Origin of the sequence: Streptomyces bikiniensis (assembly GCF_000716625.1) — a bacterium.
GTDB classification, from domain to species: domain Bacteria; phylum Actinomycetota; class Actinomycetes; order Streptomycetales; family Streptomycetaceae; genus Streptomyces; species Streptomyces bikiniensis.
Genome location: NZ_JNXJ01000027.1, coordinates 1 through 55,673, shown reverse-complemented (window position 1 = coordinate 55,673; position 55,673 = coordinate 1). Strand labels below are relative to the sequence as shown.

52 protein-coding genes and 1 pseudogene are annotated in these 55,673 nt (G+C 74.1%); 26 read left to right on the top strand and 27 right to left on the bottom strand.

Annotation, left to right across the window (positions count from 1 at the left end):
• Nucleotides 1-50: 50 nt before the first annotated feature.
• A complete protein-coding gene (locus OO47_RS21430; protein ID WP_030208168.1) occupies nt 51-890 on the top strand; it encodes an alpha/beta fold hydrolase in 840 nt (279 codons plus the stop codon).
• A gap of 39 nt (nt 891-929) precedes the next feature.
• Here the strand turns inward: OO47_RS21430 and paaK are convergent, their stop codons facing one another.
• Complete coding sequence (gene paaK, locus OO47_RS21425) at nt 930-2,222, bottom strand: phenylacetate--CoA ligase PaaK (RefSeq protein WP_030208164.1); 1,293 nt, start codon at nt 2,220-2,222, stop codon at nt 930-932.
• Nucleotides 2,223-2,476: 254 nt separating this feature from the next.
• Between paaK and OO47_RS21420 the strand changes: the two genes are divergently transcribed.
• On the top strand, nt 2,477-3,286 hold the full coding sequence (locus tag OO47_RS21420; RefSeq protein ID WP_051715460.1) for a GNAT family N-acetyltransferase: 810 nt from the start codon (nt 2,477-2,479) through the stop codon (nt 3,284-3,286).
• Nucleotides 3,287-3,301: 15 nt separating this feature from the next.
• On the opposite strand, the gene OO47_RS21415 is transcribed toward OO47_RS21420, so the two are convergent.
• Entirely contained in the window at nt 3,302-4,117 is an 816-nt protein-coding gene (locus OO47_RS21415; protein WP_030208158.1) for a pentapeptide repeat-containing protein, read from the bottom strand.
• A gap of 394 nt (nt 4,118-4,511) precedes the next feature.
• On the opposite strand from OO47_RS21415, the gene OO47_RS21410 reads away from it, so the two are divergent.
• From OO47_RS21410 to OO47_RS21400, 3 genes are all read left to right on the top strand, one after another.
• A complete protein-coding gene (locus OO47_RS21410; RefSeq protein WP_030208156.1) occupies nt 4,512-4,922 on the top strand; it encodes an ACT domain-containing protein in 411 nt (136 codons plus the stop codon).
• A gap of 262 nt (nt 4,923-5,184) precedes the next feature.
• Nucleotides 5,185-5,685, top strand: coding sequence for a hypothetical protein (locus OO47_RS21405; protein ID WP_030208153.1), 501 nt, complete (start codon nt 5,185-5,187; stop codon nt 5,683-5,685).
• 20 nt (nt 5,686-5,705) lie between these two features.
• Nucleotides 5,706-6,071 (top strand): RNA-binding S4 domain-containing protein, encoded by a 366-nt coding sequence (locus tag OO47_RS21400; RefSeq protein ID WP_030208147.1) that lies wholly within the window; start codon nt 5,706-5,708, stop codon nt 6,069-6,071.
• A 44-nt stretch (nt 6,072-6,115) separates the two neighbouring features.
• Here OO47_RS21400 and OO47_RS21395 read toward each other — a convergent pair whose 3' ends face one another.
• From OO47_RS21395 to OO47_RS21385, 3 genes are all read right to left on the bottom strand, one after another.
• Nucleotides 6,116-8,311 carry a terpene synthase family protein gene (locus OO47_RS21395; RefSeq protein ID WP_033209859.1) on the bottom strand — a complete coding sequence of 732 codons (2,196 nt, stop codon included), beginning with the start codon at nt 8,309-8,311 and terminating at the stop codon, nt 6,116-6,118.
• Between the two features lie 161 nt (nt 8,312-8,472).
• Nucleotides 8,473-10,401 carry an N-acetylmuramoyl-L-alanine amidase gene (locus OO47_RS21390; protein ID WP_030208143.1) on the bottom strand — a complete coding sequence of 643 codons (1,929 nt, stop codon included), beginning with the start codon at nt 10,399-10,401 and terminating at the stop codon, nt 8,473-8,475.
• 391 nt (nt 10,402-10,792) lie between these two features.
• A complete protein-coding gene (locus tag OO47_RS21385; protein WP_030208141.1) occupies nt 10,793-11,920 on the bottom strand; it encodes an aminoglycoside phosphotransferase family protein in 1,128 nt (375 codons plus the stop codon).
• A gap of 233 nt (nt 11,921-12,153) precedes the next feature.
• On the opposite strand from OO47_RS21385, the gene OO47_RS21380 reads away from it, so the two are divergent.
• The gene (locus tag OO47_RS21380) at nt 12,154-13,647 is read left to right on the top strand and encodes a DNA-binding protein NsdB (protein ID WP_030208138.1); all 1,494 of its coding nucleotides are present in this window, start codon (nt 12,154-12,156) and stop codon (nt 13,645-13,647) included.
• Nucleotides 13,648-13,699: 52 nt separating this feature from the next.
• Here the strand turns inward: OO47_RS21380 and OO47_RS21375 are convergent, their stop codons facing one another.
• The gene (locus OO47_RS21375) at nt 13,700-15,175 is read right to left on the bottom strand and encodes a PP2C family protein-serine/threonine phosphatase (RefSeq protein WP_030208135.1); all 1,476 of its coding nucleotides are present in this window, start codon (nt 15,173-15,175) and stop codon (nt 13,700-13,702) included.
• A gap of 356 nt (nt 15,176-15,531) precedes the next feature.
• On the opposite strand from OO47_RS21375, the gene OO47_RS37950 reads away from it, so the two are divergent.
• From OO47_RS37950 to OO47_RS21360, 4 genes are read left to right on the top strand one after another with little or no spacing between them, the layout of a single operon-like run.
• Complete coding sequence (locus OO47_RS37950; protein WP_234323257.1) at nt 15,532-16,518, top strand: hypothetical protein; 987 nt, start codon at nt 15,532-15,534, stop codon at nt 16,516-16,518.
• Nucleotides 16,464-17,303 (top strand): NlpC/P60 family protein, encoded by an 840-nt coding sequence (locus OO47_RS37945; protein ID WP_234323256.1) that lies wholly within the window; start codon nt 16,464-16,466, stop codon nt 17,301-17,303. The genes OO47_RS37950 and OO47_RS37945 overlap by 55 nt, the downstream gene beginning before the upstream one ends.
• Nucleotides 17,304-17,358: 55 nt before the next feature.
• Nucleotides 17,359-17,907 (top strand): GNAT family N-acetyltransferase, encoded by a 549-nt coding sequence (locus OO47_RS21365; protein ID WP_051715458.1) that lies wholly within the window; start codon nt 17,359-17,361, stop codon nt 17,905-17,907.
• Between the two features lie 3 nt (nt 17,908-17,910).
• On the top strand, nt 17,911-18,825 hold the full coding sequence (locus OO47_RS21360; RefSeq protein WP_030208130.1) for a carbohydrate kinase family protein: 915 nt from the start codon (nt 17,911-17,913) through the stop codon (nt 18,823-18,825).
• 69 nt (nt 18,826-18,894) lie between these two features.
• On the opposite strand, the gene OO47_RS21355 is transcribed toward OO47_RS21360, so the two are convergent.
• Together OO47_RS21355 and OO47_RS21350 are read right to left on the bottom strand one after the other, a co-directional pair.
• Nucleotides 18,895-19,251, bottom strand: coding sequence for a DUF805 domain-containing protein (locus OO47_RS21355; protein WP_030208115.1), 357 nt, complete (start codon nt 19,249-19,251; stop codon nt 18,895-18,897).
• A 212-nt stretch (nt 19,252-19,463) separates the two neighbouring features.
• Nucleotides 19,464-19,823, bottom strand: coding sequence for an SPW repeat protein (locus tag OO47_RS21350; protein ID WP_324606526.1), 360 nt, complete (start codon nt 19,821-19,823; stop codon nt 19,464-19,466).
• A gap of 348 nt (nt 19,824-20,171) precedes the next feature.
• Between OO47_RS21350 and OO47_RS21345 the strand changes: the two genes are divergently transcribed.
• Entirely contained in the window at nt 20,172-20,537 is a 366-nt protein-coding gene (locus tag OO47_RS21345) for a cupin domain-containing protein (RefSeq protein ID WP_030208100.1), read from the top strand.
• A gap of 67 nt (nt 20,538-20,604) precedes the next feature.
• On the opposite strand, the gene OO47_RS21340 is transcribed toward OO47_RS21345, so the two are convergent.
• Complete coding sequence (locus OO47_RS21340; RefSeq protein ID WP_030208098.1) at nt 20,605-21,588, bottom strand: TauD/TfdA dioxygenase family protein; 984 nt, start codon at nt 21,586-21,588, stop codon at nt 20,605-20,607.
• Between the two features lie 584 nt (nt 21,589-22,172).
• Here OO47_RS21340 and OO47_RS21335 point away from each other — a divergent pair.
• The 8 genes from OO47_RS21335 (at nt 22,173) to OO47_RS21305 (ending at nt 32,637) form a co-directional block, all read left to right on the top strand.
• Complete coding sequence (locus tag OO47_RS21335; RefSeq protein ID WP_051715453.1) at nt 22,173-23,405, top strand: ROK family transcriptional regulator; 1,233 nt, start codon at nt 22,173-22,175, stop codon at nt 23,403-23,405.
• A gap of 76 nt (nt 23,406-23,481) precedes the next feature.
• Entirely contained in the window at nt 23,482-23,553 is a 72-nt protein-coding gene (locus OO47_RS38790; protein ID WP_313896399.1) for a putative leader peptide, read from the top strand.
• A gap of 414 nt (nt 23,554-23,967) precedes the next feature.
• Nucleotides 23,968-25,560, top strand: a complete 1,593-nt coding sequence (locus tag OO47_RS21330) for an ABC transporter substrate-binding protein (protein WP_030208093.1) — start codon at nt 23,968-23,970, stop codon at nt 25,558-25,560.
• Between the two features lies 1 nt (nt 25,561).
• Entirely contained in the window at nt 25,562-26,506 is a 945-nt protein-coding gene (locus OO47_RS21325; protein ID WP_030208090.1) for an ABC transporter permease, read from the top strand.
• Nucleotides 26,507-26,511: 5 nt separating this feature from the next.
• Nucleotides 26,512-27,369: an ABC transporter permease gene (locus tag OO47_RS21320; RefSeq protein WP_106969433.1), complete on the top strand. Its 858-nt coding sequence runs from the start codon at nt 26,512-26,514 to the stop codon at nt 27,367-27,369.
• A complete protein-coding gene (locus OO47_RS21315) occupies nt 27,366-29,372 on the top strand; it encodes an ABC transporter ATP-binding protein (protein ID WP_033209855.1) in 2,007 nt (668 codons plus the stop codon). Before OO47_RS21320 ends, OO47_RS21315 begins: the two co-directional genes overlap by 4 nt.
• Nucleotides 29,373-29,476: 104 nt before the next feature.
• Complete coding sequence (locus OO47_RS21310; RefSeq protein WP_033209878.1) at nt 29,477-30,304, top strand: formylglycine-generating enzyme family protein; 828 nt, start codon at nt 29,477-29,479, stop codon at nt 30,302-30,304.
• Nucleotides 30,301-32,637, top strand: a complete 2,337-nt coding sequence (locus OO47_RS21305; RefSeq protein ID WP_030208078.1) for an arylsulfatase — start codon at nt 30,301-30,303, stop codon at nt 32,635-32,637. Before OO47_RS21310 ends, OO47_RS21305 begins: the two co-directional genes overlap by 4 nt.
• Before the next feature lie 137 nt (nt 32,638-32,774).
• Here OO47_RS21305 and OO47_RS21300 read toward each other — a convergent pair whose 3' ends face one another.
• Nucleotides 32,775-33,140 (bottom strand): hypothetical protein, encoded by a 366-nt coding sequence (locus OO47_RS21300; protein WP_030208075.1) that lies wholly within the window; start codon nt 33,138-33,140, stop codon nt 32,775-32,777.
• Between the two features lie 144 nt (nt 33,141-33,284).
• Here OO47_RS21300 and OO47_RS21295 point away from each other — a divergent pair, with 144 nt between their 5' ends.
• Nucleotides 33,285-34,529, top strand: a complete 1,245-nt coding sequence (locus OO47_RS21295) for an MFS transporter (RefSeq protein ID WP_030208072.1) — start codon at nt 33,285-33,287, stop codon at nt 34,527-34,529.
• Between the two features lie 57 nt (nt 34,530-34,586).
• Here the strand turns inward: OO47_RS21295 and OO47_RS21290 are convergent, their stop codons facing one another.
• Complete coding sequence (locus tag OO47_RS21290; protein WP_030208057.1) at nt 34,587-35,003, bottom strand: universal stress protein; 417 nt, start codon at nt 35,001-35,003, stop codon at nt 34,587-34,589.
• Nucleotide 35,004: 1 nt separating this feature from the next.
• Nucleotides 35,005-36,528: an APC family permease gene (locus OO47_RS21285; protein ID WP_033209852.1), complete on the bottom strand. Its 1,524-nt coding sequence runs from the start codon at nt 36,526-36,528 to the stop codon at nt 35,005-35,007.
• Nucleotides 36,529-36,732: 204 nt separating this feature from the next.
• Between OO47_RS21285 and OO47_RS33495 the strand changes: the two are divergent.
• A pseudogene (locus OO47_RS33495) lies at nt 36,733-37,433 on the top strand (RraA family protein).
• Nucleotides 37,434-37,457: 24 nt separating this feature from the next.
• On the opposite strand, the gene OO47_RS21275 reads toward OO47_RS33495, so the two are convergent.
• The 7 genes from OO47_RS21275 to OO47_RS21240 all read right to left on the bottom strand — a co-directional run bounded on the left by OO47_RS21275 (nt 37,458) and on the right by OO47_RS21240 (nt 43,677).
• Nucleotides 37,458-37,895 carry an OsmC family protein gene (locus OO47_RS21275; RefSeq protein ID WP_030208052.1) on the bottom strand — a complete coding sequence of 146 codons (438 nt, stop codon included), beginning with the start codon at nt 37,893-37,895 and terminating at the stop codon, nt 37,458-37,460.
• A gap of 487 nt (nt 37,896-38,382) precedes the next feature.
• Entirely contained in the window at nt 38,383-39,036 is a 654-nt protein-coding gene (locus OO47_RS21265) for a class I SAM-dependent DNA methyltransferase (RefSeq protein WP_030208046.1), read from the bottom strand.
• Between the two features lie 206 nt (nt 39,037-39,242).
• Nucleotides 39,243-40,142: a DUF2382 domain-containing protein gene (locus OO47_RS21260; protein WP_030208043.1), complete on the bottom strand. Its 900-nt coding sequence runs from the start codon at nt 40,140-40,142 to the stop codon at nt 39,243-39,245.
• 184 nt (nt 40,143-40,326) lie between these two features.
• A complete protein-coding gene (locus tag OO47_RS21255) occupies nt 40,327-41,160 on the bottom strand; it encodes a hypothetical protein (RefSeq protein ID WP_030208035.1) in 834 nt (277 codons plus the stop codon).
• Entirely contained in the window at nt 41,160-42,437 is a 1,278-nt protein-coding gene (locus OO47_RS21250) for a VWA domain-containing protein (RefSeq protein ID WP_030208032.1), read from the bottom strand. The genes OO47_RS21255 and OO47_RS21250 overlap by 1 nt, the downstream gene beginning before the upstream one ends.
• 71 nt (nt 42,438-42,508) lie before the next feature.
• Nucleotides 42,509-42,772, bottom strand: coding sequence for a DUF6296 family protein (locus OO47_RS21245; RefSeq protein WP_033209848.1), 264 nt, complete (start codon nt 42,770-42,772; stop codon nt 42,509-42,511).
• A gap of 56 nt (nt 42,773-42,828) precedes the next feature.
• On the bottom strand, nt 42,829-43,677 hold the full coding sequence (locus OO47_RS21240; protein ID WP_030208023.1) for an N-formylglutamate amidohydrolase: 849 nt from the start codon (nt 43,675-43,677) through the stop codon (nt 42,829-42,831).
• A gap of 184 nt (nt 43,678-43,861) precedes the next feature.
• On the opposite strand from OO47_RS21240, the gene OO47_RS21235 reads away from it, so the two are divergent.
• The 3 genes from OO47_RS21235 (at nt 43,862) to OO47_RS21225 (ending at nt 46,785) form a co-directional block, all read left to right on the top strand.
• Complete coding sequence (locus OO47_RS21235; RefSeq protein ID WP_030208020.1) at nt 43,862-44,458, top strand: HPP family protein; 597 nt, start codon at nt 43,862-43,864, stop codon at nt 44,456-44,458.
• Between the two features lie 479 nt (nt 44,459-44,937).
• Nucleotides 44,938-46,467: a SulP family inorganic anion transporter gene (locus OO47_RS21230; protein ID WP_030208018.1), complete on the top strand. Its 1,530-nt coding sequence runs from the start codon at nt 44,938-44,940 to the stop codon at nt 46,465-46,467.
• A gap of 93 nt (nt 46,468-46,560) precedes the next feature.
• Nucleotides 46,561-46,785: a DUF6458 family protein gene (locus tag OO47_RS21225; RefSeq protein ID WP_030208016.1), complete on the top strand. Its 225-nt coding sequence runs from the start codon at nt 46,561-46,563 to the stop codon at nt 46,783-46,785.
• A 117-nt stretch (nt 46,786-46,902) separates the two neighbouring features.
• On the opposite strand, the gene OO47_RS34050 is transcribed toward OO47_RS21225, so the two are convergent.
• The gene (locus tag OO47_RS34050) at nt 46,903-47,334 is read right to left on the bottom strand and encodes an ATP-binding protein (RefSeq protein WP_051715451.1); all 432 of its coding nucleotides are present in this window, start codon (nt 47,332-47,334) and stop codon (nt 46,903-46,905) included.
• Between the two features lie 204 nt (nt 47,335-47,538).
• On the opposite strand from OO47_RS34050, the gene OO47_RS21215 reads away from it, so the two are divergent.
• Nucleotides 47,539-48,387: an RNA polymerase sigma factor SigF gene (locus tag OO47_RS21215; RefSeq protein ID WP_051715500.1), complete on the top strand. Its 849-nt coding sequence runs from the start codon at nt 47,539-47,541 to the stop codon at nt 48,385-48,387.
• Between the two features lie 80 nt (nt 48,388-48,467).
• Here OO47_RS21215 and thpD read toward each other — a convergent pair whose 3' ends face one another.
• The 6 genes from thpD to OO47_RS21185 form a co-directional block, all read right to left on the bottom strand.
• Nucleotides 48,468-49,352 carry an ectoine hydroxylase gene (thpD, locus tag OO47_RS21210; protein WP_030208010.1) on the bottom strand — a complete coding sequence of 295 codons (885 nt, stop codon included), beginning with the start codon at nt 49,350-49,352 and terminating at the stop codon, nt 48,468-48,470.
• Between the two features lie 68 nt (nt 49,353-49,420).
• Entirely contained in the window at nt 49,421-49,858 is a 438-nt protein-coding gene (locus OO47_RS21205; RefSeq protein WP_030208008.1) for an ectoine synthase, read from the bottom strand.
• 55 nt (nt 49,859-49,913) lie between these two features.
• Nucleotides 49,914-51,179 carry a diaminobutyrate--2-oxoglutarate transaminase gene (gene ectB, locus OO47_RS21200; protein ID WP_407696335.1) on the bottom strand — a complete coding sequence of 422 codons (1,266 nt, stop codon included), beginning with the start codon at nt 51,177-51,179 and terminating at the stop codon, nt 49,914-49,916.
• Nucleotides 51,180-51,254: 75 nt separating this feature from the next.
• The gene (ectA, locus tag OO47_RS21195) at nt 51,255-51,797 is read right to left on the bottom strand and encodes a diaminobutyrate acetyltransferase (RefSeq protein WP_030207997.1); all 543 of its coding nucleotides are present in this window, start codon (nt 51,795-51,797) and stop codon (nt 51,255-51,257) included.
• Between the two features lie 313 nt (nt 51,798-52,110).
• A complete protein-coding gene (locus OO47_RS21190; RefSeq protein ID WP_030207994.1) occupies nt 52,111-52,914 on the bottom strand; it encodes an endonuclease I family protein in 804 nt (267 codons plus the stop codon).
• Between the two features lie 197 nt (nt 52,915-53,111).
• Nucleotides 53,112-53,576, bottom strand: coding sequence for an Lrp/AsnC family transcriptional regulator (locus OO47_RS21185; protein WP_030207990.1), 465 nt, complete (start codon nt 53,574-53,576; stop codon nt 53,112-53,114).
• A gap of 165 nt (nt 53,577-53,741) precedes the next feature.
• Here OO47_RS21185 and OO47_RS21180 point away from each other — a divergent pair, with 165 nt between their 5' ends.
• Nucleotides 53,742-54,854 carry an asparaginase gene (locus OO47_RS21180; RefSeq protein WP_030207980.1) on the top strand — a complete coding sequence of 371 codons (1,113 nt, stop codon included), beginning with the start codon at nt 53,742-53,744 and terminating at the stop codon, nt 54,852-54,854.
• Between the two features lie 83 nt (nt 54,855-54,937).
• Here the strand turns inward: OO47_RS21180 and OO47_RS21175 are convergent, their stop codons facing one another.
• The gene (locus OO47_RS21175; RefSeq protein WP_030207977.1) at nt 54,938-55,378 is read right to left on the bottom strand and encodes a GNAT family N-acetyltransferase; all 441 of its coding nucleotides are present in this window, start codon (nt 55,376-55,378) and stop codon (nt 54,938-54,940) included.
• Nucleotides 55,379-55,673 lie beyond the last annotated feature (295 nt).

The following is a 55,673-nucleotide window of genomic DNA, read 5'->3' as shown; positions in this document are numbered from 1 at the left end:
CTGCGTACTCTCTCGCTGAACGAGATTATCGCTCAGCGAGAGGAATGTGCATGTCCCCGTCCGCCCGTGAACGCGCCTTCGACCTCGCCTACGACGAACTCCGCGCCCGCTGGCCCGAGTCCACCGAGGAACGGGACGTCGACACCCCGTACGGACCGACCCGCGTCCACGTCCACGGCCCGGCGGACGGCCCCCCGCTGGTGCTGCTGCCCGGCGGCTCCGCCACCGGACTGGTCTGGTTCGCCAACGCGCCGGCCCTCGGCGCGCGGTACCGGGTCCACGCGGTCGACCTCCTCGGCGACGCCGGCCGCACCGAACGCCGGGGCAGGCCCCTGAGGAACGCCGGCGACCTGACGGCCTGGCTGGACGCGCTCCTGGACGGCCTCGGCCTCACCCGTACGCACCTGTGCGGACATTCGTACGGCGCCTGGCTGGCCACCCGGTACGCCCTGCACGCGCCGGAGCGGGTCGACCGCCTTGCCCTCGTCGACCCCACCCGGGTCTTCGCCGGGTTCCGCCCCGGCTACCTGCTGCGCGCGCTGCCCCTCCTGATCCGCCCGAGCGAGGCCCGCGCCCGCGCCTTCCTCGCCCGGGAGACGGCGGGCGCGCACCCGGACGAGGCCTGGCAGCGCCTCTACGCCCTCGCCGCCACCGCCCCCGGACGCAAACTCGTCGCCGGCGGCCGGCCCCGGGTCGCCGACCTGCGCGCACCGCTCCTGGTCCTGCTCGCGGAGCGCAGCCGCACCCACCGCGCCGCCGAGGTCGCGGAGCGGGTCCGGCGCACACTTCCGGAGGCCGAGGTGGTCCTGCTCCCGGGCGCCACCCACCACTCCCTGCCGCTCACCGAACCGGAACGGCTCGACGAGCGGCTGCTCGCCTTCCTGGGCTGACGGCACCGGCCGTCGCAGGCCCGTCCGACCGGGCGGGCCCTACGCGGACTCCCGCAGGTCCACGATCCGCCGGATCTTCCCCACCGAGCGCTCCAGGGTCTCGGGGTCGACCACCTCGACCCCGACCGAGACCCCGATGCCGTCCTTGACCGCCGCCGCGATCGCCCGGGCCGCCTCCGTCCGCTGCCCGGCCGTCGCGTCCGCCCGGGCCTCGGCCCGTACGGTCAGGGCGTCCAGCCTGCCCTCCCGGGTCAGACGCAGCTGGAAGTGCGGGGCCACGGCCGGGGTGCGCAGCACGATCTCCTCGATCTGGGTGGGGAAGAGGTTCACCCCGCGCAGGATGATCATGTCGTCACTGCGCCCGGTGACCTTCTCCATCCGCCGGAAGACCCGCGCCGTCCCCGGCAGCAGCCGGGTCAGGTCCCGGGTCCGGTAGCGGACCACCGGCATGGCCTCCTTGGTGAGCGAGGTGAAGACCAGCTCCCCCTCCTCCCCGTCCGGCAGCACCTCGCCCGTGAACGGGTCCACGACCTCCGGATAGAAGTGGTCCTCCCAGACGTGCAGGCCGTCCTTGGTCTCCACGCACTCCTGCGCCACCCCCGGACCCATGACCTCCGACAGACCGTATATGTCGACCGCGTCGATCGCGAACCGCTCCTCGATCTCCTTGCGCATCCCCTCCGTCCACGGCTCGGCCCCGAAGACGCCCACCTCCAGGGAGGTCGACCGCGGATCCACGCCCTGCCGCTCGAACTCGTCGAGCAGGGTCAGCATGTACGAGGGGGTGACCATGATCACCTCGGGCCGGAAGTCCTGGATCAGCCGCACCTGCCGGGCCGTCATGCCGCCCGAGGCGGGGATCACCGTGCAGCCGAGCCGCTCCGCCCCGTAGTGGGCGCCGAGCCCGCCGGTGAACAGGCCGTACCCGTACGCCACGTGGACCTTGTGCCCGGGGCGCACACCGGCGGCGCGCAGGGAGCGGGCCACCACGTCCGCCCAGACGTCCAGGTCGCCCTCGGTGTAGCCGACGACGGTGGGCCGGCCGGTGGTGCCGCTGGAGGCGTGGATCCGCCGGATCCGCGACGGGTCGACGGCGAACATCCCGAAGGGGTAGTGGTCGCGCAGGTCCGACTTGGCGGTGAAGGGGAAGCGGGCCAGATCCGCGAGCGTACGGCAGTCGTCCGGGGCGACCCCGGCCGCGTCGAAGGAGCGCCGGTAGAAGTCCACGTTCTCGTACGCGTGCCGCAGGGTCGCGCGCAGCCGCTCCAACTGGAGCGCCGCCAGCTCCTCCCGCCCGAGCCGCTCGCCGCCGTCCAGCAGTTCTTCCGTCATGCGTCGCTCCTCCACGCTCCGCGCCACACCCTCGGATCAACCTACCGATCATTCGGTAGATCCGCTCGGGCCAGTAAAACCGGAGGTGCGGGGGGCTTGGCAAGGGGTCGGACGCGAGGAGGCACCAGGAAGGGGGGAGCGGGACGCCCGGCCGTCCGCGGGAGCACCGCGCTCCGGAAGACCGACGGGGCCGCCCCGTTCCCGCCCGCCCAAACCCGTTGCCGGTCCCCGGCCCGGGTGCTGGAGTGACCGCCATGGAACCCCCGCACCCGCGCGCACCGCGCGACCCCCGTGACCTGCTCGCCCTGTACGACCGCCAGGTGCGCCGCGAGGCCCGCCCCGACGGCCCCGGCTGCCGCGTCGAGCACGTCGGGGGCGTCGTCCGCGCCACCGGCCCCGCGCACGCGTGGAACGGCGTCCTCTGGTCGGGACTCGACGGCCCCGAGGCCGGCGTCGACGCCGCCGTCGCCGCACAGATCGACCACTACCGGGCCGCGGGCCTGTCCTTCGAATGGAAGCTGTACGGGCACGACACCCCCGCCGACCTCGGCGACCGGCTCCGCGCGGCGGGCTTCGTCCCCGGGGAGCCCGAGACCCTGATGGCCGCCGAGGCCGCCGCCCTGCCCCGGGACGTCCCGCTCCCCGAGGGCGTCGAACTCCGCGCCGTCACCGACGGGGCGGGCGTACGCCAGGTGGTCGAGGTCCACGCACGCGCCTTCGGCACCGACAGCGCCGCCATCGGCCGCCAACTCCTCGACCGGCTCTCGGCCGACCCCGACGGCGTCGCCGCCGTGATCGCCCTCGCCCACGGCGAACCCGTCAGCGCGGCCCGCCTCGAACTCCACCCCGGCACCGACTTCGCCGGCCTCTGGGGCGGCGGCACCGTCGAGAGCTGGCGCGGCCGCGGCCTCTACCGCGCCCTCGTCTCCCACCGCGCCCGCATCGCCGCCGACCGGGGCCACCGCTACGTCCAGGTCGACGCGGCGCCCACGAGCCGCCCGATCCTCCGCCGCCTCGGCTTCCTCGAACTGACGACCACGACCCCGTACACGTACGAGGTCTGATCGGAGCACCGCGCCTCAGGCCGCCCAGTGCGCGGGCCGCTCGAAGCCCTCCGGGAGACGGGTCGCGGCGTTCCCCCGGGCCGCGTTCACCTGGGGCTGCGTGAGGAAGAGCGCGCCCGTCAGGTCCGCGCCCGACAGGTCGGCGTCCCGCAGATCGGCGCCGATCAGATCGGCGAGCGCCAGGTCCGCCCCCGTCAGGTCGGCGGCGATGAGCAGCGCCCCGCGCAGGTCCGCGCCCCGCAGCTTCGCCCCGCGCAGCCGCTTGCCGATCAGGTCCGCCCCGCGCCGGCTCTTCGGCCGGCCGCCGGCCGTGGCACGGACCAGCTCGCTCGTCCGCAGCAGCAGCGGGTTCACCTCGGCCCGCACGGCGTTCACGTCCAGCCCCTCCAGCGCGTCCGGCGTGCCCGCCGCCAGCGCCTCGACCCGGGCGAGCGCCGCCCGCACCTCGGCGTGCACGGGACGGGCGGCGGGCAGCGCCAGGGCCTCGGTGAGGTACCGCAGCAGCTCGTGGAGCCCGCGCACCACCGGGAACACCCCGTACATCCGCCGGGCGGTCTCCGGGGCCTCCCGCCACGACACGCCGCCGAAGGTCACCTGCGACACCCGCTGGCCGGCGCCGAAGCAGTCGTACACCGTGCAGCCCTGGAAACCGCTCGGCCGCAGCCGGGTGTGGATGCCGCAGCGGAAGTCCTCCCGCAGGTTCCGGCAGGGCTCGCCGGAGGCCTTGTCCACGGCGAAGTCCGCCGACCGGGCGAAGGGCAGCGCCACACAGCACAGTCCGAAACAGTTGGCGCAGTCGCCGCGCAGGGCGGATTCCCGGGTGTCGGGCACGGTGAAACGGTTCCTTAGGGGTGAGGGAGGGGGCCGGGGACGGCCCGTCCACCGTATCGCGCCCGGTCCCGCAGCCTCGGCGAAATTCGTCGCCGAGACCATCGGGGCCGGTGAGGATCGGCCCATGCCGACCTTCACGACGTACGACGGAACCGAACTCGCCTACCGGGCACGGGGAGAGGGCGAACCGCTGGTGTGCCTGGCGGGCGGGCCGGTGCGCGACACGGGCTGCACCGCGCCGGCCTCCTCGAAGCGACCGCCGCGCTCTTCATCGGCCTGTGGGCCGGGGAGGGCACGGACGCCCTGGCGGTTCGCCCCGCCCCTGGCGTTCGCCACGGGACCGGCGGGGGCCGCCCCGCCGCGTCCGTGACCGCGTCCGCCTATCCTGACGCGCATGCGCGCGGAACGTGATCTGCCCCGGCTCCTCGCCGGCCTGCGACCGGAGCTCGACCCCGGCCGGTACGTCTTCACCACGGTGGACGGCCCCGCCCCGACCGGGCTCGCCCCGGTGGTCACCGTCACCGAGGCCGAGGGGCTCACCCTCGTCGTACGGCAGGAGGAGGCGGACGCGGCCTCCCTGCCGTACGACTACGTGGCGGGCCGGATCACCCTGCGGGTGCACTCCGCGCTCGACGCCGTCGGGCTCACGGCCGCCGTCGCGCGCGAACTCGCCGACGCCGGACTGAGCTGCAACGTGGTGGCCGGCTTCCACCACGACCACCTCTTCGTCGAACACGCCCGCGCCGAGGAGGCGTTGGACCTCCTGAACCGGCTCGCGGAGCGGTCGGGCGGCCGGACCGGTTGAGACGTGCGCACGGCTCCGGCCGGCGCGCTCCGGATCCCGCCGGCCCGGGTCCGGTCACCCGTACGGCGTACCCGGAGCGACTGCCCGGGCACCTCGCGTGACCGCCGGGGCGGCCGGAGGCTCTCCGCGCGGCCCCGGAGCGGGTCGGCGTCCTGGCCGTCGCCCCGTCCTCGGGCGCTCCCCGCGCGCGGCCCGGAAAGGGCCGCCGGTCCGGGGCCGCCCGGCGCGTCGCACCCCGCCCCGGGGCACGTACCATGGCCGTATGTCCTTCCTCCGCCGCCGCAGCGCCGCCACACCCGCGGGCCCGGACTTCGACGTCCTGGCCATGGACCCGGGGGACTGGCCCGGCAATCTCGGCGCCGGCCTGCTGCCCGCGCCCGACGGCTCCTGCCAGGGGGTGTTCCTCCGGTACGACCTGTTCGGCGGCCGAGGCCCCGCGATGATCATCGGCAACCTGCCGGAGGGCTCCCCGGCCCGCGAGCTCGCGGACGGCCAGATCCCCTTCGAGGTGGCGCAGCTCCTCGCCGCCCTGGACAACGACGAGCCGGTCGAGGTGCTCGACACCGAGGACGTCCCCGTGATGCAGGGCGACAACCTCCTCATCGTCCGCCGCCTCAAGCTCTCCGAGAGCCGCATCTCCTGCGTCCAGTTCGACCGCAGCGACAACGTCCTCGTGACGATCGCCAGTTGGGACCGGCCGATCACCGACGACCTGTACGCACTGCTCAAGCCGCTGCCCGCCGAGCTGTTCCAGCAGGGCTGACGGGAGGGCGGGGGGTCGCGATGAGCGCGCGCGTCGACAGCTGGATCTGGGCGGTCCGCCTGACCAAGACCCGCTCCCAGGCAGCGGCGGCCTGCCGGGCCGGACACGTCAAGGTCAACGGCGAGCGGGTCAAGCCCGCCCAGCCGGTGAAGCCCGGCGACGAGGTCCGGGTCTTCCACGGCGGCCGGGAGCGGATCGTCGAGGTCAAGGTGCTGCACACCAAGCGGATCGGCCCGCCGGTCGCCGCCGAGGCGTACGTGGACAACAGCCCGCCCCCGCCGCCCCGCGAGCACGTCGCGGTCGCCGCCGTCCGCGACCGGGGCGCCGGCCGCCCCACCAAGCGCGAGCGCCGGGAGATCGACGAACTGCGCGGCCGCCGTCCCTGAGGCCCGGAAGCCCCCCGGAGCCCTCCGGGGGGCTTCCGCGCGCGTCAGCGCGGCGCGGACCCGAGCAGTTCCACCACCCGCGCCGCCGAGGTGCCGAGCCCCTTCGGACCGTGCCGCAGCAGGGGGGTCCCGGCCCCCGAGCGCACGTCCTCGGCCCGGTAACGCCGCACGTTCCGGTGCCAGTTGAGGATGCCGGCGAGCCAGTCCTCCAGTTCCCGCAGATACGCCCCGAAGGCCGCCCTGCCCTCCTCGTCCAGCCCGAAGTCCTCGTACAGCAGCGGCACTTCGTGCTTCTTCACGTGCTCGTACTGGCGCAGCCGCCCCCGCATCAGGCCGTCGACCATCGCGACCGCCGTCGGATAGTCGCAGTCGAAGAACTTCTGCAGCACGAGCACGCCGTTATGCACCTCGCCCTCGACCTCGATCTCCTTCTGGTACGAGAAGAGGTCGTTGAGGAGCGTCGCGTAGTCCATGACCGACCGCTCCAGGGCGCGCACCGTGCCCGTGCGGTGGAGCGCGGCCGGCAGCGCGTCGGCGTGCCGCAGCCGGCACAGCAGGGTGGTCAGCTCCGAGCCGAAGGTGGAGCGGCGCATCTCGATGTAGTCGACCGGGTCGGGCACCCGGTGCTGCGCCTGGTTGTGCAGCTCCCACAGCCAGCTCTCCAGCATCGCGTCGAGCGCGTACCGCAGCTGCCCGCGCGCCTCCGGCGGCATCGGGCCCGCCGTCCGCGCCCAGAGGTCGGCGAGCGAGCGCTCCATCGGGTTCACGGCGCGTTCCGCCCCCAGCGCCGGGTCCTCCAGCGGCATGCAGGCCATGAACCGCTCGGTCTGCTCCTTCGCGCCGGCCAGGTCGCGCGACCGGCCGAAGACCAGCGGGTAGTGGTCGTCCCCGTACGTGCCCCAGATCAGCCACTCGGAGCTGAGCTCCAGCTCCTCCGGGGTGGCGTCCGGGTCGAGCCCCGCCGCGCACAGCGCCAGGTCGAAGCCCTCCAGCATCGGCCGGTCCCAGATGCCGTCCAGGAGCCCCATCCGCTCGGCCCAGTCCTCCGAGCGCCGCTTCGCCTCCGCGTGGTGCGGGCTGAGCGCCAGCGGGTACGGCAGGTCGAACTCCGGAAGCAGCGAGGGCCCCACGTGCCGGTGCGGCACGTGGGTGAGCGTCCGCAGCCGCGCGGCCGCCGGCCGCCCGAAGAGGTTCCGCACGTCCAGGGCCGAGGTGCCGATGATCCCGTCCAGGTGCGAGGAGCCGCCGACCATGCCCTCGTTCATGTACCGGCTGGAGCGCATGTGCCACTTGTGACCGCCGGACTGCCAGTCCTGGAGCCCCTTCGCGTACGCCGCGACGGCCGCGCACTCCTCCGGTGTGAGCCCCTTCTCGACGGCCAGCGGCGGCACTTCGGTGAGGGCCGTGTTCTCGAACTGCTGGAGCCGCGAGGTCAGCAGGTCGTTGACGGCGTTCGCCGCCTCCTGCGTCGTGCAGCCCAGGAACCGCTCCAGGACGAGCACGCCGTTGCTGTTCTCGCCCTCCTCCTCCACCTCCCGCTGGTACGAGAAGAGGTCGTTGCGCAGGTGCACCGCGTCCGAGAAGGCGTCCCGCAGCACGCACAGCGGCCGGGAGCGCGCCACCCGGTCCGGGACCTCCGCCCCCGCCGCGTACTCGACGAGCCCCGCGGACCAGGGCGCCCCGCCCACCTTGCGGCGCATCTCGATGTACTCGACGGGGTTGGCGACGCGCCCCTCGTTGATGTTGTCGAGCTCCCAGAGCGATTCGTACAGCAGGTGCTCCGTGGCCTCCGCGAACCGCTTGCGCCAGCCCCCGGACATCGCGGGGACGGTCCGCCGCCAGAGGTCCGCGAGGCCCGCCTCGACCGGGTTGGCCGGCTCGGGCAGGTCCGCCGGGTCCGCCGGCATGAACAGCGGCAGCCGGTCCAGATAGGCCTTGCCGCCCGCCCGGTCCTGGGTGCGCTTGAAGACCTCCAGGAAGTGGTCGTCGAAGAAGAAGACCCAGGTGTACCAGTCGGTGACGAGGTTCAGGGCGTCCTCGCCGCAGTCGGGGTGGGTGTAGGCGCAGAGCAGCGCGTAGTCGTGGGAGTCGAGGTCGTGCTCCTCCCAGATCCCCGAGCCCTCCAGCATCCCCCTTTCCCGCGCCCACGCACGCGTGTGCGTGCGGGCGGCCTCCACGTGGGGGTTGAGACGTGCCGGATGCGGGACGTAGAAATCCGGCATGACGAAGGGCTGCGGCATGTGCTGGGGGGCCTTCCGGTGCGCGAGGGGCGTCTGACCGGCCCAGCCTTACCCCTCGCCCGTACGGCGCACACGATCTCCCGAATAGTCGTATGAACGCCGACGGGGTGGTGCCGGACCCCGCGTCCGGCACCGCCCCGAGCCTTTCGGCCACCCCTCCGTCAGATCCGGGAAACCCGCACGTCGGATGCCTTCACGAAGGCCACCCGGTGGCCGAACTGGATCTCGTAGTACTCCTCCTGGCCCCGCACGACCGTATGCCCGGTCGTGTCGAACGTCGGTGCGAAGAAGTACTCGCCCGGGGTGCGGCCGCCCACCACGTACCGCTGACCGGCGAGCAGCCGGTACGGCAGCGGCGACACCGCCTGCACCGGCACGCCCGCCGGATAGGCCGAGGCCTCCGGATAGGCCCGCCCGTACACCGGCACCTCCGCGAGGCCCGGCCTCGGCGTCAGGACGAGCCCCCGCCCGTCCACCGCGGTCGGCCGCTTGCGCGGGTTGTGGAACCACGCCTTCTGCCCGAGGTACCAGACCGCCGTCCAGTCGCCCCGGCGCTCCGCCACCGCGAAGCTCTGCCCCGTCGAGGCGCGCGCGCCCGTGTCGTTGACGCCGGTGGTGGAGTCCTCCCCGCCCGGCCGCAGCCCGACGTCCTTCACCAGGGGCGCGCCGGCGTCCGGCGCGGTGTGCAGGCGCACCGCCCCGCTGCCGTGCGGCGCGCACGCCGTCCCGGCCGTCTCGCAGCCCGTGTGGACCGGCTTGTGGGTGTCGTAGTCCGGCCGGACCGTCACCACGCCCGCGTGCGGACCGGCGCTCGGGACGATCGGACGGCCGAGCAGCCGGAAGTAGTGCGCCCAGTCCCAGTACGGGCCCGGGTCCGTGTGCATGCCCCGGATCGAGGACGTCACCGTGCCCGGCACGTTGTCGTGCCCCAGGACGTGCTGCCGGTCCAGCGGGATGCCGTACCGGGCGGCGAGGTACCGCACCAGACGCGCCGACGCCCGGTACATCGCCTCCGTGTACCAGGAGTCCGGCGCGGTCAGGAAGCCCTCGTGCTCCAGGCCCACCGACCTGGCGTTCACGAACCAGTTGCCCGCGTGCCAGCCGACGTCCTTCAGCGCCAGGTGCTGCGCGACGTGCCCGTCGGAGGAGCGCAGCGAGTACTGCCACGACACGTACTCCGGGTCCTGCACCAGGCCCAGGGTGACGTCCCAGGTGGCCTCGGTGTCGTGGACCACGATGTAGTCGATCGACTGGGAGACGGGCCGGTCCGCCTTGTCGTGGTTGCCGTAGTCGCCGTCGCCGAACTCCTCGTACGGCGCCGGGACCCACTCGCAGGCCACCGTCCGGGGACACTCCACGGGACCGGCGGCCGGCGCGCGCAGGCCGAGCGCCGCCACCTGCCCGGTGGCGGGCGCCACCGACGGGTCGGCCCGGAGCGCCACCACCTGCCCGCTGTCCGTCGTCCGGGTCTCCCCTGTCCGGATCACGTCGAACACGTCGTTCGCGTACGCGGTCGCCGTCGCCGTGTCGTCCGCACCGGAGTACCGCGCCACCGCCCCGTACCAGTCGGCCGGGTCCGCGCTCGCGGGCAGCCCGGCCTCCCGCTGCGCGGCGGCGAGCAGGGCCGAGCCGCCCTCGATGTTGGCGCCCGTCCGGGTCCGCAGCTCCTCGGCCGGGATCCCGGACAGCGCGGACGCCCGCTCCAGGGTCCGCAGCCGCTCCGGCAGCCGGTCGGCGGACGGCACCGGCGCGGGCGTCTCCTCGCGCACCGTGCGCGCCGGGCGCGAGGAGTCGCCGCGCGGGTCCTCCTCGCCGTCCGAGTGGTGCGGGGCGGACCGCTTCAGGGCCGTCACCGCGTCCGTCAGGTGCATCGGTCCGTACCCGCCGGTCACGCTCGGCGCGCCGCCGTGGCCGTCCCACCGCGACTGCAGGTACGAGACGGCGAGCAGCACGCTCTCGGGCACGCCGTGGCGCGCGGCCGCCCGGGCGAACTGTTCCTGGAGGGAGCCCGCCCCGGGCGCGTCGGCACCGGCCGGCGGCGCGGCGGAAAGGAGGGGGAGCAGCAGGGCGGCGGACGCCAGGACGCCCATCGCCCTCGGTGTGCGTCGGGGGGACCCGGAACGGAGCAAGGCGGCCTCCAGGGGGCGTGGGGGTGGCACGGAGGGGGCGTGCGGGGCCGAACCCGTACAGGGGTATCGGCTCCCGAACGTTCCGTCAATCACCCGCGCGGCGAAGGAAGTTCCCACGTCAGAGCGGGAATGGAGGCCGGACGGCGGAGTTTCGCGGCGACGGGCCCCGGGCCTGGGGCGCGTCACTGGAGTGGACCACTGGAGGGGTGTCCGCGTGGGAGGGCGCGGGCGGAGGAACCGGTGCGCCGCGCCGGGAAAGCCGGCGCCGCGCCGGAAGAGCCGGTGCGCCGCGTCCCGGTGTGTCGGCACCGGGACGCGGCGCACCACCCCCGTGGTCGGCAGGACCCGCCCTTCAGCGCGTCCCGACCGCCGCGCGCACGGCCCGCCGTGCCATGGCGCAGTCGTCGTGCAGCCGCCTCAGGAGCAGCCGCTGTTCCTCCCCGGGAGCGAGCGCTCCCGAGGGGACCGGCACGGAACCGGCCGGCGGAGCCTCCTTCATGGTGCGCTGCACCGCCGTCTCGTAGGTGCGGATCTCCCGCGTCAGCACGATCATCAGGTTCACCAGGAAGGCGTCCCGGGAGGCCGGGCCCGCCTGCTGGGCGAGCTGGCTGATCTGGCGCCGGGCCAGCGGCGCGTCACCGAGCACCGCCCACAGCGTCGCCAGGTCGTAGCCGGGCAGGTACCAGCCCGCGTGCTCCCAGTCGACCAGGACCGGACCGGCGGGAGAGAGCAGGACGTTGGACAGCAGCGCGTCGCCGTGGCAGAACTGGCCCATGCCCTGGCGGCCGCCCGCGTGCGCCAGACCGTGCAGCAGCTTCTGCAGGTCGTCCCGGTCCCGGTCGGTGAAGAGCCCGAGCTCGTGGTACCGGGAGATCCGGGCCCCGTAGTCCAGCGGGGCGTCGAACGTCCCGGCCGGCGGCCGCCAGGCGTTGAGCCGGGCGATCGCGCCGAGCGCGGCCCGCACGTCGGCGCGCGGCGGGGCCTCGACGGGGTGGCGCGAGAGCGCCGCGGCCCGTCCCGGCATCCGCTCGATCACCAGCGTGCAGTTCTCCGGATCCGCCGCGATCAGCCGGGGCGCCCGCACCGGCGGGCGGTGCCGGACGAAGGCGCGGTAGGAAGCTATCTCGTGCCGGAACCGCTCGACCCAGGCCGGCGAGTGGTCCAGTAAACACTTCGCGACCGCCGTGGTCCGTCCGGTCGTCCCGACGATCAGTACGGAACGACCGCTGCGCCGCAGTACCTGCACCGGCTTGAACTCCGGACAGATGCGGTGGACCGAGGCGATCGCCATCTTCAGCTGCGCGCCCTGGGGGCCGGACAGATCGATTCTTCCGCTCACCGGCTGGGTACCGGTGCCGCCCGCCCAGCGCCGCGGCCGGACGGCCTGGGGCGCGGGGGCGAGGTACGGTCCGGCGCCGGCGGGGACGACGCGGTGCTGCGGCCGGGGCGGGGCGGACACGGAGGACGATGCTGTGTACATGGAGGTGACAGATCCCTTCGTGTGCCGACGAGTTGCGTGCGTCGCCCCGCCCGCCCCCGGTCCGCACCCTGGGGAATGAGGGCCGGTCGACGGGGCGGGGTGGCGCGTTCCTACCTGACACCCGGGCGCGGGTGGCGGAACATCGGGCGCACCCTGGCGAACCCTGGCGAATAGTCGCCAGCCCTATGACAGGGGGTTACTGTCAACTCAGCCGAGAACCTGGGGGCTTAGACGTGACCGGAGAAACCAACACCCGCCTGGCAGACCTGTTCGGCCTGGCCGGCTGGTCCAAGGGCGAACTCGCGAGGCTCGTCAACCGGCAGGCGGCGGCCATGGGCCACCCCCAGCTGGCGACCGACACCTCGCGGGTGCGGCGGTGGATCGACCGGGGCGAGACCCCGCGCGATCCCGTCCCCCGGGTGCTGGCAGCACTGTTCACCGAGCGACTCGGCCGTGTCGTGACCATCGAGGACCTCGGGTTCGTACGACACGGGCGTGCAGGGAAACGGCAGGACGTCGGCAAGACGGAGAACCCTGACCAACTGCCCTGGCCACCCGATCGTACGGCGGCGGTCCTCACCGAATTCACGGGAATGGACCTCATGCTCAACCGACGCGGCCTGGTGGGCGCGGGTGCCGCGCTCGCCGCCGGCTCCGTACTCAGCAACGCCATGCACGACTGGCTGCAGACCGACCCCGCCCGCCCGGGCGCCGTTCCGCGTGCCACCGATCCCCTCCACGCCGACCCCGCCGGGTTCGACCGCTACGAGGCCGCCCCCATCGGGTCGGAGGAGATCGAGGCCCTGGAGCACTCGGTGCAGGTCTTCCGCGCCTGGGACGCCTCCCGGGGCGGCGGTCTCCAGCGCAAGGCCGTGGTGGGCCAGCTCAACGAGGTGGGCGGCATGCTCGCCTACCGCCACGCCGACCACCTCCAGCGGCGCCTGTGGGGCGTCGCCGCCAACCTGGCCGTCCTCGCGGGCTGGATGTCCCACGACGTCGGCCTCGAACCCACGGCGCAGAAGTACTTCGTCATCGCCGCCCACGCGGCCCGCGAGAGCGGCGACCGGCCCCGGGCTGGCGAGGCGCTGTCCCGCGCCGCCCGCCAGATGGTGCACCTGGGCCGGCCCGACGACGCCCTCGACCTGATGAAGCTCGCCAACACGGGCTCGGGCGACCGGCTGCTGCCCAGGACCCGGGCCATGTTCCACACCATCGAGGCCTGGGCGCAGGCGTCGATGGGCCGGGGGCAGGCCATGCGCCGCACCCTCGGCGAGGCCGAGGACCTGTTCGTGTCGGACCGGCGCGACGAGGCGACGCCGGACTGGATGCAGAACTTCGACGAGGCCGACATGCACGGCATGGAGGCCCTCGCCTACCGCACCCTCGCCGAGCACGACCCGGCCGCCGCGATCCCCGCGCAGCGCCACGCCAAGCTGGCGCTCGAACTGCGGAGCAAGGGGCACGAGCGGTCGAAGCTCTTCGACCACATCTCCCTCGCCTCGGCCTGCTTCATCGCCGACGACCCGGAGCAGGCCGACCGGTACGCCCGGCTCGCCCTCACGTCCATGGGGGAGACCTCGTCCCACCGGACCTGGGACCGGCTGCGGGAGATGTACCGGCTCACCGGCCAGTACGCCGACTACGCCAGGACCGACCTCCTGCGCGAGGAGATCCAGCTGGCCCTGACCCAGTCGCCCGTCAACCACCCCAGGCCCGGACAGGCCTGATCCCCGGCCCCTCCGGGGGCCGGGGACCGGGACCGCCGTTCACGGGTCCGGCTCAGTGGCCGACCCGCACCACCATCACGCAGGCGTCGTCCTCGCGCGACTCCTCGCCGAACTCCTCGACCACCGTCCGCACGCCCTCCCGCGCGTCCCGCGCCCCGGCGAGCCGGGGGCCGAGGGCGAGCAGCCGCCGTGCGCCCGTGTCGTCGTCCGTACCGCTGCCCCGGGTCAGCCCGTCGGTGTGCAGGACGAGCAGGTCGCCCGGGAGCAGCCGGGTCTCGGCCTCCTCGTACGCGGCGCCGGCCGTCGCCCCGAGGAGGACGCCCTCGGGCCGCCGGAGGGCGCGCCCCGTCCCGTCGCGGAAGAGCAGCGGGGCGGGGTGGCCGGCCTGCGCCCAGGTCAGGGTCTGGGCGACGGGGTCGTACCGGCAGCACATGGCGCTGCCGAGCGCGGGCTGCACGGAGGTCTCCAGGAGCTGGTTCAGGTGGCCCATCAGGGCGGCGGGCCGGATCCCGGCGACGGCCATGCCGCGCAGCGCGCCGAGGAGCATCGCCATCGAGGAGGTCGCGGCGACCCCGTGGCCGGTCAGGTCGCCGACGGTCAGCAGGGCGTCCCCGCCCGGCAGCGCGAGCGCGTCGTACCAGTCGCCGCCGATCAGTCCTGTGCTGGCGGCCGGGAGGTAGTGCGCGGCCACGTCGAGCGGGGCCGGCCCGTCGTGGGCGAAGTGCAGCGAGCCGCGCCAGGGCGGCAGGACGGCCTCCTGGAGTTCGACGGCGACCCGGCGCTCGGTGCGCTCGACGTCCCGGCTGCGCTCCAGGCCCGCCCGGCTCTCCCTGACCGCCCGCTCGCTGCGCCGCAGTTCGCTGACGTCGCGCAGGACGGCCCACATGGAGGCGGTGCAGCCGTCGGAGTCGAGGACGGGTTCGCCCGTCATGTGGACGGTGCGCACCCGGCCGTCGGTCCGTACGATCCGGAACTCGCCGTCGATCGGCTTCCCGTCGATCAGGCAGTCCGTCACCATCCCCTGGAGGAGGGGCTGGTCCTCGGCGAAGACCATCGTGGGCATCTCGTCGAGCGACATCGGGCCGTTCTCCCGGGTGCGCCCGAACATCCGGTACAGCTCCTCGGACCAGCTGACCTCGTCGGTGAGCAGGTTCCACTCGGCGCTGCCGACCCGGGAGAGGAGCGCGCCGGTGCGCGCCGGTGCGGGCAGGCCGTACGCGGCGCCGGGATCGGTCGCGAAGTCCGCGTCCTGGACGGCCTCTCCGCCGGTCTCCGTCCCCGGCGGCACCTCCACCGGCACGCCCGCGCGCAACTGCCCCAGCTGGGCGCCGAGGTCGTCGAGCTGGTGCACGGCGAGGTCGCACAGGGCGCGCTGCCACCGCTGCCGCGGGTCGTCCTCGTCCGCCGCGGCGTCCCGGCGGACGGCGTCGACCTCGCCGCGCAGGCGGCGGGTCTGCGAGATCAGCGCGTCCACCGCGCCCGGCTCCGGCGGCTGGGCGGGACGGTCCGCGAACAGAGGGGACGGCATGTCGTACTCCGATACAGGCGCGGCGCGGCCACAGGTCAAGAAGGGGCCCGTGTACGACTGTTGCACAGCCCGGGACGGCCCGTAAGAGGTTTGGCAACACTCGATCCGGTGGTGCTCCTGACATATGCCAAGGGCCCGGTGTCCGTCCCTCGGGGAGGGGCGGACACCGGTGGAAGGCGGAGGACGGGCCGCGGAGACGGCCGGGCGGGGCCGTGGGCGGGGGAGGGGTGCGGACGAGAGTTCGGCGGGGGCGGAAACGTGTGCGAGGGGGGTGCGGGGGGAGTGACGGGCACGGTCCCCGCTCTTCGGCTCCCCCCGGGCGAACACCGCTGCCGGGCGATCCGGATGATGACCCCATGACCCGTACTTCCCACAGCGGCGGCACCTCCCGGCGCACCCTGCTCACCGCGCTGACCGCCACCGCGGCCGCCCCCCTCGTCCCGCTGGCCGCTTCCCCGGCCCGCGCCGCGCAGCCGGCCGCCCCCGCCGCCCCGGCGGGCGCCGCCCTCCCGACCGGCCTCGGCGGTCCCCGCTCCTCCGTGACCGTCGCCCCCCTCGGCGCCGACTGGTTCGCCTCCACGGCCCTCGGCGCGCTCGACACCGCCGTACTGCCCGGCACCCCGGCCCGCACCGAGGTCACCTCCGGCGGCAGACGCGTCGCGCTCCTGACGCACGGCGCCCGCACGGTGCTCCTCCCCGGCCCCGAGCGCACCTTCACCGAGGACAAGCGGCCCTTCGCCGACGACTTCCAACGCACCCTGCCGGACCCGGCGCTCCCCGAGGCCGACCGCGTGTACTGGGGCACCGCGCCCGGCGGTGGCGGCTGGACCACCCTGGGCGGCCCGGCCGGCGACTATTCGGTGACCCCCGGCGCCGGCGTCATCAAGCTGACCACGGACTACGCGAGCCGCCACGCCAGCGTCCGCGACGGCGAGATCACCGACGTCGACGTGCGCGCGACGGCCTCCTTCGACAAGGTCCCCACCGGCCAGGCGTGTTCGTACGCCCTGTCCTTCGGCTACCAGGACACGCACAACGGCTACCGGGCCCGGCTGTCGTTCACGACCTCGGGCGCGGTCGAGCTCCGCGTCGAGAAGGAGGTCGCCGACGCCGTCACGCAGCTGGCACCGGCCGTCCCCTGGCCACCGGGGTCGCCGCCGGCACCGCATGGACCGTACGGGTCCGCCGCGAGGGCACCGCCATCAGGGCCAAGGCCTGGCGCACGGCCGCCGCCGAGCCCGCCGCCTGGACCGTCGAGACGGACGACGCCACCTTCGGCAAGGGGCGGGTGGGGCTGCGCGCCCTCGCCAACGACGGCTGCACCAACCTGCCGGTCAAGCTGACCGTGAGCCGCTTCGAGGTGACCGCCGCGACCTGGGAGGCCCCGCCGACCGTCACCCACACCGACTGGGTACGCGTCCTGGACCACCCGTTCGACGGCACCTGGACGCCGGAGCTGGAGGCCCGCGTCCGGTCCTGGGCCGGTTCCACCGCGCCCGACGTGCTCGCCTGCGCGGCGATGTTCCTGCCGGGCGGCCCGGCCGTGACCGCGGGGACCGGCCCGGCGGCCGGCCGGCAGGTCCTCGGCCGGGCCGGCTACGGCCACCTCGACCCGCGGGGCAACCGCTACGAGGGCGCCGACTTCCACGAGTACATGAACCTCGGCTGGACCTTCCCGGACGGCACGTACACCGGGCCGTCGAACAAGCAGACCGGAAACCTGGACTGCTCCGGCTACACCCGGATGGTCCTCGGCCACCACCACGGCGTCCCCCTGGCGGCCGGGGCGGACACCTCCGGGACCCGGCTGCCCCGCAAGTCCCGCGACATGGCGGAGCACGCGCCGGGCGTCCGCGTCGACCGGACGGCGGGCGGCGCCCCGCCGGCCGCGGCCCAGCTCCAGCCGGGCGACCTGGTCCTCTTCAACGCCGACTCGGGCGACGACGGCCAGAGCGCCACGGTCGACCACGTCGGCATCTACCTGGGCAGGGACACGAACGGGAAGCGCCGCTTCCTCTCCAGCCGCAAGACCTGCAACGGGCCGACCATGGCGGACCTCGGGGGAGCCTCCACCCTGGACGGCACGGGCACGTATGCGGTGAAGCTCCACACCGTGCACCGCGTCTGACGTCCGGCACGAGGGCCCGGGTCCCCGCCCCGCGGCGGACTGAGAGGATGGGACGGTGCCCCCCTCACCGAGCTCGGCCCAGGACCCGGTACCGGCCCCGCGGCGACCGCTCCGCACCGAGCGGCTGCTGCTGCGGTCCGTCCGCGGCGGTGACCTCCCGGCCGTGACGCGGCTGTGGACCGATCCCGACGTACGACGCCACCTCGGCGGTCCGGTCACCGGGTCCGTCATCCGCATCCGGCAGCGGCGGATCGTCGGGGCGCCCGGCTTCCACGCGGTGGTCCGCGCCGAGGACGGCGTCCTCCTCGGACTCGTCACGGTGGAGGACGGCGGGCGGGACGGGGAGACGGAGGTCTCGTACCAGTTCCTGCCCGAGCACTGGGGACACGGTTACGCGCGCGAGGCGGTCGGCGCGGCCGTCGCGCGGGCCCTGGAGACCGCGCCGAGCGTGGTCGCGGTCACCCAGGAGGCCAACCACCGCTCCCGGCGGCTCCTGGAGTCCGTGGGCCTGGAGCACGCCGAGTCCTTCGTCGAGTGGGACGCCCACCAGGTGCTGTACCGGCGACGGGCCGGCCGCCGGAACCCCTGTACCGAGGAGCTCTGATCCATGTCCTTCCTGGTGATCGGCGAGTGCGTCGCCGACATCGTCCGCGCGCCCGGCGCCGCCGACCGCGTCCACCCCGGCGGCAGTCCCGCCAACGTCGCGTACGGACTGGCCCGCCTCGGCCGGGACGTCACCCTGCTCACCCAGCTCGCCGACGACTCCCACGGGCACCTGATCGGGGCTCACCTGAGGGACGCGGGCGTACGGGTGGAGGTCGGCGGCCTCCCGGAGCGCACCCCGTCGGCGGTCGTGGGCCTCGACGCGGAGGGCCGGGCGGCCTACGCCTTCGACATCGCCTGGACGCTGGAGGCGGGAGCGCTGCCCCCGGAGGCGCCCGGCCATGTGCACATCGGCTCGGTCGCGGCCGTCACCGACCCCGGCGCGGCGGCCGTCCTGGCCGGGGCCGAGCGGTTCCGCGACCGGGCCACGGTCAGCTACGACCCCAACGTACGGCCCGGACTGATGGGGGAGCACGGCCCGGCCGTCGCCCGGGTCGAACGCTGCGTCGCCCTCGCCGACCTGGTCAAGGCGAGCGACGAGGACCTGGCCTGGCTGTATCCGGGGGAGGAGCCGGAGGCCGTCGCCGTCCGCTGGCTGGATCTCGGCCCCGCGGTCGTCCTGGTCACCCGGGGCGCGGCCGGCTCCTCCGCCGTCACCCGGCACCACACGGTCGCCGCCGGGGCGCCCCGGGTCGACGTCGTCGACACCGTCGGCGCGGGCGATTCGTTCATGTCCGCCGTCCTGGACGCGCTGGCCGCGCGGGACCGGGCGGCCCTCGGCGCGCTCTCCGCCGGGGAGTTGGCCGGACTGCTCGCCCGGGCCGGGGCGGCGGCGGCCGTCACCGTCTCCCGGGCCGGGGCGCAGCCGCCCGACCGGGCCGAACTGGACGCGGCCCGCGCGGACCTGGCCGGGACGTGACACGGCCGTGGCCCCCGGAGGAAACCTCCGGGGGCCACGGCCGGGTGTGGTGCGTCGGCGCGGGGACCGTCAGTAGGCCGGGGCCAGCTTCGGGTTCGGGCCGTACGCGTTCTGCTGCTGCTCGCCCTCGAGGACGGTGAAGACCAGCAGGACGATGCCGCCGACGAACGGGACCAGGCCGATGAGGAGCCACCAGCCGGACCGGCCGGTGTCGTGGAGGCGGCGGACGGACAGGCCGAGGGACGGCAGGAAGACGCCCAGGGCGTAGACGGCGTACAGCAGCGGGTAGGTGCCGAGCAGCATGTCGACGGTGATGAGGATGATGCCCGCGATCACGTTGAACAGCTGGAACATCCAGAATTCCTTGCGGCGCGCCCGGCCGCTGAACACCGCGTACTTCTTGAGAACGTCGAGGTACCAGTTCACTTTGTCCCCCCAAGGACTGGGTATGCGAGCGGGAGCCTGTCCCTGTGGAGCAAGCTTTACGCAGAACTTATGTGGCCGAAACCATGTGGGTCAATTCGTTATCGTGCGGTTGCCGTTCACCCGCGGGGGACAGTGAACGGCGGCACCTCCTGGGAGTTGAGGTGCCGCCGTTCCGGATGAGGGTCAACGGGGGGACGAGGAGGGACTGGAGGTCATGTCCTCCTCTTGCTCATGAGCAGTCCGCCCGCGGTGAGGGCGAACAGGCAGACGCACGCGCCGGTGATGACGTTGCTGAGGATCATGCCCGCGTCGGGGCCCCGGGTGACCACCCACGGCGAGACGATCAGCCACGCGCCGAGCAGCAGGACGACGAAGTTCAGGTCCTGCGACCGTTCCGGGACCATCGACATGCACAGGCCGAGGACCGCGATGCCGATGCCGACGACCAGGTTGCTGATGGCGAGTTCCGGACGGGCCGCGGCGAAGTGGACCGTCCACGCCGAGATCGCGGCGTAGACGCCGGCGAGGATCACGAGTTCCTCGACCGCCGCCACACCTCGGGTCTGGAGCATACGGGCGTATCGGTCCCGCATTTCCGGTGCGTCGGGGTGACCCGAGATATCACCGTGACGATGAGAGACGTCGGCCATGTGACTCGCCTCCTTCTGGCGTCTTGCGTGTCAGGCCGCACTTGCGGCGAATTGCGCCGCTGTTTCATTGTGCTCTTATCCAGCCTTTATGTGTAGTTCTGTCCCCTGGGGGATGTGCACAGAATTCGGGGTCCCGATGTGCCGGATTCGACCAAAAGCGCCTCGGAGAAGGGCGTCGAAGAGGCTCCGGAGAAGCGGTCCGTCCGCCGGGGACCGGCGTAGCCTGGAAGGGAACTCGGGGAACCGACCTTTGAGCGCCGGGAGCGGAAGATGACCGGCATCGTACGGAGAAGCTTCGATTCGGCGGACGAGACCCGTCCCTTCGAGGACGGCAAGGGCAGGCTCGACCTGCTGACCGACGTGCGCGGCCCGGTCGGGCGCGCCGTGTTCGAGCCGGGCTGGCAGTGGACCAAGCACGTCAAACCGATCGCGGGCACCGACAGCTGCCGGGCCGCGCACGTCGGGTACGTCGTCAGCGGCCGGATGAAGGTCGTCATGGACGACGGGGAGACCGAGGAGTTCGGGCCGGGCGACTTCATGCAGGTCGAGCCCGGCCACGACGCGTGGGTCCTCGACGACGAGCCGTGTGTGGTCCTCGACTGGGCGGGCTTCGGCGACTACGCCAGACCCGCCTGACGGCGGGCCCGCCCGGCTGCCGGGAGCCGAGCCGGCCCCCGGCAGCCGGGCGGCCCGGCCTTCCCCCTCACTTCCCGGTCGCACCGGTGGCCGGGGACGCCGCCGTGTCCGCCGTCGAGGCGCCGGAGGCGATGCCGAACGCCGGGTCCGGCACGGACTCGGGCGCGAGCAGCACCGAGGAGCGTCCGTCCACGCCGACCGGCACGTCGCCGTCGATGGTCACCCGGCGCAGCTTGCGGTCGTGCTCGTCGGAGTCGTCCACGCCGTAGTGCTGGGTGGCGCGGTTGTCCCAGATGGCGACGTCGCCGACCTGCCACTGCCAGCGGACGGTGTTCTCCGGGCGCTCGACGTGCCGCTGGAAGAGGGAGAACAGGTCGCGCGAGTCGGCGCCCGTCAGGCCGCTGATCCGCTGGACGAAGTTGCCGAGCAGCAGCGTCCGCTCGCCGGTCTCCGGGTGGACCCGCACGACCGGGTGCTCGGTCAGGAACTTCGTGGAGGAGAAGATCTCGCGGAAGCGCGCGAGCTGCTCGGGCAGGACGCCGGGCCGCAGGGCCGCGTAGTCGTAGTCGTTGGAGTGCACCGCGCGCAGGCTGTCGGCCAGCGCCCGCAGCGGCTCGGGAAGGCTCTCGTACGCGGTCGCCGTGTTCGCCCACAGGGTGTTGCCGCCGTACGGCGGGACGACGATCGCGCGCAGGATCGAGAAGGCAGGGTAGGCCGGGACGAAGGTGACGTCGGTGTGCCACTGGTTGGCCCGGCCGCCGAAGTCCGAATCAATCGGCAGCGAGTAGCGGCCGTCGGCGGAGGGGACGGTCGGGTGGGCGACGGGGGTGCCGAGGAGCCGGCCGAAGGCCTCGTGGGCCTCCTCGTCCAGGTGGTCCTGGCCGCGGAAGAAGACGACCTTGTGTGCCAGGAGCGCGGCGCGGATCTCGGCGACGGCCTCGGCGGACAGGTCGCCGCCGAGTCGGACGCCGGAGATGACGGCGCCCAGGCGGCCGCCGACCTTCCGGACGGTGATCTGCCGGACGTCGGGGGAGGTGGTGGCGGTCGACATGACGGGTCCTTTCGGGAGTCCGGGAGCGGGCCCGGGGGAATTAATCTCGGAGCGGAAGTAATGAGCCGACGGAAGGGCCGGGTCGGAGGTGTGCGCCCGCCCGGGGGTGCGCCCGCCGGATCGGAGGCATACGCCCGCGGAATCGGAGGCGTACTCCTGCGGAATCGGAGGAGCGCCCCCGCCGGTCCCCGGAGCGGGGCGAAGGGGCCGGCGCGGTACGGGGCGGGTCCGGCGGCGGCCGGGTCACGGGAGCGGAACCGGCGCACCGGTCGCGCGGAGGGTCGCGAGGGTCAGGCGCCGCGGGCGGCGGGACAGGAGGAGGTCGCGAACATGTCCCGGAGCCTCGCAGCGCCCGCCGTCGCGCGTCAAGCGCCCGCCCGCTCCCCGAACCGTCGCCCCCGGTGGTTGAATCGGCGCCTGCCCGGTGCCGTCCGCCCGACCTCCCGCACCCCGTCGCACCCCCTTTGACCAGGGATGATCCCCTCCCGTTCGGAGGGCGCGGCCGACGCCGGGCGGCAGGTGGCGGCCGGGTCGGCGGCCGTCCGGGATTTCACACCGCCGCAACAGTGACCAGAGAGGCACCCATGACCGCGACCACCCCGCACGGCCCCCGGATGGCGGGGGACGGCAGGCGCGAGGCGAACGCCGCCACCGTCCTGCGGACCGTCCTCGACCACGGACCCGTCGCCCGCAGCGCCGTCGCCCGGCTCTCCGGCCTCAGCCCCGCCGCCGTCTCCCGCCAGGCCACCGACCTCACCCGGCTCGGCCTCCTGCGCGAGCTGCCGGAACTCGCCGGGGGCGGGGGAGTGGGGCGGCCCCAGATCCCCGTCGACCTGCACATCGGCGCCACCGGGGGACCCGTCGTCGGCGGTGTCCACCTCGGCGTCCCCGGTTCGACCTTCGCCCTCGTCGACCTGCGCGGCCGGGTCCTGGCCCGTCACACCCACGCGCACGAAGGCATCGCGCCCGACGCCCTGCCCGGGGAACTCGCCCGCGAACTGGGCGGCTTCCTCGACGCGCACGCCCGGGGCCGCCCCCTGCTCGGGGTCGGCGCCGCGATCGGAGGCTGGGTGGACCCCGCCGAGGGCGTGGTGGTCCGCCACGACGCCCTCGGCTGGCGCCGCCGGCCACTCGCCGCCGAACTCGCCGCCGGACTCGGCGGGCGCACCGTGCGCCTGGACAACCACGCCCGCTCCATCGCCCAGTCGGAGATCCTCTTCGGCCGGCCCGCCGCCCGCCGCAGCCTCGTGCACCTCTTCGTCGGCAACGTCGTGGACGCGGCCGTCGGACTCGCCGGGGTCGTGCACCAGGGGCCCGGGGCGGCGGCCGGCGACGTGGCGCACCTGCCCGTCCCCGACTCCACGGCCCCCTGCCCGTGCGGGCGTTCGGGCTGCCTGGAGGCGACCGCCTCGAACACCGCCCTCGGACGCACCGCCGTGCGCCGCGGCATCGTGCCCGAGCCCGACACCTCCCTCGTGGTGGACGCGGCGGCGGCCGGGGACCGGCGCGCCGACCGGCTGCTGCGCGAACGGGCCCGCGCGGTCGGGCGCGCGGTCGCCCTCCTGCTCGACGTCCTCAACCCCGATCTGGTCGTCGTGACCGAGCAGGCCAGCGTCATCGAACCGGACTACCTGGAGGAGATCCGGGGCGCCGCGATCGACCTCTCGCACGTCTGCGGAGACCCCGAACGCATCGTCAGTCCACATGCCGGACCGGCCACGCTGCCCGTCGCGGCGGGCACGGTTCTGCTGAATCCCCTGTTCAGGAGGCCTCTTGAGACCCTTCAAGAGCTCCTGCCCGCAGGAGCGGGAGGGTGAGGTCGTCTCGGAATGCGGTCAACTCCGGTTGACCACTCCGCGAAGCCACTGCCATATTGCTCCCGTGAATCCGGACATGCGCCTCATCTCCCGCAGGCACGTCGACCTCTGTCGACAGGCCAGCGCGGTCTGTGCCGTCCGCGCCTGACCCCGGCGCCGGTCGTCGCACCGGCCGCACCGTTCCCGTACCGGTCCCGCCCGGACCGGGCCGCCCGCCGCACCTCCGTCACCGACGGCCGGCGAGCGCCCCGACGTTCCGGCCGCCGACCGGTCGTGCCACCACGGCCCCGTGACACGAAGGGCCCCAGGCCCTGATCCGCCGGGCAGGACCCGGGCCCCCGCCGGTTCCGTGACCCCCGGCTCCCGCCGCTCACACCCTCCGTGACCCCGCGTCCGGTTCCGCGTACCCCCGTACCCGGTTCCGCGTCCTTCTCCTTCCTCCCGTTCTCCCTGTTCCTCCCGTTCCCACTGTTTCCCTGTTCCTCCCGTGGCTCCTTCCTTCCGCAGCGGAAAGAATTCCGCGCGCCCGGCGGACCCCCACCCCTTTCACAGGCAGGCATCGATGACCGAGCTGTACCCCACCACGCCCACCGCCCTCTCCCGGCGCACCACCCTGCGCGCCGCGGGCGGCGGCACCCTGCTGCTCGGGCTCGGCCTGGCGGGCTGCCGTTCGGCGGTCTCCGAGGCCGAGGCACCCGGCGCCGAGGCGACCGCGAAGCCCCGGCGCGGCGGCACCTTCACCGTCGCCGTCAACTCGGACTTCACGCCCAGCCTGCTCTTCGCCCAGAGCGGCCAGTCGCTCCAGCAGCGCCTGGTCTACAACACCCTCGTCCGCTACGACGACCGGCTGGAGCCGCAGCCGGAGCTCGCCACCTCCTGGGAGTACGCGAAGGACGGGCGCTCCATCACCCTCAAGCTGCGCACCGGCGTCACCTACCACGACGGGCGGCCCTTCACCGCCGACGACGTGATCTTCGCCGTGAAGAACCTCCAGAACCCGTTGCGCGCCGCCCAGTTGAGATCCACCGCCGCCGCGATCACCGGCTTCGAGAAGCGCGGCGACCACGAACTCGTCCTCAAGCTCGCCCACCCGGTCAACAACCTGTTCGACCTCTTCGAGTTCATGATCATCACCGACCGGAACAGCGTCGAGGACGCCGTCGCCGGCAGGAAGCTCAACGGCACCGGCCCCTTCAAGCTCACCAAGTGGAGCCCCGGCACCGGACTGAGCTTCACCCGCAACGAGAAGTACTGGCAGCCCGACCGCCCCTACCTGGACGCCGTCGAGTTCCGGGTCATCGCCCAGGCCGACGCCCTCCTCTCCTCCCTGCGCACCGGCCAGACCCAGCTCTCCTACGGCGTCCCCGGCCGGAACCTCGCCACCCTCGCCGCCGATCCCGAACTCGTCATCAGCGAGTACTCCACCGGCGGCGGCGCCCACTACCTCGGCGTCAACACCACCGTCGCCCCGCTGAACGACAAGACCGTCCGACAGGCCCTCGCCTGGGGCATCGACCGCGAACGCATCCTCAAGCAGGTCCTCGGCGGCTACGGACTCGCCTCCGCCACCCCCTGGCCCAAGTCCTCGCCCGCCTTCAGCGAGGCCGCCCGCACCCACTACACCCACGACCCCGGCAAGGCCCGCGAACTCCTCAAGTCCGCCGGCCACACCGGGCTCGACCTGCCGCTCCTCCACATCAACCTGCCCGGCGACACCGCGGTGGCCGAGGCCGTCCAGTACGACCTCAAGCAGATCGGCGTCCGGGTCACCCTCGAACCCACCGACCCGGCCACCGCCCAGAAGAACCTCATCTCCCAGTCCATGCCCGGTCTCTGGACCATGAGCCACGGCTTCGCCCAGGTCCAGCCGTCCACCCTCGCCGTCAGCGCCTACCCCTTCAACGAGGCCAAGAACACCTCCAGGTTCCGTTCCGCCGCCTACACCAAGGTCGTCCGCGAGGCCTGGACCACCCCCGGGACCGGCGCCCGCGCCAACGCCCTGCGGCAGCAGATCACCGACACCCTCCTCGACGAGGCGTTCATCATCGACCTCGTCATCCGGGGCTCCGTCCAGGTCGCCGCCAAGAAGCTGCGCGGCGTCACCCTCAACAAGTTCTCCTACCTCAACCTCGACGACGCCCACCTGGCGGGCTAACGTGCGCGGCTACCTCCTGCGGAGGCTCCCCTCCGCGCTCCTCGTCCTCCTCGTCGCCTCCTTCGCCGTCTTCGCCGTCCTCCGGCTCGTTCCCGGAGACCCGGCGGCCGTCCTCGCCGGACCCGACGCGAGCGCCGAGACCGAGGCCGCCATCCGGGCGCGCCTCGGCCTCGACGAACCCCTGCCCGCCCAGTACCTCCGCTGGCTCGGCGACCTCCTCACCGGCGACCTCGGACCGTCCTACGCCATCGGCGGGCAGACCGCCGACCTCATCGGCGACGGACTCGGCGCCACCGTCGAACTCACCCTCGGCGCCCTGCTGTTCGTCGTCGTCCTCGGCGGCGCCTTCGGCATCCTCGGTGCCACCTCCCGCAACCGCTGGGTGAGCACCGCCGTACGGGTCCTCACCACCGGCGCCCTCTCCGTACCGCCCTTCGTCACCGGCGTCCTCCTCGTCCTCCTCTTCTCCGTCCTCCTCGGCGTCCTGCCCCCGGGCGGCCGCGTCCCCCTCCTCACCGCCCCCGACCTCGGCGTCCAGTACCTGCTGCTGCCCGCCCTCTGCCTCGCCCTGCCCAGCGCCGCCGTCCTCGGCCGCTACCTCAAGGACGGCATCGAACGCGCCCTCGGCGAGGACTACGTCCGCACCGCCACCGCCGCCGGCATCGCCCCCCGCCGGCTGCTGTGGCGCCACGCCCTGCCGAACGCGCTCCCGCCCGTCGTCACCCTCCTCGGCATGCAGACCGGCAACCTCCTCGGCGGCGCCGTGCTCGTCGAGGCGATCTTCGCCTGGCCCGGCCTCGGCCAGCTCGCCGAACAGGCCCTGGTCCGCCGGGACTACCCCGTCGTCCAAGACCTCCTGCTCCTCCTCGTCACCGTCTTCGTCCTCGTCCAGCTGCTCACCGACCTCGTCCACGCCTGGCTCGACCCCCGGATCAGGTGGGAGTGACCGCCATGACCGCCCTCACGAAGGCCGCGCCGCCCCTGGCGCGCCGGCCCCGCCACCCCTACCGGGCCGCCCTCGCCACCGGCCGGGGCCGCACCGGACTCGCCCTCGTCGGCCTGGTCGTCCTCGCCGGACTCCTCGCCCCGCTGCTCTCCGGCCACGGCCCCACCGACCAGAGCGCCCTGACGCTCGCCGGACCCGGCACCCCCGGACACCCGCTCGGCACCGACGACCTCGGCCGCGACCTGCTGTCCCGGCTGCTCCACGGCATCCGTGCCGACCTCGGCATCATCGCGGTCGCCGTGCCGCTCGGCGCGCTCCTCGGCTGCCTCTCCGCCCTGGCCGCCGCCGCCCACCCGATCGCCGACACCGTCGTCCAGCGCGCCTTCGACCTGATCCTGGCCTTCCCCGGACTGATCCTGGCGCTCGCCATCACGGCGATCCTCGGCCCCGGCCGGCTGCCCGTGATCGCGGTGATCACCCTGGCCGAGATCCCCGTCTTCGGACGGCTGCTGCGCACCGGGATCCTCGTCCAGCGCGGCCGGGAGTACGTGACGGCCGCCCGCGTCGGCGGCATCTCCGGCGGCCGGATCCTGACCCGGCACATCCTGCCCAACGCCGCCGACCCGCTCGTCGTCCAGATCGCCGTCTCCCTCACCGTCGCCGTCTTCATCGAGGGCGCCATGAGCTTCCTCGGCGTCGGCGTCCGGCCGCCCGAACCCACCCTCGGCGCCGTCCTCAGCCAGGCCATGCCCTACCTGGCCCAGGCCCCGCACTTCGCCGTCGGACCGCTCGTGACCGTGACCGCGCTCGTCCTCGGCCTCTCCCTGGTGGCCGAGGCACTGAACCGGGAGATACGCCGATGACCGCCCCTCCGCTCCTCGAAGTCCAGGGCCTGGACGTGGGGTTCACCACCCCCGACGGCCGGCCCCTGCACGCCGTCCGGGACGTCTCCTTCACCCTCCGCAGGGGCGAGACGCTCGCCGTCGTCGGCGAGTCCGGCTCGGGGAAGTCCACCACCGCCCTGGCCCTGCTCCGGATGCTCCCGGGCACCGGCCGGATCACCGGCGGCTCCGTCCTCCTCGACGGGGAGGACCTCGCCACGGCCGCGGAGGACCGGCTGCGGGAGGTGCGCGGCGCGCGGATCGGCATGATCTTCCAGGACCCGATGACGGCCCTGAACCCCGTCCTCAGCATCGGCCGCCACCTGGACGAGGTGCTCAGGGCGCACGGCGACCGTGACCGCACGGCCGTGAACGGCGCCGGTACCGGTACCGGCACCAGCGCCAGTACCGACGCCCGCGCCGGCACCGGCACCGGCGCCGACGGAACGGCCCGCCGCCGCAAGAGCACCCGCCCCGGCAAAGCCACCCCCTCCGGCAAGGCCGCCCGTCCCGGCAAGGCCGCCCGCCGTGCCCGCGCCGTCGAACTCCTGCGCCTCGTCGGCATCCCCGACCCCGAGCGCCGCCTGGACGACCACCCGCACCAGTTCTCCGGCGGTCAGCGCCAGCGCATCCTCATCGCCATGGCCCTCGCGGGCGAGCCCGACATCCTCCTCGCCGACGAGCCCACCACCGCCCTCGACGCCACCGTCCAGGACCAGATCCTCACCCTCCTCGGCGAGCTCACCCGTACCACCGGCACCGCCCTCGTCCTCATCACCCACAACATGGGCGTGGTCGCCCGCGCCTGCGAACGGGTCCTCGTCATGTACGGCGGCACCGTCGTCGAGGACGGTCCCACCGCCGAGGTCCTCGCCCGCCCCCGGCACCCCTACACCGCGGGCCTCCTCGCCGCCGTGCCCCGGCTCTCCGCGCCCTCCGGCACCCGCCTCACCGGCATCCCCGGCACCCCGCCCGACCTCTCCCTGCCCCTCGCCGGCTGCGCGTTCGCCGCCCGCTGCGCCCTCACCGAGGACCGGTGCCGCACGACCGCGCCGCCGCTCGCCGCCCTCACCGACACCGTCCGCGCGGCCTGCCTGCCCGCCGCCGAACGCGCCGAGCCGCTGCCGCCGCCCCCGCCGCCCGCCCGGATCGACCGGCCCGCGCCCGGCGCCGTCGTCCTGGCCGCCGAAGGGCTCCGCAAGACGTACCGGGGCCGGGGCCGCCGCGCCTTCACCGCCCTCGACGGCGTCTCCCTCACCCTCGCGGCGGGGGAGACCCTGGGCATCGTCGGCGAGTCCGGCTCCGGCAAGTCCACCCTCGCCCGGGTCCTCGCCCACGCCCACCCCTCCGACGGCGGCCGGATCCTCCTCGACGGAAAGGACGTCACCCGCCCCGGCCGCGCCGAGCTGCACGCCGTGCGCCGCCGCGTCCAGATGGTCTTCCAGGACCCGTACGCCTCCCTCAACCCGCGCATGACCGTGGGAGAGATCGTCGCCGAGCCGCTGCGGGCCTTCGGAACCGTCGCCCCGGCCGAGCGGGCCGGCCGCGTCGCGGAACTGCTGCGCCTCGTCGGCCTCGACCCGGCCGCCGCCGACCGGCACCCGCGCTCCTTCTCCGGCGGCCAGCGCCAGCGCGTCGGCATCGCCCGCGCGCTCGCCCCGGAGCCGTCCGTCCTCATCTGCGACGAACCCGTCTCGGCCCTCGACGTCTCCGTGCAGGCGCAGATCGTCGGCCTCCTCACCGACCTCCAGCGCGACCTGGGCCTCGCCCTCGTCTTCATCGCCCACGACCTGGCCGTGGTCCGCCAGGTCAGCCACCGCATCGCCGTGATGCACGAGGGCCGGATCGTGGAGACCGGCGCCGCCGACGAGCTGTGCGAGCGGCCCCGCGACCCCTATACCCGCGCGCTGCTCGCCGCCGCGCCCGAACCCGTACCGGTCACGGCCGCGCCCGTGCCCGCCGCGGCGGAGGCGGTGTCCGCGTGAGCGCCTGCTGCACCCCGGGCCGCGGTCGTACGGGCGGGACCCCTCCGGGGTCCGTCGAGCTGCTCCCGCCGCCGACCGTGCGGACCGCCCCGCCGGCCCACCCCCTGGTGGAGCTGGCGGGCGGCACCTTCCGCATGGGCGACTCCTTCGGCGAGGGCTACCCCGCCGACCGCGAGGGGCCCGTGCGGGAGGTGGCCGTCGCCCCCTTCGCGATCGGCGCCACCGCCGTCACCAACGCGCAGTACGCCCGGTTCGCCGAGGCCACCGGACACCGCACCGACGCCGAACGCTTCGGCTCCTCCTTCGTCTTCCACCTCCTGCTCCACCCCGCCGCCGGGCGCCACGTCCTCGGCCGGGTCCCGCAGGCCCCCTGGTGGCTCGGCGTCGAAGGCGCCTCCTGGCACGCCCCGGAAGGACCCGGCTCCGACCTCGAAGGCCGCGCCGACCACCCGGTCACGCACGTCTCGTACGACGACGCCCTCGCCTACTGCGCCTGGGCGGGCGTCCGGCTGCCCACCGAGGCCGAGTGGGAGTACGCGGCGCGCGGCGGCCTGAACGGCGCCCGCTACCCGTGGGGCGACGACCTCACCCCCGGCGGCCGGGAGCGGTGCAACACCTGGCTCGGGGACTTCCCGCACCGCTCCGACCGGCCCGGCGGACACGTCGGGACCGTCCCCGTCACCGCGTACGAGCCCAACGGCCACGGCCTGTACAACACCTCCGGCAACGTCTGGGAGTGGTGCGCCGACGCCTTCGGGACCGCAGCCCCCGGCGAGCGCGTCATCCGCGGCGGCTCCTACCTCTGCCACTCCTCCCACTGCAACCGCTACCGGGTCGCCGCCCGCTCCCACAACACGCCCGACTCCTCGACCGGCCACGGCGGCTTCCGCGTCGCCCGCTCGCTCACCCCGGAAGGACCCGCCCCCGCATGACCACCGGCACCCCGCACGACCCCGCCGCCTCCCGCCGCGACCCCTACGAGGGCTTCGCCGGACGCGTCGGCCGCACCTTCGCCGAGTCCGAGCCCGCCTGGCCCGCCCGTACCGCACCGCCCGCCAAGGCCCCCAACATCGTCGTCGTCCTCGTCGACGACATGGGCTTCAGCGACATCGGCCCCTTCGGCTCCGAGATCCCCACCCCGGTCCTGGACGCCCTCGCCGAGGACGGCGTGCGGCTCACCAACTACCACACCATGCCGCTCTGCTCGCCGGCCCGCGCCGCCCTGCTCACCGGCCTCAACCCGCACCGCGTCGGCTACGCCATGGTCGCCAACTCCGACCCCGGCTTCCCCGGCTACGGCATGGAGATCGCCGACGACATCCCCACCCTCGCCGAACTCCTCCACGACGCCGGCTACGCCACCTACGCCGTCGGCAAGTGGCACCTGGTCCGCGACTCCGCCTCCAACGCCGCCGACCACCGGGGCAACTGGCCGCTCCAGAAGGGCTTCGACCAGTACTACGGCGTCCTGGAGGGCCTCACCAGCCTCTTCCACCCGCACCAGCTCGTCCGGGACAACAGCCCGCTCGACATCGACGAGTTCCCCGACGACTACTACTACACCGACGACATCACCGACCAGGCGATCTCCATGGTGAAGTCGCTGCGCGCCCACGACCCCGACAAGCCCTTCTTCCTCTACCTCGCACACAACGCCGTGCACGGCCCCCTCCAGGCCAAGGCCGAGGACATCGCCCGCCACCGGGGCCGCTACGACGAGGGCTGGGACGTCCTGCGCGAGCGGCGCTTCGCCGCCCAGCTCGCCGCCGGACTCTTCCCGCCCGGCACCGAACTCCCCGCCCGCAACGCCGAGGCCGGACTCGACGTGCCCGCCTGGGACACCCTCACCGAGGAGCAGCAGAAGCTCTACGCCCGCTACATGGAGGTGTACGCGGCCCTGGTCGACAACATCGACCAGAACCTCGGCCGGCTCACCGCCACCCTCGACGCGCTCGGCGAACTCGACAACACCATCGTCGTCTTCACCTCCGACAACGGCGGCACCGGCGAGGGCGGCGCGGAGGGCACCCGCTCCTACTTCAGCCGCTTCGTCCACCACCCCCGCCTCCCCGGCGACTGGGACCCCGACGTCGACCGCGACCCCGAGCTGATCGGCGGCCCCCGCAGCCTCGTCCACTACCCGCGCGGCTGGGGCATGGCCTCCAACACCCCCTTCCGCCTCTACAAGGGCCACACCTACGCGGGCGGCGTCCGCGTGCCCTTCGTCCTGTCCTGGCCCGAGGGCGTCCGCGACGGGCGGCTCGCCGCCGGACTCCGCCCCCAGTACCAGTACGTCACCGACATCGCCCCCACCCTCCTCGAACTCGCCGGTCTCGCCCGGCCGGAGGGCCGCCGGGGCGTCCCCCTCCAGGAGCCGGACGGCGTCAGCTTCACCCCCGTCCTCGCCGACCCCGCCCACGACTCCACCCACCCCGAGCAGTACTGCGAGATGACCGGCAACCGCAGCCACTACCGTGACGGCCACAAGCTCGTCACCCTGCACCGCCCGGGCACCCCGTACGACGACTCCGAGTGGGCCCTGTACGACATCAGGACCGACCCCACCGAGATCCACGACCTCGCCGCCGACCGTCCCGACCTCGTCAAGGAGCTGTCGGCCGCCTGGGAGGAGGCCGCCTGGCGCAACGGCGTCTTCCCGCTGCCCGACCACAGTGGCGCCCTCGCCCGCCGCAACCCCGCCGAACAGCGCCTGACCCGTCCCCTCACCCTGCTGCCCGGCACCCCCGAACTGGAGCGCTACCGCTCCTCCCGGCTCGTCTCCCTGCGCTCCTTCGAGATCGCCGTCGCCGTCGAGGAGACCGGCGACGGGGTCCTCGTCTCCCACGGCGACCAGGGCGGCGGCTACAGCCTGTACGTCGAGGACGGACGCCTGGTCCTCGCGTACAACGAGTACGGCACCCTGCACGAGACCGACGCCGGGCCCCTCGGCCCCGGCCCGCACGAGATCCTCGTCTCCGCCACCGCCGAGGAGGGCCTGCGCTGGCGGTTCGCCGTCACCGTCGACGGCGAGCACCGGGCCGCGCCCGACAGCGTCCACCAGCTGATCGGCATGGCCCCCTTCCAGGGCATCAGCGTCGGCGTCGACCGCAAGTCCCCGGTCTCCTGGCCGCTCTACGAACGCCACCGCTCCTTCCGCTTCACCGGCCGCCTCCGCTCCGTCACCTACCGCCCCGGCGCTCCGGGCCCCGACGCGCCCGAGGCCGTCGCCGCCGCCCTGAAGGAGGCCGCCGCGGCCTTCGAGTAGGAGCCCGGCCCCGTGGTGCCGGACCCGGCCCCCCGGCCCGGGTCCGGCACGGCGGCCCGGCACCATGCCCGCATGGAACGAGAACCACGGCCCCACGCCTCCGACACCCAGCCGACGCCCGTGCCCGGCGAGGACGGTCAGCCGTAGGCGTCCGTCACGCAGTCGGCGGCGCACCGCCCGTGCTCGAACCGGCGCCGCAGCGCCGCCGCCGCGTGCCGCCGCTCCACCCCGTCGTACCCGTAGCGCTCCTCGGCCGTCCGCACCACGGCCGCCACGGTGACGATCGCCGGTTCGCCCTCGCCGGCGGCCCGGCGGGCCGCCGCGATCACCAGGTCCGCCGACCGCTGGAGGTTCCGGGCGTACTCCCGCTCGGCGAAGGCACGCGCGCGCGAGGCGGCGAACGGCCGTACGGACCGTCCCTCGCGGAGCACGCCCGTCGCGATGAGCCCCACGGCGGTCAGGACGACGAGCACCCCCACCAGGGCGTCGACGCTCCACCTCATCACCGGCCCCCTTCCGCGTGGCCCCGATCTTAGGGGCCGCCGCCCCGGCGCACGAGCGCGCATTTGGCCGGGGTGCCCCGGTCCGGCTTTGATGGGCGGCCGGTGCGCTGCCGCGTCCCGGGACGGAGAGAGGGGCACGGGCACATGGCGGGCGGGGCACCCCTCGGGCGGGACTTCGGACGTCTGTGGGCGGCGTACGCGGCCAGTGCCGTGGGAACCCGGCTCGCGTTCGACGCCTTCCCGCTGATCGCGATCACGGTGCTGCACCGGGGCGCCGCCGAGGTGTCGGCCCTGGCCGCGCTCGGGGCCGCCGTGGGCGCGGCGGCCGCGATCCCGCTCGGCCCCTGGACGGAGTCCCGCCGCAAACGGCCCGTGATGGTCGCGGCGGACCTCGTCCGCTGCGCGGCCCTGCTGAGCGTCGTCGCCGCGTACGCGCTCGGCCGGCTCGGCTTCCCCCACCTCCTGGCCGTCGCCGTCGTCGTGGCGGCCTCCGACATCGCCTCCGGCGCGGCCTCCGGCGCCTTCCTGAAGTGGCTCGTGCGCCCCGACGACCTGGTCACCGCACAGGGGCGCCTGGAATCCACGAACTGGACCGCCACCGTCCTGGGACCACCGCTCGGCGGCGGCCTGATCGCCCTCCTCGGCCCGGTGGCGACGGTGGTGGCCGACGCGGCGAGCTACGTTCTCTCGGCGGCCGGTCTCCGGGCGATCCGGGTGGAGGAACCGTCCCCGCGGAAGCCTTCCACCGGGCGGCGGTCCCGGCCGGACGCCGGGGACCTGCTCGCCGGCTGGCGCCACATCCTCGCCCACCCCGTCCTGCGCCCCCTCTTCCTCCACACCGTCCTCGTCAACGGCCTGATCATGGCCGTCGCGCCGCTGCTCGCCGTCCTCATGCTGGGACCGCTCGGCTTCCCGCCCTGGCAGTACGGCCTGGCCTTCGCCGTCCCCTGCCTCGGCGGCCTCCTGGGCGCGCGCCTGGCCGGACGGCTCGTCACCCGGTTCGGCCGGCACCGGGTCCTGCGCACCGCGGGCACGCTGCGCGCCCTCTGGTCGGTCGGCCTCGCCTTCGTCCACCCCGGCGTCACCGGGCTCCTGCTCGTCATGGCGGTCGAGTGCGCGCTGATCGCCTGTACGGGGGTGTTCAACCCGGTGTTCGCCGCCCAGAGGCTCGCCCTGACGGCGCCCGACCGGGTCGTCCGGGTCCTGACCGCCTGGTCGGTCACCGGCAAGGTCTCCATCGCGGCCCTGACCGCCCTGTGGGGGCTCCTCGCCCTGGCCACCGGCCCCCGCGTCGCCATCGCCCTGGCGGGCGTCCTGCTGCTCGCGACCCCGCTGCTGCTCCCGCGCCGGGAGGCCCTGGAGGAACCGGAGCCCGCGCCCACGCCCTGACGGGCCCCGGCCCGGGTCACGGTCGCCCGCCGACCCCGCCGCCCCCTTCGGAAGCCGTCACTCCTCCGGCGGCACGCAGAGCACCGGCACCGTCGACATGTGGAGGAGCTTGTGCGGGGTCGAGCCGAGCAGGGCGCCCCGGATCGGGCTCTCGCTCCAGCTGCCGACCACGATGGCCCGGGCCGCGTGCCGGGTCGCCGCGTCGATGAGGGCCTGGGCCGGCTTCTCGTCGATCACCTCCACGACGGTCGGCACGCCCGCCCGGTCGGCCTCCGCCACCGCGTGTTCGAGACCGGTGCGGCCGGCCTGCCGGATCGCGTCGTGGTGGGAGCGGTACTCCTCCCCGGTGGGGCCGGGGGCCGCCGCGCCGTAGACCAGGACGAGGGTCTCCCCGAAGGCGGCCGCCACCTCGACCGCGATCCGCAGCGCGCGGGCGGCCCCGGGCGACTCGTCGTACCCGAGCACGATCGACATCTCAGCCCCTCCCGCCGCGGTCGTCCCCGCCGCCCCGGATGCCCCGGACCACGTCCGGATCGGCCACCCCCGGGCGCTCGTCCCAGAAGCCGGGCGCCCGCAGCCGCCACACGACCATGACGACCACCCCGGCGGCGGCGATGCCGAGCCCGATGACGAGCGGCGGGCCGAGGCCGAGCCACGAGCTGCCGCTGTACGAGTTCGCCGGGTCGGCCATGTCGGAGACCGACCGCACGAGGAGCCACGTCAGCAGCCCCGCGCCCACCAGCGGGCCGAGCCCGATCAGCAGGAAGTTGTGCAGGCTCTCGAAGAGGTGGCGGCGGTAGTAGACCGCGCAGGCCACCCCGGTGAGCGCGTAGTAGAAGGCGATGAGCAGCGAGAGCGCGGTGAGCGAGTCCAGGAGCGCGTTGGTGCTGATCTGGTTCACCGTCAGGTACCAGGCGATCGCGATCCCGGCGACCCACCACGTGCTCACGTCGGGGGTGCGGAAGCGCGGGCTGATGTGCCCGTAGTACGCGGGCAGCGCCCGGCGGCGGGCCATCGACAGGGCCGTCCGGGAGGCCGGGATGATCGTGGTCTGGGTGGAGGCGATCGCCGAGGTGCACACGGCGAGCAGCAGCACCCAGTCCCAGCCGCCCAGGACGTCCCCGGCGAGCTGGGCGAAGATGAACTCCTCCTCGCCGGCGCTCTCGGCGAGGAACGCGGGACCGGCGTAGGCCACCACCGCGAACCCCACGGACACGTAGGTCACCAGCAGGATCACGGTCGACCACAGGCCCGCCTTGCCGGGGGCGGTCGCCGAGTCCTCGACCTCCTCGGTGAGGTTGACCGCCGACTCCCAGCCCCAGTAGATGAAGACGCCGAGCAGCAGCCCGCCGGTGAGGGCCGCCCCGCCCGCGCCGAACGGGTTCAGCCAGTCGAACCCCGGCTCCACCGAGTCGTACGCGCTGGTCCCGGCGTACACCTCGGCGAGCGCCACGCACACGAAGACGAGCAGGAAGACGACCTGCGCCAGGATCAGCACGTTCTGCACCTTGGCCGACAGCTCGGTGCCGATGACGCACACGGCCGTCATCACGAGGATGAGCAGCACGGTGAGCGACTGGCGCACGAACGCGTTCTCCACCCAGCCGTCGAGGCCGACGGCGAGCAGCCCGAAGCTCACGGCCACGTCGGCGAGCGAGCCGACGACCAGGACGCCGGTCATCGCGATGGCCCAGCCGCCCAGCCAGCCCGCCCAGGGCCCCATCGCGCGCGTGACCCACGAGAAGGTCGTGCCGCAGTCCTGGTCGACCTTGTTCAGGTAGTAGAACGCCGACGCGATCAGCAGCATCGGGACGAAGGACGCGACCATCACCCCGGGCGCGTAGATCCCCGCGAGCGCGACGATCGGACCGATGACGGCGGCGATGGAGTACGCGGGGGAGGTGGAGTTGAGCCCGATGACGAGGGCGTCGACGAAGCCGATCGCGTTGTGCTTCAGATCCGCCGGCCGGTCCTCGGGTGCGGCGTCCTCGGTTGCCATGTTCCCTCGCTCCCGTTCCGTTCGGACAGATTCCGCTCGGACAGGTTCCGCTCGGACAGAGCAGAGAGACGTGTCCCTCCACCGATCGTAGGAAGGGGCGGTTCCGCCCGCATGCCGGGCGGCCGGGCCCTCGTCCGTCCGGGGCACGCCCTCTAGCATCACGAAGGCCTGCCCTCCCCCTTGTGGAACGGAACGGATCGCCCGATGCCGAAGGACCTCGCCTGTTTCGCCGAACTCTCCACGCCCCTGGTCGCCGACGCCTGCGTACGCCTCGGGGTGCCGCTGCGCGCCGCGCCCGCCGGGGTGCTGCCCGTCGTCGCCGGGCAGCGGGTCGCCGGACGGGCGCTTCCCGTCCGGCACTACGGAAGCGTCGACGTCTTCCTGGAGGCCTTCGGGCACGCGGAGCCCGGGGACGTCCTCGTCATCGACAACGCCGACCGCCGCGACGAGGCCTGCATCGGGGACCTCGCCGTCCTGGAGGCCCGGGCGGCGGGCGTCGCCGGGATCGTCGTCTGGGGACTGCACCGCGACACCCCGGACCTCGTCCGGATCGGGCTGCCCGTCTTCTCGTACGGACGCCACGCCCCGGCCCCGTACGCCTCGATCCGCGGGAGCCGGACGCGCTGCGCTCGGCGCGGTTCGGGGAGCACGAGGTGACCTCGGACGACGTGGTGCTCGGCGACGACGACGGGGTGCTGTTCGTGGCGGCCGACCGGGCCGGGGACGTCCTGGAGACCGCGCTGTCCCTCTTCCGCACCGAGCGGGAGCAGGCCCGGCGCATCGCGGCGGGGGAGACCCTGCGCGACCAGACCCGCTTCGACGCCTATCTGGCGGGCCGGGCCGAGGACCCCTCGTACACCTTCCGGCGGCATCTGCGCCGGATCGGCGGCGCGATCGAGGAGTGACGGCGGGTCCCGGCGTGTCGTGCCTCAGCCCTCGAAGCCGACCGTGCCGTCCGGCAGGACCGCCTCGACCCGGGCGCCGTGTTCCACGGTCCGGCTCACCGTGCAGAACTTCTCGTGCGTCAGGCGCACCCCGCGCGCGAACACCTCCGCCGCCTTCGGGTTGCTGTCCGGCAGGTCGAACTCGTAGCTGACCCGGATCCGGCCCACCCGGCCGTCGTCCTCGGGGCCGGACACCGACTCCACCACGATCCGCAGGTCTTCGTGGTCCACCGCCCGCGCGGTCCGGTCGATCACCAGGCCGCCACAGCCGCCCATCGCGGCGAGCAGCAGCTCGACCGGGGTGAAGGAGGGCTGCGCGCCGTCGTCGTCGGCGGCGGCCATCCGCACCTCCGCGCCCCGGTCGTTGCGGGCGGTCCAGTTCCGGTACCCGGTGCGGACGGTCTCGATCCGGTAGTCGGCCATGGCGGCGGGGCTCCTTCGTGCGCGTACGGTGGCCCGCCCACGGTACGCCGGGGCGGGCCGACGGGCGCGCACGGACGGACTCCGGCCCTGAGTAGCGCGGTACGGGCGTCTGAGTACGCCGACCGATGCCCGTCGGCCCGCCCGCCGCTTGACTGGGACCATGACCTCCGAAGCCCGGCGCGCCCGCCCCCTCCAGCACGTCACCGCCACCGGCACGGCCCTCGCCGTGGCCCTCGGCCCGGTGCTCGTCGGCGCACTGATCGCCCGGTCGGTCGGCGCGGACCCGATGGCCTCCGTCAACGCCCTGATCGCGGGCGGCGGCCAGCGCGCCCGGCTCTCCCGGGCCCAGCTCAGGAGCGGGGCGGGGCTCCGGAAGGGCGTCGGACTCCGGGGCGGTGCCAAGGGGTGGCCCGGCGCGCGTATCCGGTCCGGCGCGCGCGTCCCGCCGGGCGCGCGCCTCCGGCCCGGAACGCGCCGCCGGCCCGGCTCAGCCGCGCGGCTTGCGCGCCAGGAGGAAGCCCTGCGGCGTCTTCTCCTCGGGATCCGGCTCCCGCACCAGGCGGGCCGACTCGACGAGGCCGGCCGCGGCCAGGAGTTCCGCGACACGGTCGGGTGACCGGCGGTACACGTCGAGGACGACCTCGTGCCCGTACGCCTGCCGGAGCCGCACGCACCCGTCCCCGACCTCGAAGGCGATCAGGAGCCGCCCGCCCGGTGCGAGAACCCGGTGGAACTCCGCGCAGGAGAGGGCGAGTTCGTCCTCCGTCATGTGCACCGTCGAGTACCGGGACAGGACCCCGCCCAGCGAGGCGTCCGGCAGGTCGAGCGCCGTCGTCGACCCCACCTCGAAGCGCAGCCCCGGGTGGGCCCCGCGGGCGACCGCGACCATGCCCGGCGACAGGTCCACCCCGAAGGCCTCGGCGCCGATGCTCCGGAGGTGGGACGTCACCCGGCCCGTCCCGCAGCCTAGGTCCCCGATCGTACGGGGCCCGCCGGACCGCTCCACCTCCTCCGCGAATCCGGCGATCACCGCCCGGTCCAGCGGTACCGCGTCCAGCTGACCGGCGAGCAGCCGCTCGTAGTCGGCGGCGACGGCGTCGTACGAGCGGCGGGTGGCGGTGACGTGCGCGGCTTCGGTCACGGAGGCACCCTACGGCCGCGCCGGAAGGGCGGTGGCCCGCCCCCGCAAGGGGACGGGCCACCGCCGCGGCGCGACTTCGCCTTCGCGCCCGGGAGCGTGAACTCCCGTACGGGGGGTGCCGCCCCGACGTGCGGGGCGGCACCGGTCCGGTCGCCGGGCGACCGGTCGTCGGCCGGTCGGCGACTCCGGCCGCGGGCGTCGGCCGGTCAGTACCTCCGGCCGCGGGCGTCCGGGTCGTCCGGGTCCTCCAGACCCTCGACCTCGATCTCCTCCTTGCGGACCTCGCCCGAGACGGTCTGCTCCTCCACGACCTCGTCGGCCTTGAGGCTCACCCGCTCCACCGGGACGGTCCGGGTCTCCACGACGGGGCGCTCCTCGTGGAGGATGACCTCGTGCTCGGCCTCGCTGATCTCCGGGCCGGACAGGGCCTCGTCACGGTTGGCGTCCGTGATCGGCTCCCGCTCGATCCGCACCTCCTCGTGGCTCACGGGCACGGTCTGCTGGACCTCTTCCGTCACCACGTACTTGCGCAGCCTGACGCGTCCGGCCTCCGTGCGCTCGACGCCGACGTGCATCTGCTCCTCGGAGCGGGTCATCGCGTCGTCGTCCGTGTGCGCGGCACGCCCGGTGGTACCGGCCGCGAACCCCTCCTCGGTGCCCATGGGCCCGGTCGCGGTCCCGGCGGCGGCTCCGGCGCCCATCGCCGTCCCGGTCCCGGTGCCGGTTCCGGTGCCGCCGTGCGCCCAGCCGCCCTCGCCGGGCTGGTTGGCCTGCTGCCAGGCGTCGTCCCACGCGATGCCGTAGTGCTCGAAGAGGCGGTGCTCCTCGCTCTCGGAGAGGTGTCCGCCGGCGTCGACGTCCACGTTGGGGGCGTCCTTGATGGTGGACTTGGGGTACGGGACCTCCAGGTGGTCGTCGACCAGAGCCGCGTCCTTGATCGGGACGAAGGATTCACTGGTGCCGAACATGCCGGTCTTCACCGTCACCCACTCCGGCAGGCCGGTCGCGTCGTCGACGAAGATGTGCTTCGCGTCGCCGACCTTCTTGCCCTCCGCGTCGTAGACGGGGTGGTCCAGCACGGCGTGGATCTGCTCTCGGGCGATCATGTCGACCCTCCTGCTCTCTCTCGTCTCGTTATCCAGGCCTCTTACCAGACCTATTGGGGGAAAACGGGGCAAATCCATCTAATTATGTTTAACGGTCAACCGTCTGGGGCGTGGCGACGGCCCGGAACGGCCGAAGGCCCCCACCGCGCCGGAGCGGTGGGGGCCTTGACGGCTTGCGAGAGGGTCAGGCGGCCGGCGGGACCCGGGACGGGCGGCCCGCGCCGCGCGTCAGGACGTAGCCGCCGATGCCCGCGAGCGCCGCGAGGACACCGCCCGCCAGGGTCCAGAGCCAGCGGTCGGACCACCAGCCGGAGGACCAGCCGTCCTCCGGTGCCGCCGCCTCGACGGCGGACGGACGGCCCGCGTCGGCGTCCGCCTCCGCCCGGTCGGCGGTCACCGCCCCCGGCACGAGCGGCGCGGCGAGCGCCCCGTCCGTGGCGTGGGCGCCGCCCTCGTCCTTGAGGTCCACCCCGAGCCGGGCGTCGAACGACTGGCCGAGGTCCTCGTCCGGCAGACCGGTGACGGTCAGGCGTACGTAGTAGCTGCCAGGCAGCGGATCGTTCGCCCAGGCGTCGGCCGAGGCGCGGACCGGCCGCAGCACGCAGGCGAGTGCGACCTTCGCGGCGTCCTCGGCCGCCGTGCGGGACTGCGTCCCGTACATGCAGGGCTGACGGCGCCGCAGCCCGTCGTACACGTCGATCCGCCAGGTGGAGGGGCCGTGCCGCAGGGCCGTCTCCGGCAGGGTGACGGTGGCGTTCACCGTCGGCCGCTGTCCGGTGTCCGCCGGGAACACCCAGTACAGGTAGTCGCCCGTGGCGGCCCGCGCGGTCGCCTGCTGCCCCGGGAGGAACCGCGTGGCAGTGCGGAAGGAGGTGCCCGCCTCCGTCGGCCCGGTGGTGGTACGGGTGTCCGGGGTCGCCGTGGCGGAGGGCGAGTCGGCGACGGCTGCCGGAGCCGCGAGCCCGAGCAGGGCCGCGCCCGCGAGGGCGGCCGCGGCGAACGTGCGTACGGTACTCATCAGTGGGTCCTCCAGACGGCGACGCGCCAGCGGGACAGCCAGCCCCAGATCAGGCCGGCCAGGAAGCCGGTGAGCACCAGCGCGCCGAGCAGCCACCAGCCCCGGCCGAGGCCGAACGAGGCCGCGTCGGACGCGGTCGCGGGGCCGTCGACGACGTCCACGGTCAGCTCGATCGGCATGCCGGGCGTCGTCTTGACCGACGGGGGAGCGGAGAAGGAGTTGCTGACCTGGAGGCAGACCGTCTCGGCGGCCGGCTTGGCGTCGTCGGAGTCGGTGCCGGCCTGCTCCGGCTTCGGATAGCGCAGCCCGGTGGACATCACGTCCGTGCGCCCGTCGCCGGCCTCGGAGCCGCGCGTGATCTCCCGGCCGTGGCGGGTGACGGCGCGCAGCAGCACCCCGTAGTCGTTGTTGACCGCGCGGTCGGCCGACACGCTGACGGAGGCGCGCAGCTCCTGGCCGGGCAGCAGGTCCACCCGGTACCAGCGGTGCTCGCCGAAGGACTCGCGGTCCGTGTAGAGGCCGGGCTTCAGCTCCGGCGCGTCGGCGCACCGCGCCGTGCCCCGCGCGGCGACGGGCGTGACGACCGGGTCGGCCGCGCGGTCGACCAACTGCCGGACGCGGCGCGAGAGTTCCTCGGTGCGGTGGACCGAGGTGTACGTGCCTCCGGTCGCCTCCGCGATGCAGGTGAGCTGCTGCCGGGTCTTGGCGTCCGGTACCAGGCCGAGGGTGTCGATGACGAGGTGGATGCCCTTCGCCGCGATCTCCCGTGCCACCTGGCAGGGGTCGAGCGGGGCGCAGGTGTCCTCGCCGTCCGTGATGAGCACGATCCGGCGGGTGGCGTCACCGCCCTCCAGGTCCTTCGCCGCGCCGAGCAGCGCCGGACCGATCGGGGTCCAGCCCGTGGGGGCCAGGGTGGCCACCGCGGTCTTGGCCTCGGTCCGGTCGAGCGGACCCACCGGATAGAGCTGACGGGTGTCCTTGCAGCCCTGCTTGCGGTCCTGCCCCGGATAGTCGGCGCCCAGGGTCCGGATGCCGAGGCGCACCTCCTGGGGCACCGCGTCGAGGACCTCGTTGAAGGCCTGCTTCGCGGCGGCCATGCGGGACTTGCCGTCGATGTCCTGGGCGCGCATGGAACCGCTGACGTCGAGCACCAGCTCGACCTTGGGGGATTCCTTCGCCACCGGCGCGTCGGCGACCGCGTGCGCCGGCAGGAGCGCGGCGCCCAGGGCGGCGAGCAGCGCGCAGGCCCCGGTCGCCAGCCGTTTTCTCGTGATCATCGCCGGATCGTATTGATGATCGTCCGACAAACCAAAACGGGTGGGCGGGCCGGGGCCCGGGGCGCGCGGTGTCAGGCGGAGGGCGCGGCGGGGTCCTCGGCGCCGTCCTCGGGCAGGGCCCGGGCCCGTACGGCGTGCGCGGGGTCCTGGTGCCCGCCCGAGGGCATGACGCGGACCTCGCCCCGGTCGCTGATCTCGGCGCGGATGATCCCGGTCGGGTCGGTGTAGACGGGATGGCCCCCGGAGCCCTTGTAGAGGGTGCGCTCCACGACCACGACGTCCCGGGTGGCGCCCGTGACGTCGGTGAACACCAGCTCGTATCTGGATATGCTCATCTGCCCTATTTTACGCCGATATGGGAACCACACTGTCCGGCGGTGTGGAACACCGTTCAGGTCGTACGGGACACGGCGTCCACCAGCTCCGCCAGGGCCGTCCCGAGGGCCGCCGCCCCCGGTCCCGCCGCCCCGCCCGGTTCGCGCATGTACAGATCCCGGCGTATCTCCACCATCAGCGCGTGGACCCGCGGCTCCCGGCCGTAGTGCGCCAGTGGCACGTAGGTACCGGCGAAGGGGCTGTCCGTCCCCACCCCGCCGAACCCGCCGAACGCCTCCCGCGCCGCGTCGAGGAGCGCGGGCGGCGTGTGGAAGGCGTCGGTGCCGAGGCAGACCGGCGGCCGGGGGCCGTCGCCGTGCAGCTCGTACGGCAGCGGTGCGCTCGGGTACGAGTGGACGTCGATCACCACCGCCCGGCCCGCCGCCGCCAGCCGCTCGGCCACGGCCTCGGCCATGCCCCTCGCGTACGGCGTGAAGTAGCGGTCGAGCAGCGGCGCCGGATCGAACCCGGCCGGCCGCAGCTCGGCCCGGTGCGTGGTGCGCGTGTACACCGCGCCCATCCCGACGGCCGCCATCTCCTCCCGCTCGTCCGGGAAGCGCTCGGGATCGACCACGAGGCGGGAGAGCCGGTTGACGAACCGCCAGGGGACCGTGCCCGCCGCCGCGGCGGCCGCGGCCGCGATCTCCGCCGTGTGCGCGTCGGTGATGTGGTCCAGCTCCCGCTCCAGTGCGCCGTCGCCGAGCAGGATCCCGGCCCGCACGTCCGCCGGCACCGCGCGGGAGGAGTGCGGCACGTGCAGGAGGACGGGGGAGTCCGGGGCGCCGGGGAGGAGGTCGAAGGGAGGGGGAGGGGGCGCGTCGGGGCGGCGGGCCTCGGGCGCGTCGGTGCGCGGGGTCTCGTTCATGCCGGGATCCTCCCCCGACCCCGCCCGCGGCGTCACGAAACCGCTGGTTAGAGTGGTGGGAGGTTGCGCCGCCGTACCAGGACCGGGCGCGAGACCGGGCCGACTGTCGACCACAGGGACCCGTGAGACCCCCGTCCCCGCCTCACCCGGCCCACGGCCGCCTGCCCCGGAAACGCCGCATCGCATGAGCACCGACACCACGACCGCGCCGAGCCCCGACACCGCTCCCGCCGGCCCCCCTTCCACCGCCGCCTCTTCCGCCGCTCCCGGCCCGGAGGGCCCCCGGCGGCCGAGGATGGCCGGACGGGCCCCGGCCCGGCCCGCGCCCGCGGCCGCCGTCCACAGCGTCAGCGCCGCCACGGCCGCCCTCCTCGGGCTCGTGGCCCTCGGCGCCCTCCTCCACGAACCCGTCCTGATACCCCCGCTGGCCGCCAGCGCCGCCCTGGTGCACTGCGCCCCCGCGCTGCCCCTCGCCCAGCCCCGGAGCGTGGTCGTCGGCCATCTGCTCGGAGCCGCCGCCGGATACGCGGTGGCCGCCGCCGCGAGCGGCAGCGCCTGGGCCGCCGCGGTCGCCGCCGGCGTCACCCTCGCGCTCACCACCCTGGCCCGCACCCCGCACTCGCCGGCCTGCGCGACCGCCGTCGTCGTCGTGCTCCAGGCGCCCGCCCCGGGCCGCTTCGTCCCCCTCCTCCTCGTTTCCACGGTCCTGCTCGTCCTGACCGCGTTCGCCGCCTCCCGCGTCCGGCGCGCGGCACCGAAGTACCCCGCCTACTGGTGGTGACCCCCGGGCCCGGCGCCCGCGTGACCCCGGTCGCGTCGGTGCGGCCCCCGGCCAGGCCCCCTCGGGCCCCCGGCAAGGCCCCCTCGTAACCCTCGGGCCCCCAGACCCCCGGACCCCCGGACCCCAGGTCGGGCGACCGCACGCCCTCCCGTCGTGCGCTGCGTGTGCGGGCGCCTGCGGCCCGATGCGCCCCGGCGCCGTGCGCTCCCGCACGCCCTCCGCGGGGGTGATCGCGTCAACTTCCGTTCGGTTCCGGCCGGGAATCCCTGTCGGGGACCGGGTCGTTCACCGTCCGGTCCACCAGCGCGCATTACCCTTCGTTGGTCACCATTTGACCTCGTCTTGGTGAAACCTGTTGCCGGTGGGACCCCGGAGAGGGGGGTGCCGTGCCCGGCCACGGGCCGTCCCGGCCCGTCCCGCCCGTCCGCGCGACCACCGGCCCGTCCCCGCTCCTCGCGAGCCCATGAGGGGAGATCCGCATGTCACCCTCCTTGCCCCTTCTCCGGCAGTTCCCCCACCTCCGGCAGGACTTCGCGGCCTCGCTCGTCGTCTTCCTCGTCGCACTGCCGCTCTGCATCGGCGTGGCCGTCGCCTCCGGCGTACCGGCCGAACTCGGCCTGGTCACCGGCATCGTCGGCGGAATCGTCACCGGACTCATGCGGGGCAGCAGCCTCCAGGTCTCCGGGCCCGCCGCCGGTCTCACGGTCCTCGTCTTCGAGGCGGTCAAGGCCTTCGGCCTCGCCGCGCTCGGGATCATCGTGCTCCTCGCCGGACTGCTCCAGATCCTCATGGGCCTGCTGAGATGGGGCCGCTGGTTCCGGGCCATCTCCCTCTCGGTCGTCGAGGGCATGCTCGCCGGCATCGGCCTCGTCATCGTGGCCGGCCAGCTCTACGCGGCGGCCGGGCTCGACGCCCCCGACTCCGGCCTCGCCCGGCTCGCCGGTCTGCCCGCCGCCCTGGTCGGCGCGCTGACCGCCCCCGCCAACCTGGTCCCGCTCGCCGTCGCCACCGGCACGGTCCTGGTGGTCGTGGGCTGGCGGCACCTGCCCCCGAGGGCGCGGGCCGTGCCCGGCGCGCTCGTCGCGGTCCTCCTCGCCGCCCTCGCCACCGTCCTCCTGGACCTGCCGGTCGCCACCGTGAGGGTGAGCGGCGTCCTGGACGCCGTGCGCGTGCCCGGAGCGGACGCCTTCACCGCCCTGGCCGACGTCGCCCTGCTCGGCACCGTCCTCGCCTTCGCGCTGATCGCCTCGGCCGAGTCGCTGTTCAGCGCGGCGGCCGTGGACCGGCTGCACGACGGCCCCCGCACCGACTACGACCGCGAACTGCTCGCGCAGGGGGTCGGCAACGCGGTCTGCGGCGCCCTCGGCGCACTGCCCATGACCGCCGTGATCGTCCGCAGCTCGGCCAACGTCCAGGCCGGGGCCAGGACCAGGGCCTCCCGGGTGCTCCACGGCGTGTGGCTGCTGCTCTTCGCCGCCCTGCTGCCCGCCACCCTGGAGTACGTGCCACTCGCCGCGCTCGCCGGGATCCTCGTCCACGCCGGCTGGAAGCTGATCCCCTTCAAGGGACTCGTCGCGCTGTGGCGCGGCCACCGGGGCGAGGCGCTCGTCCTCGTCGTGACGGCCCTGGCGATCGTCACCGTCAACATGTTCGAGGGGGTCCTGGTCGGACTCGTCCTCTCCGTCGCCAAGGCGGCCTGGGACGCCTCCCACCTCCGCGTCGAGCGGACCGACGACGGCCACGGGCCGGTGCGCGTCAGCCTGTCGGGGAACGTCACCTTCCTGCGGCTGCCGAAGATACTCGACGCGCTCGAAGACCTGCCGGGGGACCGCCCGGTCGAACTGGACCTCTCCGGACTCCAGCACCTCGACCACGCCTGCCGCGCCGCCCTGGAGACCTGGGTCGCACGCCACTCCGCCGCCGGCCCCGACTCCGTACGCCTGCACGGCTCGCCGGAGCGCGCGTCCGGTCCGTCGAAGGAGGGCGCACCCGCGCGGACGGGCTCCTGACCCGGGGTCATCCCAAGGCCCGCGCACGGGCATCGGGGATGAGGACGGCAGTCCGGGGTACCCGATGACCGTCCAACCCACTAGGGAGGAATCATGGGTCTGGGAGCTTTCATCATTCTGATCGCGGTGGGGGCCATTCTCACGTTCGCGTCGGACTGGCAGATGGAGGGGGTCAACCTCGATCTGGTCGGCCTGATCCTCATGGCCGTCGGCATCATCGGGACGGCGGCCTACGTCAGCGTGCTGCGCCGCCGCCGCATGGTCGTCCCCCCGGTCGCCCCCACGGTCACCGAGGACGACCGGCGGGACCTGCTCTGAACGAACGTTCCGCCGTCGTCCCCGCAAGGGGTGTGCGAGAGGGGTGACCGCGCTTCGGGCGCGGTCACCCCTCTCGTCTCTCCGTCTTCCGCCGCGCGCCCGGGGCGCGGACGCCGTTCACCGGTCCACCGTCACCGCCGCGTGGATGGTCTTGCCGTCCGGCCGGGTGTCCACGGTGACCTCCCGGCACAGCCGCAGCACGATCGGCCAGCCGAAGCCGCCCGGGCGCAGCTCCTCGCGCAGGTCGTAGCGCGGCGCCTGCCCGCTGGCGTCCGCCACGGACACGGTCACGCGGTCGGGCCCGACGGCGATGCCGAAGTCCACGACCCCGCCCCCGTGCCGGTGCGCGTTCGTGACCAGCTCCGACGTGACGAGCAGCAGGTCGTCGACCTGGTGCGGCGGCAGCGGGCCGAGGGCCGCGAGCGTGTGGCAGACCAGCTGCCGCGCCTGCGCGGGAGTGCCGATCGGCGACGGCCCGTACGCCCCTGCGCCGGGGCGGGCCGTCGGGGCCGCCGGCGTACGGGACCGGGTGTCGCTCCGAGTGTTCATCGCGGGGTCCCTTTCTTCCTGATTCCTCAACAGGTGACGGAATTCGCCTGCCCGTTCGCCCAGAAGTGATGCGCGCCACTCCGGCCGGAGCGGACGCCCCGTTCGGGGGAGTGCGTTCCGGAAGCGGGGGTACGAGAACCGGAACTGCTGGACCGACCGCGAAGAAGAGGAGGTTGTCGCGTGCGGACCGAGACGGCCGAGGCGATGGCGACGTACGTGACGAGCGGCGCGTGTGAGGACCTGCCCGTCCTGGAGGCTCCCCACGAGGTCGCGCCCCAGGACGCCCGCGCCCTGACGAAGGTGTTCCTCCGCGAGCTGGCGGAACGGGAGGAGGGCACCGAGGCGTACCAGTACGTCCGGAACACCCTGATCGAGATCAACATGTCGCTCGTGCGGTACGCGGCGGGGCGGTTCCGCGCGCGGGCCGACGAGATGGAGGACATCGTCCAGGTCGGCATGATCGGCCTGATCAAGGCGATCGACCGCTTCGACCTCGCGCGCGAGGTGGAGTTCGCCACCTTCGCGGTGCCGTACATCGTGGGCGAGATCAAGCGCTTCTTCCGGGACACCACCTGGGCGGTGCACGTCCCCCGCCGGCTGCAGGAGGCGCGGGTGGAGCTGGCGAAGGCGACCGACGAGCTGAGTTCGCGGCTCGGCCGGGCGCCCCGGGTCGCGGAGCTGGCCCTGCTGATGGGGCTCCCCGAGGAGGAGGTGGTCGAGGCCCAGATCGCCTCGAACGGCTACAACTCGACCTCGCTGGACGCCGCGATCAACGGCGGCGACGAGGAGGACGAGGCGGCCCTGGCCGACTTCATCGGAGAGGAGGACCCGGCGCTCGAACTCTTCGAGAACTTCCACACCCTCGCCCCGCTGGTGGTGGCCCTCGACGAGCGCGACCGGCTGCTGCTCCACCTGCGCTTCGTCGAGGAGCTGACGCAGGCGCAGATCGGCGAGCGGCTCGGCGTCTCCCAGATGCACGTCTCGCGGCTCCTGGCCCGCAGCCTCAACCGGCTGCGGGAGGGCATGCTCGGGCAGCCGCGCGCCACCGGGTGAGCGGCCGGCGGCACGTACGGGAAGGGCTCGCGCCCCCGGGAGACCGGGGCACGAGCCCTTTTCCGTACGCGCGAACCGGGTTACGGACGCGCGGCGATGAAGGAGGGGCGCCGGACCGGGGCGGCGAAGGGCGCCTCCGGCAGGTTCTCCACGCTGTTGAAGACCAGGAACACGTTGCTCCGGGGGTACGGGGTGATGTTGTCGCCCGACCCGTGCAGGGCGTTGCAGTCGAACCAGGTGGCCGAGCCGGCGGGCCCCGTGAAGTGCCGGATGCCGCACGCCTCGGCGAAGGTGGTGAGCGCCTCGTTCGAGGGCGTCCCCGCGTCCTGCATCTGAAGCGACCTCTTGTAGTTGTCCCGGGGGGTCTCCCCGGCGCAGCCCAGGAAGGTGCGGTGCGAACCGGGCATGATCATCAGACTGCCGTTGGTGGTGAAGTTCGGCGTGAGCGCGATCGACACCGAGACCGTCCGCATCTGCGGCAGACCGTCCTCGGCGTGCCAGGTCTCGAAGTCGGAGTGCCAGTAGAAGCCGCTGGCGCCGAAGCCCGGCTTCACGTTGACCCGCGACTGGTGCACGTAGACGTCGGAGCCGAGGATCTGGCGGGCGCGGCCCACGACCCGCGGGTCCTCGGCGAGCCGGCCGAAGACCTCGCTGATCCGGTGCACCTCGAAGACGGACCGGATCTCCTGGGAGCGGGGCTCGACGATCGCCCGCTCGTCGGCCCGGACGGCGGGGTCGGTGACGAGCCGGTCCAGCTCCGCCCGGAGCTCGTCGACCTCGTCGGGGGTGACGAGTTCGTCCACCGTGACGAAGCCGTCGCGGTCGTACTCCTCCAGTTCGCGCGCCCAGAAGGGGCCGGGCGTACCGGGCTCGGACCACACGACGGGGTCCTTGCGGCCGATCAGCTCCTCCCGGGGGCCGCGGGTGGGATAGAGGTCGACGGGGCGGGTGGGTGCGGAGGCCATGGGGCGGTGCGCCTTCCTTTCGTGCGTCTGGTGCGTCTCGTACGTCTGGGGCGGGGGAGTGCGGCGGGTCAGGCGGCGTCGTCCGCGGCGCCGGCGTCGGTCGGCTCGGACTCGGGCTCGGTCAGCAGGGGGTAGACGCCGTTCTCGTCGTGGTCCTCGCGCCCGGTGACGGGCGGGTTGAAGACGCACAGGCAGCGGAAGTCCTTCCTGACCTTGAGGGTGTGGCGCTCGTGCCCATCGAGCAGGTACATCGTCCCGGGCACGATCGTGTGCGTGAGGCCCGTCTCGTGGTCGGTGAGCTCGGCCTCGCCCTCCGTGCAGACGACGGCCTCGACGTGGTGCGCGTACCACATGGAGGTCTCGGTCCCGGCGTACAGCACCGTCTCGTGGAGGGAGAAGCCGACCCGCTCGCGGGCCAGGACGATGCGCTTGCTCTCCCAGGTGCCCGAGGCGGCCCTCACGTGCCGCTCGGTGTTCTCCAGCTCGGCGAAGGAGCGGACGATCACAGAGGTGTCTCCTTTCGGGGAATCCGCAGGGTGGCGGATCAGGCGGTGTGGAGGATCAGGCGGTGTGGCGGACGGAGCGGGCCAGGATGCCGAGGCCCTCGTCGAGCTCGTCGTCCGTCGCGGTCAGCGGCGGGAGCAGCTTGACCACCTCGCCGTGCGGTCCGGACGTCTCCAGGAGCAGGCCGGTCTCGAAGGCCCGCCGGCACACGGCCTCGGCGCGCTCTCCGTCGGCGAACTCCAGGCCCCACACGAGACCGCGTCCGCGCACCGCGACGCCCGACCGCCCGTCGTCCCCGCACAGGTCGAGCAGGGCGCGCTCCACCCGGTCGGCCCGCCCCAGGGTGCGCTCGCGCAGGGCGTCGTCGCGCCAGTAGGCGTCGAGGGCGGCGGTGGCGGTGACGAAGGCGGGGTTGTTGCCGCGGAAGGTGCCGTTGTGCTCGCCGGGCTCCCACAGGTCGAGCTCCGGGCGGAACAGGCAGAGGGCCATGGGCAGGCCGTAGCCGCTGATGGACTTGGACAGGGTGACGATGTCGGGCGTGATGCCCGCCTCCTCGAAGGAGAAGAAGTCGCCGGTGCGCCCGCAGCCCATCTGGACGTCGTCCACGATCAGGAGCATGTCGTGGCGGCGGCAGAGGTCCGCGAGGGCGCGCAGCCACTCGGCGCGGGCGACGTTGATCCCGCCCTCGCCCTGGACGGTCTCGACGATGACGGCCGCCGGGTGGTCGAGGCCGGAGCCCGGGTCCTGGAGGAGCCGCTCGAACCACAGGAAGTCGGGGACCTGCCCGTCGAAGTAGTGGTCGAAGGGCATCCGGGTGGCGTGGGGCAGGGTCACGCCCGCCCCGGCGCGCTTGGCGGAGTTGCCGGTGACGGCGAGCGAGCCGAGCGACATCCCGTGGAAGGCGTTGGTGAAGGAGACGACGGTCTCGCGCCCGGTGACCTTGCGGGCGAGCTTCAGGGCCGCCTCCACCGCGTTGGTGCCGGTCGGGCCGGGGAACATCACCTTGTAGGGCAGGGCGCGGGGCTCCAGGACCGCCGAGCGGAAGGCCTCCAGGAAGCCGCGTTTGGCGGTCGTCGACATGTCGAGGCCGTGGGTGATGCCGTCGTCGGCGAGGTAGTCGAGGAGGGCGCGCTTGAGGACCGGGTTGTTGTGCCCGTAGTTCAGCGAGCCGGCTCCGGCGAAGAAGTCGAGGTAGGGCCGCCCCTGCTCGTCGTACAGCCTGCTGCCGGAGGCGCGCTCGAAGACGGCGGGCCAGGCGCGGCAGTAGCTGCGGACCTCCGACTCGACGGTCTCGAAGACGGAGGAGGGGGCGAGTTCGGTCAGGGTCACGGAGTCTCTTCTCCCAAGGTGGTGCGGGTGCGTGCGTGTGTACGGGGGCGGCCGGGGCCGCCGGGCGGCTCAGCGGACCGCGGAGTCCAGGGGGCCGATGCGGTACAGCACTTCGGCCTCGTGCCCCGCCGTGGGGAAGGAGGAAGCCGGGAAGAGGATCTCCCGCGCCACCTCGGCGCCGTGACGGCGCGCGTAGGACCGGAACATCCGGTCGGACGCCAGGTTCCCCGGCGTGACGGTCGCCTCCACGCGGTCGAGTCCGTGCTCGGCCGCCACCCGGGCGGACAGAGCGTCGAGCAGGGCCCCGGCTACCCCGCTTCCGCGGTGCGAATCCTCCACGGCGACCTGCCAGACGAAGAGCGTGCCCGGCGCGTCGGGCCGCAGGTAGCCGGTGACGAAGCCCACCGGGCGCCCGGAGGCGTCACGGGCGACGGCGGTCGTGTCGGCGAAGTCGCGGCACCACAGCAGATAGCTGTACGGCGAGTTGAGGTCCAGCTCTCCCGAGCCGCGGGCGATCCGCCAGAGGTCGGCGCCGTCCTCCCGTTCGGCCGGGCCGACGGAGACGCCGCCGGTCAGAGGTGTCGTGGGGGCAGTGGACTGGGCAGTGGTCATGGGCGCCGAAGGTACCCAGCGGATCTCGGAACTTCCTGGGCCTGAGGGGTTGTTGAGAGCGGGAGAAACGTGATAGGTGCACTTGCGGCACCGGTGAGGGGAATCCCTCTTTCTCGCTACGGAAAATCCCCCCAAGGCCTGACAAATTGCCCGTTTATAACGGATGGGTAACGGCTGAGGGGTGAGGGATTCGCGTCCTCAAGGAGCGTGAGAACATTCCGAGTTTCGCGTTTGAAGTCGCGGAGAGCGGTCAGGTGTAGAGGCCGCCCCGTGTCGCGCCCCTGGGGGAGCGGCACGGGGCGGCCCGTTCGGTCTACCAGATCGCCTCGACCCACTCCGGGTGGTCGACGAACGGGTTCCGGTTGCCCTGGTAGGTGCCGAAGACGATGTCGTTGCGCCGCTTCTCGAAGGCGCTCGGCGGGTCCTGCTCGTTCCACTGCTTCAGGACCGAGAGGCGGCCGTGGAACGGGACGCTGCCGTTGGAGGTCGACTCGTTGGGCTCCAGGTCCGCCCAGGAGTCGCCGCCCTCGTAGCGGACGGTCATGTAGAGGAGCATCCGCGCCACGTCGCCCTTGTCCGCGTCGCGCGGCTCGAAGGAGTTGCTGTCCGTGTAGCTGCCGGGCGCGCCGCTGACCGGGCTGCCGCCGAGGTCGAAGTCCTTGTTGCCGCGGGCGCTGTTCACCTGCACGTCCGCCGCGCGCAGGTGGTGCAGGTCGGTGCCGGGGCCGGCCGAGGTGCCGAAGTCGCCGTGCGACTGGGCCCAGGTGTGCTCGCGGTTCCAGTCGCCCACCGCGCCGCCGTTGAGGGACTTGGCGCGCGAGGTCCCGCTGTAGAGCAGGATCACGTTGTTCGGGTTGTTCGGGTCCTGGTCGAGGGTCTTCAGGGCGTTCCAGACCGCGTCGTACGAGATCTTGCTCTGGCTGCTGATGATGGTGTGCAGCGAGGACTTGAGGGCCGGACCGGTCTTGCCGACCGCGTTCTTGTAGTACGTGCTGTCGTACGGGGAGGTCGTGGCGCTCGCGGGGTTCGCGCCGACCGCGGGGAGGGTGAGGGTGACGAGGACGGCGGCTATGGAGGCCGCCCGGTTCTTCCAGCGGCGGGGCTGTGCGACGGACATGGGGGTGCCCTTTCCCGGTGGGGGCACGCGACGGGGCATGGCGTCGGCTCAGGGGCGCCGCGCTCTACGCGTGTTGACTTCTTGTCAGGCGGGAGCGTGGCACGGGGGAGCGGCCCGCCGTGTAACCGGGAGGAGGAGTTTCCGTGACGTTCTCGCGTACACGGGCGCCGGGCCCGCCGCGCCCGCCCGGTACCTCCTCAGGCGCCCCGGACGTCCACCGGCAGCCCTTTCGGCTCCTTGACCCGCTTCATGATGATCTGGGAGTTGACCTCGGTGACCCCGGCCAGCGTCGTCAACCGCTCGATCCACAGCCGCTCGTACGCGGCGAGGTCCGCCACCGCGATCCGCAGCAGGCAGCCGGGGCTCCCGAAGAGCCGGTACGCCTCGATCACGTCCGGCACGTCCTGGAGCGCCTCCTCGAAGGCCTCCACCGTCTCCCGGTCCCGCCGCACCTCCACCGAGACGAGCACCTCGAAGCCCCGCCCCACCGCCTCCGGGTCGATGACCGCCCGGTAGCCCCGGATCACCCCGTCCTGCTCCAGCTGGCGCACCCGCCGCAGACAGGGGGAGGGGCTGAGGCCCACCCGCTGGGCCAGCTCCTGATTGCTCAGCCGGCCGTCGTTCTGGAGCTCGCGCAAGATATGGAGATCGATTCGGTCCATGACGCAATCTTCTCCCACGAAGAAACATTTCAGCGGCTTATTCGGCAATCGCATTGCGCGCCGTTTGTCCTATCCTTGCGGACTCGAAGGTCCCGGAGGGGCCTTCCGCGAGCCCTTCACCACGGGGGCGGAGCCCCTTTCGGTACGGAGTCGAGGACGGCAGCCATGAAGCGGACGCACGACGGGGAAGCGCGCAGGATCGTCGTCATCAGCACCGGCGGCACGATCGCCAGCCGCTGGCAGGGCACCGGCTACGCGGCCGACGCCTCGGGCAGCGACGTCCTGGCCACCGCGCCCCTCCCCGAGGACGTCGCCGTCGAGGTCGTCGACCTCTTCAACGTCAACAGCTCCCGCATGACCGCGGCCCACCAGCTCGCCCTCCTGCGCACCGTGCACGAGACGTTCGCCGACCCCGGCGTCGACGGCATCGTGATCACCCACGGCACCGACACCCTGGAGGAGACGGCCTTCCTCCTGGACCTGCACCACACCGACGCCCGCCCGGTCGTCCTCACCGGCGCCCAGCGCCCCTTCGGCACCGGCGACGGAGACGGCCCCGGCAACCTCTACGACGCCCTCCAGGTCGCCTCCACCGTCCGCGACCTCGGCGTCCTCGTCGTCTTCGACGGACGCGTCCACGCGGCGCGCGGCACCGTGAAGTACCGCACCCTCGCCGCCGACGCCTTCTCCGACCCGTCGATCGAGCGCCTCGGCCGCGTCGGGTTCTCCCGCGTCGACATCGAGCGGCAGCCCGAGCGCCCGGCCCCGCTGCCCCTCCCCGCCGTCGCGCGCACGGCCGGGCCCGGCGCCACCGGAGCCGCCCCGCTGCCCCGCGTCGACATCGTGACCCACCACTCCGACGGCGACCCGTTCCTCCTGAACGCGGCCGTCGCCGCCGGCGCCCGGGGCATCGTCCTCGTCGCCACCGGCGCGGGCAACGCCACCCCGGAGATCGCCGCCGCCGTCGCGGACGCGGTCGCCCGGGGCGTCCTCGTGGCCGTCACCACCCGCGTCCCCTCGGGACCGCTCGCCGAGATCTACACCGGCGGCGGCGCCGTCGACCTCGTCGCCGCCGGTGCCCTCCTCACCGGCACCCTCCGGGCCGCCCAGGCCCGGATCGCGGTCCTCGCCACGCTCCTCTCCGAGGAGGGCGGCACGGGCGACCCCGCCCGCGCCACCGCGCTCCTGCGCCGCCTCCTCGACGGCCCGGTCCGCGCCGAACCGGCCCTCGCCACCGGCGGCTCCCGCTCGGCCTCGTCCGTCGCCGCCCGCACCTGACCGGCGCCCCCCCCGGAACCCCGGCTCCCGGACGGAGCCCTCCAGCCCGTCCGCGAGCCGGAACCAAACCGTCGCCGCGCCCGTCACCCCAGGCGCAGGGTCACGAACGGGACGGTGTCGCCCGGCAGGACGTACCGCTCCACTTCCGTGAAGCCCCGCGCCAGGGCGAACCGCAGCCCCTCCTCGCTGGAGGCCAGGACCACCGTCTCCACGCCCTCGCCGCCCAGCGACCGCGCGTGCGCGAGCCCCCGCTCGTACAGCGCCGTCCCGAAGCCCCGTCCCCGGAACCCGGGCAGCGTCCGGGCGATGACGGTCGCCGCCGCCGTCTCCCCGTCCGGTGGGCGCACCGTCGAGCAGCCCACCGGCACGTCCCCCAGGTAGGCCACGTCCAGCCGGTTGCGCCCCGCGCGCTCCCGCACCTCCTCGGGCGAGAGGACGGCCGTGGGGACGATCGCGTCGTGGACGGCGCGCCAGTCCGCGAGCGGCGCACCGGTCCGCGCCCGCTCGATGCGAAGATCGTTCATCCGGGCAGCCAACCGCCTCCCCGCCCGGCCGGTCAACCGCTTTCCGAGCCCGCCCGCGGACCCCGGGAGGCCGCGTCCGTACGGGTGAGGGCGCGGGGACGGCGGCAGCCCCGCCCGCCGAACGGGTACGGATCGCTGCACTGCCCCACCGGTCAGATCCACCCCACCGCCCCGGCCAGGAGGAATGCCGTCCCATGCCCGTCCGCAAGGGCGCCCCCGCGCTGCTGAGCGCCGGCACGCTGTGTGCCGCCCTGCTGCTCGCCGCCTGCGGGAGTCCCGCCGCCCCGCCCGCCGA

Bases quoted from the DNA above. Each gene is read 5' to 3' on its own strand.
- OO47_RS21430 (WP_030208168.1), top strand. From the start codon at position 51: ATGTCCCCGTCCGCCCGTGAACGCGCCTTCGACCTCGCCTACGACGAA.
- paaK (WP_030208164.1), bottom strand. From the start codon at position 2,222: ATGACGGAAGAACTGCTGGACGGCGGCGAGCGGCTCGGGCGGGAGGAG.
- OO47_RS21420 (WP_051715460.1), top strand. From the start codon at position 2,477: ATGGAACCCCCGCACCCGCGCGCACCGCGCGACCCCCGTGACCTGCTC.
- OO47_RS21410 (WP_030208156.1), top strand. From the start codon at position 4,512: ATGCGCGCGGAACGTGATCTGCCCCGGCTCCTCGCCGGCCTGCGACCG.
- OO47_RS21405 (WP_030208153.1), top strand. From the start codon at position 5,185: ATGTCCTTCCTCCGCCGCCGCAGCGCCGCCACACCCGCGGGCCCGGAC.
- OO47_RS21400 (WP_030208147.1), top strand. From the start codon at position 5,706: ATGAGCGCGCGCGTCGACAGCTGGATCTGGGCGGTCCGCCTGACCAAG.
- OO47_RS21395 (WP_033209859.1), bottom strand. From the start codon at position 8,311: ATGCCGCAGCCCTTCGTCATGCCGGATTTCTACGTCCCGCATCCGGCA.
- OO47_RS21390 (WP_030208143.1), bottom strand. From the start codon at position 10,401: ATGGGCGTCCTGGCGTCCGCCGCCCTGCTGCTCCCCCTCCTTTCCGCC.
- OO47_RS21385 (WP_030208141.1), bottom strand. From the start codon at position 11,920: ATGTACACAGCATCGTCCTCCGTGTCCGCCCCGCCCCGGCCGCAGCAC.
- OO47_RS21375 (WP_030208135.1), bottom strand. From the start codon at position 15,175: ATGCCGTCCCCTCTGTTCGCGGACCGTCCCGCCCAGCCGCCGGAGCCG.
- OO47_RS37950 (WP_234323257.1), top strand. From the start codon at position 15,532: ATGACCCGTACTTCCCACAGCGGCGGCACCTCCCGGCGCACCCTGCTC.
- OO47_RS21360 (WP_030208130.1), top strand. From the start codon at position 17,911: ATGTCCTTCCTGGTGATCGGCGAGTGCGTCGCCGACATCGTCCGCGCG.
- OO47_RS21350 (WP_324606526.1), bottom strand. From the start codon at position 19,823: ATGCTCCAGACCCGAGGTGTGGCGGCGGTCGAGGAACTCGTGATCCTC.
- OO47_RS21345 (WP_030208100.1), top strand. From the start codon at position 20,172: ATGACCGGCATCGTACGGAGAAGCTTCGATTCGGCGGACGAGACCCGT.
- OO47_RS21340 (WP_030208098.1), bottom strand. From the start codon at position 21,588: ATGTCGACCGCCACCACCTCCCCCGACGTCCGGCAGATCACCGTCCGG.
- OO47_RS21335 (WP_051715453.1), top strand. From the start codon at position 22,173: ATGACCGCGACCACCCCGCACGGCCCCCGGATGGCGGGGGACGGCAGG.
- OO47_RS21330 (WP_030208093.1), top strand. From the start codon at position 23,968: ATGACCGAGCTGTACCCCACCACGCCCACCGCCCTCTCCCGGCGCACC.
- OO47_RS21320 (WP_106969433.1), top strand. From the start codon at position 26,512: ATGACCGCCCTCACGAAGGCCGCGCCGCCCCTGGCGCGCCGGCCCCGC.
- OO47_RS21315 (WP_033209855.1), top strand. From the start codon at position 27,366: ATGACCGCCCCTCCGCTCCTCGAAGTCCAGGGCCTGGACGTGGGGTTC.
- OO47_RS21305 (WP_030208078.1), top strand. From the start codon at position 30,301: ATGACCACCGGCACCCCGCACGACCCCGCCGCCTCCCGCCGCGACCCC.
- OO47_RS21300 (WP_030208075.1), bottom strand. From the start codon at position 33,140: ATGAGGTGGAGCGTCGACGCCCTGGTGGGGGTGCTCGTCGTCCTGACC.
- OO47_RS21295 (WP_030208072.1), top strand. From the start codon at position 33,285: ATGGCGGGCGGGGCACCCCTCGGGCGGGACTTCGGACGTCTGTGGGCG.
- OO47_RS21290 (WP_030208057.1), bottom strand. From the start codon at position 35,003: ATGTCGATCGTGCTCGGGTACGACGAGTCGCCCGGGGCCGCCCGCGCG.
- OO47_RS21285 (WP_033209852.1), bottom strand. From the start codon at position 36,528: ATGGCAACCGAGGACGCCGCACCCGAGGACCGGCCGGCGGATCTGAAG.
- OO47_RS21275 (WP_030208052.1), bottom strand. From the start codon at position 37,895: ATGGCCGACTACCGGATCGAGACCGTCCGCACCGGGTACCGGAACTGG.
- OO47_RS21260 (WP_030208043.1), bottom strand. From the start codon at position 40,142: ATGATCGCCCGAGAGCAGATCCACGCCGTGCTGGACCACCCCGTCTAC.
- OO47_RS21255 (WP_030208035.1), bottom strand. From the start codon at position 41,160: ATGAGTACCGTACGCACGTTCGCCGCGGCCGCCCTCGCGGGCGCGGCC.
- OO47_RS21250 (WP_030208032.1), bottom strand. From the start codon at position 42,437: ATGATCACGAGAAAACGGCTGGCGACCGGGGCCTGCGCGCTGCTCGCC.
- OO47_RS21245 (WP_033209848.1), bottom strand. From the start codon at position 42,772: ATGAGCATATCCAGATACGAGCTGGTGTTCACCGACGTCACGGGCGCC.
- OO47_RS21240 (WP_030208023.1), bottom strand. From the start codon at position 43,677: ATGAACGAGACCCCGCGCACCGACGCGCCCGAGGCCCGCCGCCCCGAC.
- OO47_RS21235 (WP_030208020.1), top strand. From the start codon at position 43,862: ATGAGCACCGACACCACGACCGCGCCGAGCCCCGACACCGCTCCCGCC.
- OO47_RS21230 (WP_030208018.1), top strand. From the start codon at position 44,938: ATGTCACCCTCCTTGCCCCTTCTCCGGCAGTTCCCCCACCTCCGGCAG.
- OO47_RS21225 (WP_030208016.1), top strand. From the start codon at position 46,561: ATGGGTCTGGGAGCTTTCATCATTCTGATCGCGGTGGGGGCCATTCTC.
- OO47_RS34050 (WP_051715451.1), bottom strand. From the start codon at position 47,334: ATGAACACTCGGAGCGACACCCGGTCCCGTACGCCGGCGGCCCCGACG.
- OO47_RS21215 (WP_051715500.1), top strand. From the start codon at position 47,539: ATGGCGACGTACGTGACGAGCGGCGCGTGTGAGGACCTGCCCGTCCTG.
- thpD (WP_030208010.1), bottom strand. From the start codon at position 49,352: ATGGCCTCCGCACCCACCCGCCCCGTCGACCTCTATCCCACCCGCGGC.
- ectA (WP_030207997.1), bottom strand. From the start codon at position 51,797: ATGACCACTGCCCAGTCCACTGCCCCCACGACACCTCTGACCGGCGGC.
- OO47_RS21190 (WP_030207994.1), bottom strand. From the start codon at position 52,914: ATGTCCGTCGCACAGCCCCGCCGCTGGAAGAACCGGGCGGCCTCCATA.
- OO47_RS21185 (WP_030207990.1), bottom strand. From the start codon at position 53,576: ATGGACCGAATCGATCTCCATATCTTGCGCGAGCTCCAGAACGACGGC.
- OO47_RS21180 (WP_030207980.1), top strand. From the start codon at position 53,742: ATGAAGCGGACGCACGACGGGGAAGCGCGCAGGATCGTCGTCATCAGC.
- OO47_RS21175 (WP_030207977.1), bottom strand. From the start codon at position 55,378: ATGAACGATCTTCGCATCGAGCGGGCGCGGACCGGTGCGCCGCTCGCG.